This window comes from Halorhodospira abdelmalekii (assembly GCF_016583625.1).
GTDB classification, from domain to species: domain Bacteria; phylum Pseudomonadota; class Gammaproteobacteria; order Nitrococcales; family Halorhodospiraceae; genus Halorhodospira; species Halorhodospira abdelmalekii.
Genome location: NZ_NRRN01000010.1, coordinates 1 through 56,977, shown reverse-complemented (window position 1 = coordinate 56,977; position 56,977 = coordinate 1). Strand labels below are relative to the sequence as shown.

The window sequence follows — 56,977 nt, the reverse complement described above, 5'->3', positions numbered from 1 at the left end:
CAGTGGCAGCGACAGCGCCCTGCGTGACGATATCCGCGAGTTAGGCGATCTGCTCGGGGCGACCTTGCGAGAACAGGGTGGGCAGGCGCTGTTCGATACGGTCGAACGGGTGCGCGGGTTGGCTAAAGCGGCACGAGCGGGCAGCGAGGATGCTGCCGAAGAGCTCGAACGTTCGCTCGCCGAGCTGCCTCCGGAGCAGGTTGCCCCGGTAGCCCGCGCCTTCTCGCAGTTTCTCAATCTGGCCAACATTGCCGAGCAGCACCACCGCGTCCGCCGCAGCCGCGAGTGGGCGCGGGATCCCGAGGCCGCCGCGCTTTTTGGCTCCTTAGCTGAGGCGATCCCGCGCCTAGCGACCCAGCTCGAACCCGAGCAGCTGCACGCCACCGTCTGCAACCTCGATATCAATCTGGTGCTTACCGCTCACCCGACCGAGGTGCAGCGGCGCACCATGCTGCAAAAATACAACCGCATCGCGGCGCTGCTCGATGATCGCGACCGCTACGGACAGACTCCGACCGAGGTCAACGAGACCCGCCGCACCCTCAAACGCGAGATCACCGCAGCCTGGCATACCGACGAGATTCGCCGCCGCCGCCCGACCCCGCAGGACGAGGCGCGCTGGGGGCTGGCGGTCGTCGAGCAGACGCTCTGGAACGCGGTACCGCGCTATCTGCGCAATCTCGATCAAGCGCTGCGGGAACACACCCACCGCCCGCTGCCACTCGATTGTGCGCCGGTCACCTTCGCGACCTGGATGGGCGGGGATCGTGACGGCAACCCCAACGTCACCCACCGGGTCACAAGGGATGTGGCGCTGCTAGCCCGGTGGATGGCCGCGCACCTCTACGAACGCGATATCCAGCAACTGATCTCGGCGTTGACGGTACAGATCTGCGACGACGATCTGCGCGCCGAGGTCGGCGGTGAGGCGTGGGAGCCCTACCGGGTGGTGCTCAAGCGGCTGCGCGCGCGACTGCGCCAAACCCAGCGCTGGGCCGAGGCCAAACTCCAGGGCGGACGCGTCCCCGAAGGGGAGATCCTGACCGATATCGAGGAGCTGAGACAGCCGTTGCTCTGCTGCTACTACTCGCTGCAGCGCGTCGGGGCGGGGATCGTCGCCGAGGGCGAGCTGCTCGACACCATCCGTCGGGTCAGCTGCTTCGGCTTGACGCTGCTGCCGATCGATATCCGTCAGCACGCCGACCGGCACACCGAAACCCTCGATGCCATCACCCGTGCACTCGGCCTCGGCGGCTATGCCGAGTGGGACGAAGCGACCCGGCAGCAGTGGCTCTTTGCTGAGCTGGCCAGTCCACGTCCGCTGATCCCGCACGGTTTTGAGCCCGAGAGCGAGGTCCGCGAGGTTCTTAATACCCTCTACACCCTAGAGGAGATCGGTCCGGAGTCGGTCGGCGCCTATATCATCTCGCACGCCTCCGTCCCCTCGGACATCCTCGCCGTCGAGCTGCTGCTCAGGGCGTGCGGGCTGACGCACCCCCCCAGGGTCGTACCGCTCTTTGAGACCCGGGACACCCTCGCAGCGGCCGATCAGACGATGGCCGTCCTCTTTGAGAGCAGCTGGTACCGTGAGCGGATCGCCGGGCGCCAAGAGATCATGATCGGCTACTCCGACTCGACGAAGGACGCCGGCCACCTGACTTCGGTCTGGACGCTCTTTCAGGCGCAGGAGCGTTTGGTTGCGTTGGCGCGCCAACAGCGCGTCGATCTGACCCTCTTCCACGGACGCGGCGGTAGCATCGGCCGTGGTGGCGGCCCGACCCACTCGGCCATCCTGGCCCAACCCCCCGGCTCGGTCGACGGCACCCTGCGCGTCACCGAGCAAGGCGAGGTCATCCAGGCGAAATTCGGTCTTCCGGGCATCGCGCTGCGCAACCTTGAGCTCTACACCACCGCCGTACTGGAGGCCAGCCTGCAGCCGCCGGAGCCGCCGCCGCCACGCTGGCGCGAGATCATGGACCGGCTCGATGCCTGCGCCATGGCCGCTTACCGTGACACGGTCAAAGAGCGCCCCGAGTTTATCGAGTACTTCCGCACGGCCACCCCGATCGAGGAGATCGCCCAGCTGACGATCGGTAGCCGGCCGGCGAAGCGCACGCCCGATGCGATGACCGTCGATAGCCTGCGCGCCATTCCCTGGGTCTTCGCCTGGACTCAGACCCGCCTGATGCTACCGGCGTGGCTCGGGGTCGGCGAAGCCCTTGAGGAGGCAATCGCCGAGGGGTTGGCCAGCGAGCTGCAGGAGATGTTCCAAAATTGGCCCTTCTTTGAGGCCCTGCTCGACATGGTCGAGATGGTGCTGGCGAAGGGCGAGCCCAGCGTAACGCTTCTCTATGAGCAGACCCTGGTACCCGAGCAGTACCGCGAGATCGGGGCCGAGTTGCGTGCACGCTTCCAGCGGACACGGGCCGCGGTGCTGACCGTCACCGGACACGAGGCGCCGCTAGCCGACTTCCCGGTGGTTCGCCGCGCTGTCGAGGTGCGCAACCCCTACGTCGACCCGCTCAACCTGCTGCAAGTCGAGCTGCTGCGCCGGGCCCGCAGCAGTGATGACGAGGCACTACGGCGCGCCCTACAAATCGTAATTAATGGCATCGCCGCCGGCATGCGCAATACCGGTTAACCCCCTGAACCAGAGCCCTATGCACGACTATCAAGAAGACTTTATCCACTTCGCCCGCGAACGCGGCGTCCTAAGCTTCGGTCAATTCACACTGAAGTCGGGGCGCATCAGCCCCTACTTCTTCAACAGTGGTCTCTTTAACAGCGGCGTGGCCCTGAGTCGCCTCGGTCGCTGCTACGCCGAGGCCCTTGCCCGCGCGCACATCGACTTCGATCTCGTCTTTGGCCCCGCCTACAAAGGGATTCCGCTGGCTACGGCGCTGAGTATGGCAACCGCCGAGATCAGCAACCGCGACCTTGCCTACGCCTTCGACCGTAAGGAGGCGAAGGATCACGGCGAGGGCGGCGAGATCGTCGGAGCCCCCCTCGCCGGCCGGCGCACGGTCATCATCGACGATGTCATCTCATCCGGCGGCTCGATCCGGGCGGCGGCCAATCGAATCTGCGCCGCCGGTGGCCATGTTGCCGCGATCGCAATTGCCCTCGATCGCATGGAGCGCGGCAGCGGCGACGTCTCGGCGGTCGCCGAGGTCGAAGAGGCGACCGGAGCGCCCGTGATTGCCATCATCTCCCTCGACCATATCGCCGCCTACCTAGCCGAACGCCCCGAGGACAAAGAGACCCTAGCGGCCATCCGCACCTATCGACGGCAATACGGGGCCGACTCGGCACCGCCTACTCATGCGGTTTTGGACACCCAATGAGCACACATCGCAAACGCACCATTGAGACGCGCATCGTCAACCCGCTACTCGGAGATCAAATTCCGCTCCCGAGCTACGCCACAGACGGCTCAGCGGCGCTCGATCTGCGCGCCTGCATAGAGGCGCCACACACCCTCGAGCCGGGTCAGCGCGCGCTCTTCCCGACTGGGTTGGCGATCGACATCGGTGATCCGAACTGGGTCGCCATCGTCGCCTCGCGCTCCGGGCTCTCGCTCAAGCACGGCCTGCGGGTGGCACAGGGGATCGGCGTGATCGACTCCGACTACCACGGCGAGATCGGTGTTATCCTCGCTAACGACGGTGAAGCGCCCTACGTCGTAAGCCCGGGTGAACGGATCGCGCAGCTGCTCGTACAACCCGTGGTACAGGTCGAACTGACCTACGTCGAGGCCTTTTCGACGGCCACAGAGCGTGGCAGCGGCGGTTTCGGACACAGCGGTCAACACTAGCTGATCAACGCCGGCGATCGGCCCTAATAATCGGCCCTGACGATTCCGATTGACCACCCAGGCAGACGATCAAGCCTGGCGGTTCAGACTAACAATGGATATCAACCGGTAACGGTTGCGGCCCCTAAGAGCGGAGGTTCTCGTGAGTGCAAATGAAGTCCCTGCGTCGATCTTCCGTGCCTACGATATCCGTGGCGTCGTCGGCACCACCCTGAGCGCCGATATCGCCCACTGGATCGGCCGGGCGGTCGCGAGTGAGGCGCGTGATCGCGGCGTGACCACGCTGGTCATCGGTCGCGACGGCCGCCACTCCAGCCCCGATTTGGCCACAGCGCTCGCCTCCGGGATGAACGCCAGCGGCTGTGACGTCATCGACATCGGCCAAGCGCCGACCCCGGTCATGTACTTCGCCACCCACGAGCTGCAGACCGGCTCCGGCGTGGCCATCACCGGCAGCCACAATCCGCCCGACTACAACGGCATGAAGGTGATGATCGCTGGCGACACCCTCTCGGGTGTGGCTGTCACCGCGCTCTATGAGCGGATTCGCGACGGCCGGCTGCACGAGGGCGAGGGCCGCACCGAACTGCGTACCGACATCGTCGAGCGCTACATCGAACGTATTTGCAGCGATATCCGCCCGCAGCGGCGCCTCAAGATCGTTCTCGATGCCGGCAATGGGGTCGCCGGGGCCATCGCCCCCCGCCTCTTCCAAGAGCTCGGCTGTGAGGTCGAAGCGCTCTTTTGTGAGGTCGATGGTGACTTCCCTAACCACCACCCCGACCCCGCTGAGCCCCACAATCTCGAGACCTTGATCGAACGCGTGGTGGCGAGCGGCGCCGACCTCGGGCTGGCCTTCGACGGCGACGGCGATCGCCTCGGTGTCATCGACTCAACCGGCAAGATCATCTGGCCCGATCGTCAATTGATGCTCTACGCCCAAGATGTCCTCAGCCGCCGCCCCGGCGAGGCGGTCGTCTTCGACGTCAAGTGCAGCATCCACTTAGCCCGGGTGATTGAGGCCGCCGGCGGCATCCCGCAGATGTCGCGCACCGGCCACTCGCTGATCAAGGCGACCCTACGTGCCAGTGGTGCGCCGCTGGCCGGCGAGATGAGCGGCCACACCTTCTTTGTCGAGCGCTGGTACGGCTTCGACGACGGCCTCTACACCGCTGCCCGACTGATCGAGATCGTCGCCGCCGATGGGCGCAGCAGTGCGGAGATCTTCGCCGAGCTCCCCGAGGGCGTCTCGACGCCGGAGCTCAAGGTTGAGGTCCAAGAGGGCGAGCAGACCGAGCTGATCAGCGCCCTAGTCAGCGAGGGCCAACGCCGTTTTACCGATGCCACCCTGCATACCATCGACGGCATCCGCGTCGAGTGGCCCGACGGCTGGGGGCTGGTCCGCGCCTCGAACACCACCCCAGTGCTTGTGGTCCGTTTTGAAGCCGACGACGAGGCGGCCTTAGCCCGCATCCGCAGCGAGTTCGAGGCCCTGTTCGGCGCCGTACGGCCCGGCTTGACCATCCCTGCATAGGGAGGGCGGCGCATTGTCTGAACAGCCGAGCAAGCGCTTGGCTGTCCAAGAGCGCGATTTTTTGGCAGTTTTCCGAGATACCCAACAGAACACAACAACAGGTTGTCGATCGTGCCCTCCATTCATGCTACTGACCCGAACACTTCGCCCGAGCTGACCGCCCGCGTCCTGATTGAGGCGCTGCCCTATATCCGGCGCTTTCGCGGGCGGACCATCGTGGTGAAGTTTGGCGGCAACGCCATGGTCGATGAGGCGCTGAAGGTCGCCTTTGCCCGCGATATCGTCTTGATGCGCCTGGTTGGCTTTCGCGTCGTCGTCGTCCACGGCGGCGGCCCTCAGATCGGCAAACTGCTATCACGCATCGGCAAAGAGACCGAGTTTGTGCAAGGGATGCGGGTGACCGATGCCGAGACCATGGATGTCGTCGAGATGGTGCTAGGCGGCCTGGTCAACAAAGAGATCGTCAATCTACTCAACGCCCAGGGCGGCCGGGCGGTCGGCCTCACCGGCAAAGACGGCGGGCTGATTCGAGCCCGTAAACTGGCCATCGAGCAGCCCGGCCCAGAGAACCAAGTCCCCGAGATCATCGATATTGGCCACGTCGGCGAGGTCGCCGGTATCAATCCAGCGGTCGTCGAGCTTCTCGAGTCGGGCGAGCTCATCCCGGTCATCGCCCCCATCGGCGTCGACGATGAGGGCACCTCGTACAACATTAACGCCGATCTGGTCGCCGGCAAGATGGCCGAAGTCCTCAGCGCTGAGAAGCTTCTGCTGCTGACCAACACCCCCGGGGTACTCGATCAGGGCGGCAACCTGCTCACCGGATTGACCCCGCGCGACGTCGAAGGCCTGATCGCCGCCGGCACCATCGCTGGCGGCATGCTGCCAAAGATTCGCTGCGCCCTGGAGGCCGTTGCCGGCGGCGTGCGGGCCGCCCACATCATCGACGGCCGGGTGCCGCACGCGGTGCTGCTTGAGCTCTTCACCGATCGTGGGGTCGGCACGTTGATCAAGGGCAGCGGCAGCGGCCGGTAACGACCCGCTCCACTGCCCTTGCGCAGCCCCTCGCCCTCGATTACAGCAACCCACGCTCGGCCAGCGAGACCGGCTCCCCGTCACCGACAATAAAGTGATCGAGCAGCCGGATATCGACTAAGCTGAGGGCGTCGCGTAGACGATGGGTTAGCGTCTCGTCGGCACGGCTCGGTTCAGCGACCCCAGAGGGGTGGTTGTGGGCGATAATCAAGGCTGCGGCGTTGTGGGCGAGGGCTTGGCGGACGACTTCACGCGGGTAGACGGTAGCGCCGTCGATGGTGCCGCGAAAGAGCTCGGCAAAGCGAATAACGCGGTGGCGATTGTCGAGAAAGAGGCAGGCGAAGACTTCGTGCGGCTCGTGGCGCAGTTGAGCAGCCAGGTAGTGGCGCGTCTCGGCCGGGCTGGTAAGCGACGGGCCGCGGCTGAGGGTCGCCCACAGGTGACGACGCCCCATCTCAAGCACGGCCTGCAGCTGAGCGTACTTCGCCGGACCGAGCCCGCGGTGGGCTGAAAAGCTCGTCCGATCGGCTTCCAGCAGCCCCCGCAGGCCGCCGTAGGCGGTTAAGAGCTCACGCGCCAAATCGACGGCCGAGAGGCCGCGACAGCCGGTGCGCAGGAAGATAGCGAGCAGCTCGGCGTCGGTCAGGGCACTCGGGCCGGCTTCCAACAGACGCTCCCGCGGACGCTCGGCCGCGGGCCAATCACGGATCGACATCGGATCACCCTCCTTGGTTACTGTCGGTCACGCTCCTTAGCCGCTCAAAGTAATCGCACCGGGTTAGAATTACAAGTTGAACGAGCTGGAAGGCTAAGGCACTGCAATCGGATCGGCGGTGCGGATGGGTGGCGGTGGCGGACATACTGGGTGAGAACCGGGCAATGAGCGGGCGATGAGCGGACGCTTAAACGCAGTAGACGAGGATCGATATGACGAGTGCGAGTGATACGGGCGCGACCGGCGTGGGCGAAGCCGCCGCGGAGCTGCGGGTACTGCTGATCGTTACCGGCGGCATTGCCGCCTATAAGGCCGCCGAACTGGTGCGGCTGCTGCGCCGTCACGGCTGTTGCGTGCAAGTGGCGATGACGGCCGGGGCGCAGCGCTTTATCACCCCGCTGACCTTCCAGGCCCTCTCCGGCGAGCGGGTCCATACCGATCTGCTCGACCCGGAAGCCGAGGCGGCAATGGGCCATATCGAGTTGGCACGCTGGGCCCAGTGGGTGGTGGTCGCGCCGGCGAGCGCCGACTTTATCGCTCGTCTTGCCCACGGTCGGGCCGACGACTTACCGAGCGCCGTCGCGCTGGCGACACGCGCCCCGCTGGCCATTGCTCCGGCCATGAATGTCGCCATGTGGGAGGCGGCGGCCACGCAGGAGAACATCGGCGTATTGCAGCGCCGCGGGGTGACGATTTGGGGGCCGGCGCAGGGGGAGCAAGCGTGTGGCGAGATCGGCGCCGGTCGGCTGGTTGAGCCGGAGCAGTTGGTGGCCTGGCTGTTGGCAGCAGCGGCAACACCAGCGCCAGCGGCAGCGGCAGCGGCAGCGGCGCTACCGGAGGCTCACGCAGCGATGCTACCAGAGGCTTACGCAGCGGCACCCATGCCGCCGATCACCCCTTTTCCGCACGCCCCACTCGCCGGTAAGAGTGTGCTGATCACTGCTGGCCCGACCCGTGAGCCGCTCGACCCGGTGCGCTATCTGACCAATCGCAGCTCCGGGCGCATGGGCTTTGCGGTCGCTGCGGCAGCCCATGCCGCCGGTGCCCGCGTCGTCCTAATCGCCGGCCCCTGCGCCCTGCCGACTCCGCCCGGGGTGGAGCGCCACGACGTCGAACGCGCCGAGGAGATGCATACGGCCGTCCTGGCACGCCTCGATGAGGCAGAGCTCTTTATCGGCACGGCGGCGGTCTGCGACTACCGCCCGGCTGAAGAGGCACACCAAAAGATCAAAAAGGCACAGGCGGAGTGGTCTTTGGCACTGGAGCGCACCCCCGATATCTTACGCGACGTCGCCGCTCGTCAATCCCGTCCCTTCGTCGTCGGCTTCGCTGCCGAGACCGATGAGGTCATCACCCACGCCCGGCGCAAGCTCGTCGATAAGCAGCTCGACATGATCGCCGCCAACCGCGTCGGCCCCGGTATCGGCTTCGATCGCACCGATAACAGCCTTGAGGTGTTGTGGGCCGACGGCGCCGTGAGCCTACCGCAACAGCCGAAGCCGGAGCTCGCCCGCGCCCTGCTCGAGCTGATCATCGAGCGCTTCGCGGTGAGCACCGCTGCGGCGAATGAGCGCTAACCCGCTGCCCCTCACGACGCGCCCGCGGGGGCTCCCGAGGACGGCCCCGCCGGCGGTTCAGGCTCGGCGGGCTCAACGATACGATGGAAGAGGACGTAGAGGGTCGGCACCACGCCGAGAATCAGCACCGTCCCGAAGGCCAGCCCACTCATCACCGCAATCGCCATCGGCGCCCAGAAAGGCCCCGAGAGCGCCAGCGGCAACATCCCGAGAATGGTCGTCAACGCAGTCAGCAACACCGGCCGCAGCCGGCCGACACAGGCCTCGATCACCGCCTGCCACTCTGCCACCCCCTCACTGAGGAGCAAGCGGATCTGATCGACGAGCACCAACGCATTGCGAATCAACATCCCGGCCAGGCTCATCGCCCCGAGCAGCGCGATAAAACCGAAGGGCTGCTGGAAGGCGAGCAACCCAATCACCACCCCAATCAGCGCCAGCGGCACCGTGAGGGCCACTATAGCGGCGTTGCGCACACTATTAAGCTGCGCGACCAGGAGCAACGCGATAGCCGCTAAGACCAGCGGCACCTGCGCCAACACACTGCCGCGCGCCTCCCACGAGGCCTCGTACTCGCCGCCCCACTCCCACTCCAACCCGGCCGGCAGTTCCAGGTCGGCCAACTGTCGATCGAGACGCCCCACCACCCCCTCGGCGGTCGCGTCGGGCGCGATATCGGCCTGAATCGTGACCGTCGGCACCCGATCACGCCGCCAAATCGCCGCCTCGGCCCAAACCGGCTCGAGCTCGGCGACCTGGCGCAGCGGCACCGGCGAGCTCTCGCCATCGCGGGGCCAAATCTGCAACGTCTCGATGCGCGATAAGTCACCCCGCGCCTCCTCGGGCAACCGCCAATGGATCGGCAGTTGGCGATCGCCATCGCGCAACACCCCGATCGGGCCATCGGCGTAGGCCATCTCCAGCGTCTCAGCGATCTCCGCACTCGAGAGTCCGGCCGCCCGCGCACGCTCCTGATCGACTGCGACATCGAGCGTGAGCACCCGCTGTCGCCAGCTGTGGCGTGCCCGCACAGTATCCGGGTCGGCATCGACCCAAGTGCGCACCTGCTCGGCTACGTCCCGCAGCGTTTCATGGTCAGACACCCCAGAGAGGCGCAGCTCGAGCGGGTAGCGGACTGGATCACCGAGCGCCATCGGCCGAACGCGCGGCTCGGCATCGGGGAAGCGGCCATCGAGCCAGGCGTCGATATCGGCCATCACCGCCTCCAGGTCACTCCCGGGCACGGTCTCGACGAGCAGCTGCGCGTAGGCCGGATTGGGCAGCTCTGGGATCATCGGCAAGTAGAAACGCGGCGCCCCCTCACCGATAAAGCTCGTGAACCGGCGCACCTCATCGTGTGCCGTCAGATACGCCTCGATCTCGGCCACCTCGCTGGCCACACTCTCGATGCGCGTCCCCTCACTGCGCCAGTGGTCGATGAGCAACTGCGCTCGATCGGCCGGCGGGAAGAAGATCCGCGGCACCAGGGTAAAGGCGGCCACCGCAGCGATCAGCATGAGCCCGGTCGCTGCGAGCGTCTTCCAGCGATGACGCAGCAACACCTCGAGCCCGCGTCGATAGAGTCGATGCAGCGGCGTATCGTGCGGGTTCCGCCCCCCTGCCTGCGTGCCTCCGGCCTGCGCACCCGCCGTTGGTGTTGGTGCTGGTGCTGGCAGGTAGCGATAGGCGAGAACCGTCGTCAGAGTGATGGCGAGCAGCCAACTTAGCGCCAGGGCGATGGCGACGACCCAAAAGAGCGAGCGGGTAAACTCACCGACCGCCGTCGGTGTCATGCTGATCGGCGAGAAGGCCAGAGCGGCGATCAGGGTGCCGATCAGCAACGGCCCGGCCGTCTCGGCGACGGCCTCACGGGCGGCGCGGGCACGCTCAATACCACGCTGGATGCGCGTCAGCATCAACTCGGCAACGACGATCGCGTTATCGACCAGCATGCCGAGGACGACGATCAACGCCCCGAGCGAGACCCGGTGCAGGTCGATACCGAGAAAGTACATCACCAAAAAGGTGCTGATGATCGTCAGCGGCACACTGCTGCCGACGATCAAGCCAGTCCGCCAGCCGAGGGCAACCAGCAGTACGACGACGACAATCGCTACGGCAGTCGCCAGATTGGTGCTAAATTCACGCACCGCTGCAGCGACCGTCGCCGGCTGGTCGTTGATGATCTGCACTTCGATGCCGACCGGGCGTGCGCTCGCCAGCTCACTCAGGCGCCGTTCAATCCGCTCCCCCAACTCGGCGACGTTGGCCCCTGGATCGGGCACGATGCCCAAGGCGATGCCCGGCTCACCGTTAAACCGGAGCAGGCGCTGCGGCGGATCGGCATAGCCGCGGTGGACGTTCGCGATATCACGCAGATAGATGCGCTCATCGGTCTGCGGATTGCGCAGCACAACGGCTCGTACATCTTCGACCGTATCGAAGACCCCGCTGACGAAGAGACCGATACGCTGCTCGCCGAGATCGACCGCGCCCCCCGGGGCGATGACGTTCTGTCGCTGCAGGGTTTGGACGATCTGGCCCGGATGCAGCCCGAGCGCGGCGAGTCGCTCGCTGCTGATCTCGATAAAGATCCGCTCGCCTTGTCGGCCGAAGAGTTCGCTGCGCGCCACCCCGGGTACCCGCAGCAGCTCACGGCGCAACTCATCGGCGTAGTCATCGATCTCCCGCTGACTGTAGCCCTCGCCAGTCACCGCAAAGAGCAGGCCGAAGACATCGCCGTAGTCGTCATCGACCAAGGGGCCGCGCACCCCATCGGGGAGTTCGGCGGCAGCACGCTGGACCTTCTTATGCAGCTCATCCCAGATCTGCCGCAGCCGCTCCCCGGTGTAACGCTCTTGCACGTGGACGTAGATCACCGCCTCACCGTTGCGGCTGATCGATTCGATCGAATCGATCTCGGTGAGCTGCTGGATGTGGCGCTCAAGAACCTCGGTGACTTCCTCTTCGATCCGCGCGGCGCGGGCACCGGGGTACTCGACCTGGACTAAGGCGGTGTGGATGGTGAAATCGGGATCTTCGAGCTTGCCCAGCTCGCCGTAGGCCCAGACGCCAGCCAGCGCCAGCAGGACTACGGCAAAGACGATCAATCGCGCCCGCGCTAGACTCCAAGCGCCGAGGTTCACGGCCCCTCCGCGGGCAACCGGCGCGTCGGTTGATCGGGGCGCAGGTGGGCGACACCGGCGACGACCACCTCATCTCCCGCTTCAAGACCGCCGCCGACGACGACCCGATCGCGATCGAAGGCGATCACCTCAACCCGCTGGCGAGCGACCCGCCCCTCTTCCGGATCGCGCAGCCAGACGTGCGGCGCACCGTCGTATTCGAAGAGTGCAGCCGGCGGCAGGCGAAACCGATCCGTTGCCTGGTGCAGATCGGCACCGAAGATGACCTCGGCGGTCATGCCCGGCAGCAGGCGCTCATCGCCCTCATCGCCCCCTTGGATCGCGATGCGCACCGGATAGGTTTGACGCTCCGGCAGGAGACCGGTAGCGACCCGCTGCAACTCACCCGGGAACTTTGCACCGTCGAGGGCGGGGATGCGCACCACGATCTGCTCGATCTGCTCGCGGTAACCGATCAGCTCTTCGGGGAGGCCGACCTCGACCTCCAGACGCTCTAAGTTCTCGAGCAAGAAGACCGGCTCTTGGGGCTGAACCGCCTCTTCCGGTTCGAAGCGGCGCGCGGCGATCGCCCCGGCGAAGGGGGCACGCAGTTCGGTATCGGCGAGTCGATCGCGGGCGTGGGCAAGACGGGCGCGCAGCGCCGTGACATCGGCCTCGGCCTCCTCGCGCTGGCGAGCCGTACGGTCGTATTCAGAGTGCGAGATGGCCCCATCGGCGAACAACTCGGCCGCCCGCCGATACTCGGCGCGGGCGTGTGCCCGTCGGGCCGTCGCCGCCTCCAGCGTCGAGTCGAGCTCAGCCACTTCGTGGCGGAAGTCGCGCGGATCGAGGCGTCCTAACAGCGCTCCAGCCTCGACCCGATCGCCGATATCGGCAGTCAATTCGACGATCTCACCACCGACCCGGAAGGCGACCCACGCCCGCTGTGCAGCCTCGGTGCGGCCAGTAAAGCGGCGTTCGACGAGGGCCGTAGGGTCGTCCAAGATCAGCGTCTTTACGGGGCGCGGCGATGCCGGGGCGGGCTCACCCTGCTCCTGCTCACAGCCGCTGAGCAGCGCGCCGAGTAGCAGCAGAGTCAGGAGGGCGCCACCGCTAAAGAGCGCAGGGCGGATCGCCGCAATACCGGGGGCACACCTGAGGCGCGGCATGAGCTGCGCAAGCCGCTGGAGCAGAGCGCTCATGAGATCCCCCGACGACTGCGCGAAACTCATGCTACAAGGCAAACGTCAGTTACGAAGAGGGCGCCGCCACGGCTCGCCGCAGCTTACCGAGGGCGTTGTTCTCAAGCTGGCGGATTCGCTCTGCCGAGACCCCGTAGCGATCGGCGAGCTGCTGCAGGGTCTGGCGCTCCTCGGCCAACCAGCGCCCGTGGAGAATCTCCCGACTGCGCTCATCGAGCTGATCCAGCGCCTGATGCAGCGCCCCGCCCTGGTGACGCTCCCAATCTTCGCTCTCGATCACAGCGGCCGGATCGAAACGCCGATCTTCCAGGTAGGCCGATGGCGCCCGCAGCCCCTCGTCGTCCTCATCGTCGCTGCTCAGGGGGTCGAAGCCGATGTCCTGACCGGAGAGGCGCGACTCCATCTCCAGAACAGTCTCCGGGCGTACACCGAGATCGTCGGCGACCGCCTCGACCTCGGCCCGCGATAGCCAGCCGAGACGCTTTTTAGCGCCGCGCAGATTAAAGAAAAGCTTACGCTGCGCCTTGGTCGTCGCCACCTTAACGATCCGCCAATTGCGCAGGATAAACTCGTGGATCTCGGCACGGATCCAGTGCACGGCAAACGAGACCAAGCGCACCCCGACGCCGGGATCAAAGCGTTTGACCGCCTTCATCAGGCCGATATTCCCCTCCTGGATCAGATCGCCGAGCGCCAGTCCGTAGCCGCGATAGCCGCGGGCGATATGGACGACGAAACGCAGGTGCGAGACGACCAGTTGCCGCGCTGCCTCGACATCACCCTCGTCGTGGAAACGTCTAGCCAGCTCGTGCTCCTCAGCGGCACCGAGCACCGGGATTTGGCTCACCGCCTGGATATACGCCTCCTCGCTGCTCGTCGGCAGCGGCAACCGGGTGTGCTCCATGCTCATTAGTGCCGTACTCATCACTCTACCCCTCCCTAAATCACAACCGATTGTGGCGCCCAAACGCGGTGCTCTTAAGAGATCCGCCATTCAACGAAGGAATATGGAGGCCGTGCGACATCTTTTCAAGGGTCCTGTGATCAAAACCCAATCCAATCGGGCTACTCTGTTTGACCCAATCCACTCAGGCCGGTTCAATCGCGGCGATGTGACGGGCCACGGCAATCCACGCCCCCAGCAGGCCGAAGAGTGCTGCGCCGAGCAGCAGCCACACGGTGTTCTCAAAACCGAGCCCGGTCAGCGTATGGCTCGTCCCGTAACTCGCGGCCAACTGCTGCACCGGCGTCTGTAGGCTCCAGCGCCCCACTTCGATCAGCATCCACGCACCCGTCCCGCCCAACAGCCCGTAGACCAACCCCTCGTAAAGAAAGGGGCGGCGCACGAAGCCGTTGCTACCACCGATCAGCTTGATGATCTCGATCTCCTCGCGGCGGCTTTCGACCGTCAACCGGATGGTATTGCCAACCACCAAAACAACAGCCACCGCCAACAACAAGGCGATCGCCAGCAGCGCCCGCTCGACGAGGGTCATCAGCGCGTGCAGGCGCTCCACCCACTCCTGATCGAGGCGCATTTGCGCCACTTGCGCTTGTCCGGCCAGTCCCTCGGCGAGACGCGCCACCGCCGTCGGCTCCAACTGCGCGGCCACCGTTAGCACCACCACCGGCGGCAGCGGATTCTCATCGAGGAGCGCCAAAGCCTGCTGCATCTCGGTCTCGGCCTGCAGTTCAGCAAGCGCTTCCTCCGGGGTAATGACGCGCACCTCCGCCACTTCGGTGCGCTGTCGCAGCTGCGCCGCTAGGTTCATCACCGCACCATCCGATAGATCGCGCTCAAGAAAGAGCGAGATCTGCGGCGCCCCCTCCTGCCAGCCACCGGTCACCCGCTCGATATTCTCCAGTGCCACCCAGAGGGCCGCCGGCAGCGCCAGCGCAATCCCGACCACGGCCACCGTCAATACGCTGTGCACGAGGCTGCTAGCGAGGCGTCCGAGTGCAGTCCGAGCCGCCTGAAGATGGCGCACCCCGTAGAGCAGCGGTGGCGAAAGGGGGGTACTAGAACGCGTCTTCTCACTGCCACGGCGCCAGCGCTGCAGCAGCGCACGCTCCTGGCGCCGTTCGCCGCGGCTACGCTGAACACGGCGCGGAGTCGCCCCACGTGCCGGGCGCCGGGCCACCTCAGATCCCCTCCTGGGCAGGGTAGTCGGCAGCCAGCTCGCCGTGGCGCAGCTCGACCATCCGTCGCCCGAAGGTCGCCGCGAGGCGATGGTCGTGGGTAGCGATCAGAACCGTGGTACCGACCTCCTGAAAAGAGGCAAAGAGCTGCATGATCTCGGCCGAGAGCTGCGGATCGAGATTGCCGGTCGGCTCATCGGCGAGCAGCACCGGCGGCCGATTGACCACAGCGCGCGCGATCCCGACCCGCTGCTGCTCCCCGCCGGAGAGCGTCGGCGGATAGGCCCGCTCTTTATCCAGCAACCCGACCTTATCGAGCGCGGCCCGCACCCGGCGCAGCCGCTCGCGATACGGCACCCCACTGATCACCAGCGGCAGCGCGACGTTATCGAGCACGGTTCGATCACGCAGCAGACGGTGGTCTTGGAAGGTCACCCCGATACGCTGACGCAGCAACGGCACACGGCGCTTCGGCAGCTGCGCGATATCGACCCCGGCGACCATCAACCGCCCCCCACTCAAACGCTCAAGGCGCGGGATCAGGCGCAACAGCGTACTCTTACCCGCTCCAGAGTGACCAGTGATGAAGACCAACTCGCCCTCGCCGATGAGCAGCGAGAGCCCGTGCAGACCGCTGCGCCCGCCCCGATACCGCTTGCTCACACGCTCGAAGTGGATCATTCAGTAGCCAATGCGGCCGCAAACTCCTTAGCGTCGAATGGGCGCAGATCCTCGACTCCTTCACCGACCCCGATATAGCGCACCGGCACACGCAGCCGTTGTGCAAGCGCCAACAACACCCCACCACGGGCGGTACCGTCGAGCTTGGTCACCACCAGTCCGCTGACCTGCACCGCCTCGCCAAACTTTTCAGCTTGCGCCAGGGCGTTTTGGCCGTTGCCGCCATCGAGCACTAACAGGGTCTCGTGGGGCGAGGCGGTATCCTGGCGCGCCAGCACCCGGCGAATCTTGCGCAGCTCCTCCATCAGATTGGCCTGAGTATGAAGCCGCCCGGCGGTATCGGCGATCAAGACATCGACCCCGCGCGCGCGCGCAGCCTCGTAGGCGTCGTAAACGACGGAGGCCGAGTCGGCTCCGGTCGACTGGGCGATCACCGGGCAATCGATCTGCTCGCCCCACTGCTTCAGTTGCTCGACGGCCGCGGCGCGGAAGGTGTCACCAGCGGCCAACATCACCGAGCGCCCCTCCTGCTGCAGGCGAGAGGCGAGCTTACCGATCGTCGTCGTCTTGCCAGCACCATTCACACCGACGGTAAGGATGACGAAGGGGCGCTTTGCGGCATCGATCCGCAGCGGCTGGGCGACCGGTTCAAGGACCTTAGCAATCTCCTCCTGCAGCCCCTCGAAGACGCTACTCCCGTCCTTGATCTCGGCGCGACCGAAGCGCTCCAGCAAACCGTTGAGCACCGTCTCGGTCGCCTCAATGCCGACATCGGCCGAGAGCAGACGCGCCTCCAACTCCTCAAGCATCTCATCGTCGAGACGCCTACGCCCAGAAAAGACCCCGGCCAGTCCATCGGTCAGGCCACTGCGGGTGCGTTTTAGGCTGTTGCGCAACCTGCCCATCAGGCCGCGGCGTTGCCCGGTACTCTGCTCGTCGCTCATCGGCTGTTCCGTCCTGAAGTCTGCGTTTTATCAAATTACGCGAAAAGCGCCGCCCTTTCAGGGCGGAGATGGAAGCACATTGCCCGCTAAGGCAATTGATACTAACATCTGACCGTGCGCAGGGGCACCGCGTGGCCGTCTGCTGTCATTACTGTCTGCTGTCATTAAAGTTTGCCAAAGGTATGGCTGGGGCGTGAGTCGGCGAAAAGCAGTAGGGATACGCATCGTGGGCGGGCGCTGGCGCGGTCGGCGCCTTCCGGTCCCGGCGGCAGCCGGGCTGCGCCCGAGCACTGATCGAACGCGCGAGACTCTGTTTAACTGGCTTGCCCCGGTCTTGCCGCAAGCCCACTGCCTCGATCTCTTCGCCGGCACCGGCATACTGGGCCTGGAAGCGCTCTCGCGCGGGGCGCACCGAACCCTCTTTATCGAACGCGATGCACGCATCGCCGGAGCGCTACAGCGCTGGATCGCGCAGCTTGAGGCGCCGGCCGCGGTGCAGATCGCGGATGCACTGCGCTTTCTAAGCGGCCGAGCGGAGCGTCGTTTCGATATCGTCTTCTTAGACCCACCGTACCGCAGCGGCTTGCTAGCCCCTACCCTCGAGGCCCTGTGCCAGGGCCATTGGCTTGCCCCTGGGGCAACGATCTATCTAGAGCACGGCGATAGCGAAGAGGAAGAGGTGCGACCGCCTACGCAGACCGAGCTTTTGCGCCAGGCCCACATCGGGCAGAGTCGATTGGCTTTACTGCGTGCTTGCCATGTTGCGGGTGAAGAGACCCCAGTCCGCCGCAAAGAGACACCCTGAACACTCCCCCACCGCACCATCAACCAGCCACTAGGAGCGCCCATGATCGCTGTCTATCCGGGGACTTTTGATCCGATCACCCACGGCCATACCGATCTGATTCAGCGCGGCGCCCGCCTCTTCGAGCGTCTAATCGTCGGGGTCGCCGCCAACCCCAGCCCCAATAAGCGGCCAGCGTTCTCCCTCGAAGAACGCTTGCAACTAGCCCGCGCTGCACTCAACGGTGCCGCTAACGTCGAAGTCGAAGCCTTCTCTACCCTGCTCGTCGACTTCGTCGATTACCACGGTGCTCAGGTGATCGTCCGCGGCCTCCGTGCCGTCTCCGACTTCGAGTACGAATTCCAACTTGCCAGCATGAACCGACAGCTGCGCGCCGAGGTTGAAACGGTCTTTTTGACCCCCTCTGAGCAGTACGCCTTTATCTCATCGAGCCTCGTCCGGGAGGTTGCCGCACTCGGCGGCGATGTCAGCCGCTTTGTCCACCCAACCGTTGCCGCGGCGCTGAAAGAGCGCGTCTGCCGCGTGTAGCGTTTTGATTGCAGTGAGCCGGGCCCGGCTAGCGCTGACACGCGCGACAAAACCAGGTGCTGCGCTGGGCAATCCGCACGGCAGTCAGCGCCCGCCCGCAGGCCGGGCACGTACCGCCGCCGTAAACGGCCAGCTGCGGAGTGAAGTAGCCGCGCCGCCCACTGCTGTCGATAAAATCACGCAGCGTTGTGCCGCCGACAGCCAAAGCGGCCTCAAGAACGGAGCGCACCGCCGCGACCAAACGCCGATACCGCGCTGCGGAGATCCGCGAGGCTGACCGATCGGGACGAATACCGGCACGATAGAGCGCCTCGTTGGCGTAGATATTGCCGATACCGACCACCACACGCGCATCCATCAGCAGCGCCTTGACGGAGATCCGCCGCGCTCGGGCACAACGGTAGAGGTAGTCGCCGGTGAAGGCCTCACTGAGAGGCTCGACACCGAGTTCACGCAGCAGCCGGTGCTCCTCGGCCACGCCCTCACCAGCGAGCAAAGAACCGAACCGTCGCGGGTCGTGCAACCGCAGCACCCGCCATACTGGCTGCACAGCGGGCGCCTCCACGGCACCTTGGCCTATCAACAGGTCGATATGATCGTGGCGGGCGGGCGGACAGGCAGGATCGAGCAAGCGCAGCGACCCGGACATGCCCAAGTGGACGGTTACCCAGGCCGCGTCGGAGAGCTCAAAGATCAGGTACTTGCCGCGACGGCGCAACGCAATGACGCACCTCCCGGCAACCCGCTCGTGTAAGTCGGCGGGGACCGGGTAGCGCAGTTGCGGCTGATAGACGTTCGCCCCACACAGAAAACGACCGCGTACGAACGGCTCCAGCCCGCGGCGGGTCGTCTCCACCTCGGGCAGCTCCGGCACGGCCGAGTGTCAGCGACTCAGCTAGGCGCAGACGCAGTTACTTGAGTTTCGATTCGCGATAGACGACGTGCTTGCGCACGACCGGGTCGTACTTTTTGAACTCAAGCTTATGCGGGGTGTTGCGCTTGTTCTTATCGGTCGTATAGAAGTGCCCAGTGCCGGCACTCGACACCAGCTTGATCTTCTCGCGTCCGCTCTTACCCGCCATTAGACTCTCTCCCCACGCGCCCGCATCTCGGCGAGCACTGTATCAATCCCGCGCTTATCGATCAGTCGCATCCCCTGGGTCGACAGCCGCAAGCGCACCCAGCGGTTTTCGCTCTCCACCCAGTAGCGATGGTAGTGTAGATTTGGCAGAAAACGGCGACGCGTCTTGTTGTTGGCGTGGGAGACGTTGTTCCCCGTAGCCGGACGCTTGCCGGTCACCTGGCAGACCTTGGACATGGTTACGCTCCTCAATACCGTAGACTCCGGCCGCCAGCCGGAAAAGGCGCATTTTATAGCAGTCTACGGCCGTTAGCGCAAGCACCAGTTGCCGCCGCCCCGCCAACCCCCTACGATTGCCGGTGCGCGGAACGGCGCATAAAACAATAGATCGGACTGAACCACTGCGCAGCACCGCTTGGGCACAGTGGGCCAGGAGGAGAGAGGAACAACATGCTAAACGGTGATACGGTGATCGACTCCACCCGTGTAAGCCCCGCTGGTGACAACAGCCTCGCTCGTGACAACATGGTGCAGAGTCAACTGCGCACCTGGCTCGTGCTCGATCCACGCACCCTTGCCGTCTTCGAGCAGATCCCGCGCGAGCACTTCGTCCCCGAGCGATTGCGCCGACTCGCCTACAGCGACCTACAGCTCCCTATAGGCAATGGTGAGGCGATGATGGAGCCACGCTTGGAGGGGCGGATGTTGCAAGCGCTCGCTCCACAACCCGGGGAACGGGCCCTCGAGATCGGCACCGGCAGCGGCTTCGTCACCGCCTGCCTGGCGCAGCTCTGCGGCTCAGTCACCAGCATCGAGATCGACCCGGAACTGCGCGCACAAGCACTCGAAAACTTGCGCACAGCCCGCAGTGAGGCGCGCATCGACGTCCTGGAGGGCGACGCTGTCACCGGCTGGCGCGATGGCCAGCGCTATGATGTGATCGCGGTCACCGGCTCGCTGCCGAGCCTGCATCGCGGCTTCCACGGCTCGCTGGTGATCGGCGGTCGCCTCTTTATGATCGTGGGCACCCCACCGGTCATGGAGGCACTGCTCATCACCCGCACCGGACAGCACGCCTGGACGTGCGAAAGCCTCTTTGAGACCAGTCTGCCGCCGCTGCGCGGGGCGCAACAGGCTACGCAGCCGGCCACGCAGCAGGCGCTCGTCCTCTAGCCGTGACCCAACCGCAGCCAACCGAGCACAACACCCGGCAAACCGGCGGGCGCGCGACGCCCGCCGACGACCGGCTGTTGCGGGCAGCCTTCTTTCATCCGCGCTACTGGGGAACGTGGCTGCTGCTTGCCGTTCTGCGCCTCAGCGTGCTGCTGCTGCCACGGCGCGGCCGGTCGGCGCTCGGCACCGCTTTGGGTGCGGTCGGCTGGCACCTGGCCCGGGAGCCGCGGGCAACCACGCTGCGCAACCTTGAGCTCTGTTATCCGCAGCTGACACCGCGTGAGCGCACCGCTTTAGCGCGTGAAACATTCCGCCACTTGGGCCTCGGAGTTTTCGAGATCGCGACCGCTTGGTGGGCGACTGAGCAGGAGATCGCCTCGCTCTACGAGATCATCGGGCGCGAACATCTCCAGGCGGCGCAGGTGGCGGCACAAGAGGAGGGGCGCGGCGTCCTGCTGCTCTCGGCCCACATGATTGGGCTCGAGATCAGCGGGGCGATGCTCAATCAGCTGATCGACTTCAAGGCCCTCTATCGCGAAGACCGTAACCCGCTGATCGCCACCGTGGTCCGCCGCGCCCGTCGCCGACGTATCGCCGGCGTGATTTCGAACCGCGATATGCGGGCAATGCTGCGCGCCCTGAACCACGGCGAGACGATCTGGTACGCTCCCGATCAGAACATCAGCCCGCGGCGGGGCGGTCTCTTTGCCCCCTTTTTCGGGATTGCTGCGGCCACCACCCCGGCTGGAGCCCGCCTGGCTGAACGCACCGGCTGTCTGGTGTTACCGTACTACCCCAAGCGACTGCCCGATGGGCGCTATCAGCTCATCTTCGAGCCCCCGCTGGAGCCCTTCCCGGCTGCTGGCGAGGATCTCGAAGCCGCCACAGCACGCGTCAACGCCCTGATCGAGCACTGGGTCAGAGCACAACCGGAGCAATACTTTTGGGCGCACAAGCGCTTTAAGAGCCGCCCACCCGAGACCCCTCGACGCTACTAGGCGACCGACTAAAAGATCACTATGCTACGAACCCTCTACACTGCACTGCTCTACGCCCTCTCACCGGCGGTCATCCTCTGGCTGCTGCGCACTTCGCAGCGCCGTGGCGGCACCCGGATGCTGCGCGAGCGCCTTGGCTACTACCGAACCCCGCAGTTCGAGCGCCCGGTGTGGCTCCACTGCGCCTCGGTCGGTGAGGTGCGCACGGCCGCCCCGCTGATCCGTGCGCTGCAGCGTCAGCGCCCCGATCTGCCCATCCTGCTCACCACCGCGACGGCCACCGGCGCTGAGACCGCAGTCCGCAAACTGCCCACAACGGTGCAGCACGTCTATCAGCCACTCGACTGGCCAGGAGCCGTGAAGCGCTTTTTGCGCACACATCGCCCTCGCCTCGGGGTCATTCTCGAGACCGAGATCTGGCCCAATCTCTACTATCTGAGCAAGCACCACCGAGTCCCACTCATCCTGGCCAACGCTCGACTCTCGTCGCGCTCGCTCAACGCCCCAGCCCTCGCCCGACAGCTACAGCGCTCCGCCCTGGCCCGCGTCGATGTCGTCCTAGCACGCAGCACCGAAGATGCCAAGCGCTTCAGCAAACTCGGCGTCGACCCGGCCCACATCCGCACCCTCGGCAGCCTCAAACTGGCGCCCCCCGATCCGGATCAGTTGCCGATCGAGCCTCTCGATCTAGACGGTCGCGCGACGATCGTCGCCGCCTCGACCCACGACGATGAAGAGCTGCGCATCGCCCAAGCCTGGGCCAAGGCCCGCAGCGAGCGACAAGTGCCGAAGCTGCTGGTGATCGTTCCACGCCACCCGGAACGAGGCCCGGGGATTCGCGACGTCTTGCGCCGGGCCGGTTTTCAGGTCGCTCTACGTTCGGCTGGCGAGACCCACAGCGATGCTGAGATCTACATCGCCGATACGCTCGGCGAACTGGAGATGCTGATGGCCGCTGCCGAGGTGGTGATCATCGGCGGCTCACTGATCGAGCGCGGCGGCCAGAACCTCGTCGAACCGGCCCGCCTCGGCCGCCCGATCCTCTTCGGCCCGCACATGGAGAACTTTGCCGAAGAGGCCGAGCGGCTGCGCGCCGCCGGCGGCGCGCAGCGCTTCCTTGATGAGACCGACCTGCAGCAAGCGCTGATCGAACTCTTCCGCGACCCGCAGGCCCGCCGCGAGCTCGGTGAGCAAGCGGCGGCCACGGTCACAGCCGCCCAAGACATCACTGCACTCTACACCGATGCGCTTTTGCGGCAGTTGCGTGACTGAGTCGACGGCGGTTACCCCTCGCGGTGGTACTGCACCACCCGCTCGACCTCGTTTTTAGAGCCGAGAATGACGCCGGCGCGCTGGTGGATCTCCTCGGGTGCAATGTCCAGGATCCGCTCGCGCCCGGTCGAGCTCAAGCCGCCGGCCTGCTCGACGATGAGGCTCATCGGGTTGGCCTCGTACATCAAACGCAGGCGCCCGGCCTGTCCCTTGCTCTTGATCCGCTCATCGACCGGGTACATGAAGATGCCGCCGCGGGTCAGGATGCGGTGGACTTCGGCGACCATCGAGGCGACCCAGCGCATGTTGTAGTCCTTGCCCAGCGGCCCCTTCTTGCCCGCCAAGCACTCGTCGATATAGCGCTTCACCGGTGGCTCCCAGAAGCGGCTGTTCGAGGCGTTGATGGCAAACTCAGCCGTATCGGCAGGAATCTGGACATCTTTGCGAGTCAACACAAACTCACCAAAGTCCTTATTCAGAGTAAACATCTGCACACCGTGACCACGTGTAGCAAAGACCATGGTGGTTGAGGGGCCGTAGAGGCAGTAGCCGGCGGCGATCTGTTCGGTACCCGGTTTGAGGAAATCCTCGGTACGCGGTTCACCTACCCCCTCGGGGGCACGCAGGATGGAGAAGATGGTGCCGACCGAGATGTTCACGTCGATATTCGAGGAGCCATCGAGCGGATCGGCCAAGATCAAGTAGCGGCCACGCGGGGCGTTAGGAGGAAGGTGGTAGACCTCTTCCATCTCCTCGGTGACCAGTGCGGCAATGTGGCCGTTATGGGCCAGCGCCTCGATAAAGATATCGTTGCTGACGATATCGAGCTTTTTTTGCGTCTCGCCCTGCACGTTCTCCGAGTCGGCCGAGCCAAGCATACCAATCAGATCACCCTTGTTGACCAGGTCAGAGATCCGCTTACAGGCAACGGAGACGTCGTTGAGCAGGCCGGTGAACTCGCCGGTCGCCTCGGGCAGGGTGCGTTGCGTCTCGATAATGTAGTTGGTCAGCGTTGTGCCGATGTACATACGCGGCTTCCTCCTGGCTATTATTGTGAGCAACTTGTTCGCGTGCCAGTCTAGCAAACTCGCGCTCGACAGAACCGGGCGTTAAGCTTATGGATCCGTGGGGTAGTCTGTTATCGGCGCGGCCGGCACCGCTCACACCGGCGGCCAAACAGAGCACAGCGATGCAGCTGCACTGCTCGCGACACGACAACAAGGGATCTTCGAAAGAGTCCAGTCACGACCACTCCTTTCAACAGGTTAGCAAGTCAGAAGCGGGGTTTTTCGGAGCGCCCCAAAACAGCACGATAAGAACGAGAGAGCGCCATGCCTAAAAATGCACTCTACGCCCAGTCGGGGGGGGTCTCCGCGGTCATCAACGCCAGCGCCTGGGGGGTGATCGAGGCGGTACGCGCCCACCCTGCACACTTCGGTACCTGCTTTGCCGCCCGCAACGGCATCCTCGGCGTCCTCGAAGAGGAGATTTTCGACCTCGACGAGGAGGATCCGCTGACCCTCGCCGCTCTCCGCCACACCCCCGGCGGTGCCTTCGGCTCGTGCCGCTTCGACTTAGGGGACCCGGAGAAGGATCGGGTCCAGTACGAGCGCCTTGTCGAGGTCTTCCAGGCGCACGATATCGGCTACTTTTTCTACAACGGTGGCGGCGGCTCGATGGACACCGCCTTGAAGGTCGCCCGCATGGGCGAGGTGATGGACTATCCGATCACCGCCGTTGGGGTACCGAAGACGATCGATAACGACTTGCCCTTGACCGACGCCTGCCCCGGCTTCGGCTCGGCGGCTAAGTTTATTGCCACGGTGGTGCGCGAGGCGAGCCTCGATGTCGAGTCGGCCCACACCAGCTCGACCCGGGTCTTTATCATCGAGGTGATGGGGCGCCACGCTGGCTGGCTGGCGGCAGCCGCGGCTCTAGCCCAGGAGTACGATGGGCGCCCGCCGATGCTGATCCTCTTCCCCGAAGTCCCCTTCGATCAGGCGCGCTTCTTGACCCATCTGCAGATGGCGGTCCACTGCCACGGCTACTGCGTCGTCGTCGCCGCTGAGGGGCTGAAAAACCCCGACGGTTCCCTCTTCTCGGTGGCACAGAACCACGACGTCTACGCCTATACGCAACTCGGCGGGGTGGCCCCGCGGCTCGCCGAGCTGATCCGCGCCGAGACCGGGCATAAACTGCACTGGTCGGTGGTCGACTACGTCCAGCGCGCCGCCCGTCACCTCGCCTCGCGCGTCGATGTCGAACAGGCGTATGCAGTCGGGCGGGCAGCAGTGGAGGGGGTGGTCGCTGGGCAGCACAGCTTCGTGCCGATGATCCGGCGCCTGAGCAACGTCCCCTATCGCTGGTCGATTGAGCCCGTTCCGCTGGAGGCGGTCGCCAATATCGAGCGCGGCATGCCCGAGGAGCACATCTCGCCGGACGGCTACGGCATCACCGCCGCCTGCCGTGAATACTTACGCCCACTGATCGGCGGCGAGGACTACCCGCCCTTTGAAGGCGGGCTGCCGTGCTATCCGCGGATTCAAGGGGTGCTACGCCCGCAACGCTGCCCGCCGCTGCACGCCGACTCACTCTATTAACGGCGCTGCAGCAGGGCGTAGTAGAAGCCGTCGGTATCGGCCGGATCGCCCGGCAGCAGCTGGATGCCAGCACCGGTGGCGTGGCCATACGCCGGCAGGGGCAGGGCCTCGGCCTCGGGGTGCTCAGCGAGAAAGCGCGCTACGACCTGCTCGTTCTCATCAGGGAGCAGCGAACAAGTCGCGTAGAGCAGCTGACCGCCGGGGGCGAGCACCTGCCACAGCGCCTCAAGCAAGCGCCGCTGCGCCTGAGCTTGGCGTGCGGCGTCGGCCGGTTCGCGCAACCATTTGATATCGGGGTGACGGCGGATTACGCCGGTGCCGGTGCACGGCGCATCGAGCAGCACCTTATGGTACGGCCGACCGTCCCACCACTGACTCAGCACCGCCGCGTCGGCGGCCCGGCAGTCGGCGCTCAGACCGGCGCGCTCTAGGTTCTCAACGACCTGCCGCAACCGCCGCGCGGAGCGATCGAGTGCGGTCAACTCGCTCTCCGGACAGCGCTCCAGCAGGTGCACGCTCTTGCCTCCGGGGGCGGCACAGGCATCGAGCAGCCGCTCCCCCGGCTGCGGATCGAGAAATTCGGCGGCCAATTGCGCCGCCTCATCCTGCACCGCAACCCGCCCACGCGCAAAGCCGGGCAGCGTCTCGACCCGACACGGCTGCTCCAGGCGCAGTGCGCTCGCCGCCAAGCCCCCCGGATGAGCGAGGTGCCCCGCCGCTGCCAGCTCCTCTTGAAAAGCCTGCCGCGTCCCTTGCGCTAGATTGACGCGCAGCGTCAGCGGCGGATGGCGATTGCTCGCCTCGACCACCTGCTGCCATTGCACCGGCAACGCTTGCGCTAAGCGCTCGAGCAGCCAACCTGGAAAGGCCCAGCGGATCTCGGGGTCGGCGGAACCAGTCGGATCGATGGGATCGGTGGGATCGGTGGGATCGGTGGGATCGGCGGCAGCGGCACAACCGGCATTAGCACCAGAGTCAGAGGCAGGGGCGAGGGCAGGATCGGCATCACCGGTCTTTGGGGACGGCCGCTGTTGCGAGTGCCGTTGCTGCAAGCGTCGCAGCACGGCGTTGACCAAGCCGGCGGCGCGCGGACGCTGCAGGGCGCGGGCGGCGGCGACCGCCTCCGAGACAGCGGCATGCGGCGGGGTCGACAGTCCGCGGGCCTCCCATGCACCGAGAATCAACAGGGCGCGCAGGCGGCTATCGCGCCGCCAATCTTGCCGCGGGGTGAAGGCCGCCACAGCGGCCTCAAGCTGCGGCAGCCAGCGCAACGCCCCGTAGAGCAGCGCCTGAATCAGCGGCTGATCGGCAGATCGTATCTGCCCGGCACAACGCGACCACGCCTCATCGAGGCTCTCGCGCTGGCGCAAGATGCGCTCGAGGATCCGCGCGGCGACGACACGCGGTGGCGCCCCGCTCAAAGGAGCGACGCCCCGACCTGCAGGTGCCGACCTTGGCCATTGAGATAGTCGGCCGCCGCCTGCTCGCGGCCGCCGGGCGGCTGCAGCCGGGTGATCCAGAGCCGATCGTGCGCCGTCGACACGGCGATCCCAGCGCGCTCCAGGGCGACGATACGCCCCGGTTCATCGGCCGCCTCTCCCGCACCAACCTGCGCGGCACAGACGCGCACCGTCGTGTCGTCGTCGATACGCAGCCGCGCCCCCGGCAGCGGCGCCAACGCGCGCACTTGGCGCTCCAACTCAGCGGCCGGGCGCTGCCAATCGAGCCAGCTGTCGGCGGCAGTCAGCTTGGCGGCGTAGGTCGCTTCCCCCTCCTCTTGCGGCACCGGCGTCAACTCCCCGGCGACGATCGCCGGCAAGTGCTCAAGCAGCAGTTGGGCGCCGATCTCCGCGAGCCGGTCGTGCAGACTCCCGCCGGTCTCCTCGGGATCGATCGGGGTGCGCGCCCACGCCAGCATGTCGCCAGTATCGAGCCCGGCATCCATGCGCATCAACGTCACCCCGCTCTCCGGATCGCCGGCCATCAGGGCGCGCTGAATCGGAGCAGCGCCGCGCCAGCGCGGCAGCAGCGAGGCATGGATGTTGATACAGCCGCAGCGCGGTATCGCCAGCACCCGCTGCGGCAAGATCTGCCCGTAGGCCACCACCACCATGAGATCGGGGGCCAGCTCTTCAAGCTGCACGGCCTCCGCCTCACCGAGGCGCTCGGGCTGATAGACCGGTAGCCGGTGCGCGTCGGCTAGGCGCTTCACCGGCGGTGGGGTCAGCTTGCGCCCCCGTCCGGCACGCCGGTCAGGCTGGGTGAAGACAGCCACAGGCGGCCACTCGGCCGCCAGCAGGGCGGCGAGGGCGGGAACGGCAAAGTCGGGGGTTCCGGCGAACAGGAGTCGCGGTCTACTCATCGGGTTTCAACTACTCTATGCATCAGGGCTGCGCATCAGGGCTGCGCATCAGGGCTTACGCATCAGCCGCGCTGCGCTCGCGCTTTTCAAGGCGCTTGCGCACCCGCTTGCGCTTAAGCTCGGAGAGATAGTCGACAAAGAGGCGGCCGTCGAGGTGATCGATCTCGTGCTGAATGCAGACCGCCAGCAGCCCATCGGCCTCCCCTTCGTAGACTTGACCATCGCGATCGCGGGCCGAATAGCGGATCTCGGCGGCGCGGATGACGTCGTCGTAGTAGCCGGGGACCGAGAGACAGCCCTCTTCGCGCTTGATCTCACCGCGCGCCTCAAGCACCTGGGGGTTAATCAACACCTGCGGTTGATCGCGCGCCTCGGAGATATCGAGCACCACCACGCGCCAGCCCACTCCGACCTGCGTCGCAGCCAGACCGATACCGGAGCAGTGGTACATCGTCTCAATCAGATCGTCGACCAGCTGTTCGATCTCGGCATCGACAGCGGTGACCGGCTGTGCCACCTCGCGCAGCCGCGGGTCAGGGAAGGTTAAGATTTCACGTAGTGCCATTGCGGTGATCGCTTGCTGTTCTAGAACTATTATCATACGCTACCGGCGATTGAATCGACACCCTGCCCTCTTCAGGCTGACCTCGGGCAGGCGCTGAGCTCACATCAAGCCCACCCTGGGCCCGCACAAGGATCGTGCCGCATGTCTCAACCCCGTGCTCTACCGTCGAGCGGCCTCGACCCGCTCTTATCGACCCTCGCCCTGGCTCGCGTTCCTGGCCTTGGCCCACGCGCTTGGCTGCGCCTGCACGAGGCCTTTGGCGAACCCGCCGCGGTACTCACCACCTCGCGCACCAACCTACGGGCGATCGGCCTGCCGCGGCCGATCGTCGAGGGGATCCTCGCCCCGAACTGGCCGGCGGCCAAGGCCGATGCGGCGTGGCTCCACGGCGGCAGCGCGCGCCATCTGCTAACACTTGGCGCGCCAGGTTATCCGCCGCTGCTCGGCGAGATCCCCGACCCCCCCCCGCTATTGTTCGTTTGCGGCGCCCGCGCAATGCTCGACCGGCCGCAGATCGCCATCGTCGGCAGCCGCCACGCCAACGCCGCCGGCTGCGAACTGGCTTACGAATTGGCGCGCGCGCTTACCGCCGCCGGCTGGACCGTCACCAGTGGCCTGGCATTAGGCATCGATGCCGCCGCCCACCGGGGCGCCCTGGATGCCGGGGGCACCACTCATGCCGTGATTGCCACCGGTCCCGATCGCGTCTATCCGGCCCGTCACCGCGCCTTGCGCGAAGCGATCATCGCCAGCGACAACGGCACCGTCCTCGGCGAAAACCCACCCGGGGTCGGCCCCCGCGCCGGGCTCTTCCCGCGGCGCAATCGCCTGGTAAGCGGCCTTAGCCACGGCGTGGTGGTGATCCAGGCCGGGCGGCAAAGCGGCGCATTGATCACAGCGCGCTGCGCTGCTGAGCAGGGCCGCGAGGTCTTTGCCGTGCCCGGCTCGATTCACGACCCGCTCGCCCGCGGCTGCCACAGTCTGCTGCGCGAGGGGGCTAAACTAGTCGAGTCGGTCCACGATATCCTTGAGGAGTTGCCGACAGCGCACGATATTCGCTACGCAGAAGCCACGCCCGGCGGCGACAACAACACGATCCCCTCACCTCCACCTAGCGCGACTATTGAAGATCCGCGGCAGGTGCATGTACTGAACGCCCTCGGCTATGATCCGGTGGCGATGGATACGATCTTAAAACGAACCGGATTGACGCTCGATCAGGTTTCCGCCATCCTGCTAGCTATGGAGCTAAAAGGCATGGTGACTGCGGTGCCGGGTGGCCGGTACCAGCGGCGCGGGCCAGAGGTCTAGAAATGAAGCAAAATGTCTTCGAAGTCTTGATGTACCTGTTTGAGAACTATCTCTATAACGATGAGGAGCCGGAGGATCGTGACTCGCTCGAAGATGAGCTGCACGAGGCTGGCTTCAGCGGCCTAGAGATACGCAAGGCCTTCGAATGGCTCGACGCCCTGGCGGATTCGCGGGTGCTCTCCGTTTCGCCGTCGGGGACACCCTCCATCCGCCTCTTCGGCGAACCTGAGTTGGTGCGCCTGGACACGGAGACGCGTGGGTTCATTGTCTACCTTGAGCAGGTCGGCATCCTCACGCCAGAGAGCCGCGAGTTGGTCTTAGACCGCATCCTAGCCCTCGACGATCACGAGGTCGACCTGGACACGGTGAAGTGGGTCATCCTGATGGTGCTCTTCAACCGCCCCGGCGAGGAAGAGGCCTACAGCTGGATGGAGAACCTGATGTTCGACGTCCCGACCCACCTCGTCCACTAGAGGCGCGCAGCGGCGACCTGCCCCTTCTCGGGGCCACGGCCAGGGCCGTATAGCCGCGGGTCGACGGTTGCTTTGCCACTCGCCTACCTCTATGGTTTGCCCTCCAATCCAGCCTCTATTGAAGCGTTCGCATGGGTAAGAGCCTCGTTATCGTCGAATCGCCGGCCAAGGCGCGCACTATCAACAAATACCTCGGCAGCAGCTTCGAGGTTATGGCCTCCTACGGCCATGTTCGGGACCTGGTGCCTAAAGAGGGTGCCGTCGATCCTGAACACGGCTTCGCCATGAAATATGCGCCGATCGACAAGAATCAACGCCACGTCGAGGCGATCGCCAAGGCGATTCGCGGGGCCGAGGCGCTCTACCTGGCGACCGACCCCGATCGCGAAGGCGAGGCGATCTCTTGGCATCTAGTCGAGCTGTTGCGCGATCGGGGGCTGCTAGAGGACAAGCCGGTCTATCGCGTCGTCTTCCACGAGATTACCCAAGGGGCGATTCGCGAAGCGATGGCGCACCCGCGCGTGATCTCCGCGGAACTCGTCAACGCGCAGCAGGCGCGGCGGGCCCTCGACTACCTCGTCGGTTTCAACCTCTCGCCGCTGTTATGGCGCAAGATCACCAGTGGACTCTCCGCCGGACGCGTGCAGAGTCCGGCGCTGCGCATGATCTGCGAGCGCGAGGAGGAGATCGAGCGCTTCGAGCCACAAGAGTACTGGACCATCGAGGGGGATGCGGCCAAGGCGCAGCAATCGTTCTCCGCCAAGCTCGCCCTCTTGGCCGGCGAGAAGGTCAAGCAGTTCACCATCACCGACGAGCAGCGCGCCCGCGAGGTCGAGACGCAGCTGCGCGCCGCCGCCTTCGCTCAGGCGCAGCAAGACCTCTCGCCGCCCTTTGCCGAGGTCACTGCAGACGCCCCCAACGACGGCAGCCACGTCATCGGGCAGCTGCGCGTCGTCAATGTCGAACGCAAGCAACGACGCCGCAACCCGGCCGCCCCTTTTATCACCTCGACTTTGCAGCAAGAGGCTTCGCGCAAACTCGGCTTCACCGCCAGTCGCACCATGCGCATCGCGCAGCAGCTCTACGAGGGCATTGACGTCGGCGAAGGCGCTGCCGTCGGTCTTATCACTTACATGCGGACCGACTCGGTCAGCCTCTCACAAGAGGCCGTCGCCGAGATGCGCGAGGTCATCGCCGAGCGCTACGGCAGTGACAAGCTGCCGAGCAAACCGCAAACGTATAAGACGCGCTCGAAGAATGCGCAGGAGGCGCACGAAGCCATTCGTCCGACCTCGGCAGCGCGCCACCCGGAGAAGCTGCGCGGTCAGCTCTCCAGTGATCAGTATCGACTCTACGAACTGGTCTGGAAGCGTGCCGTGGCCTGTCAGATGAAGCACGCCACCATTAACACTGTGGCCGTCGACCTCGCTGCCGACGTCGAGGCTCAGCACCTGCTGCGGGCGACCGGCTCGACCGTCGCCGACCCCGGCTTTATGGTCGTCTACCGGGAGGGGACCGACGACACCCCACCCGGCAAAGAGAAGGACGAAGCGGGCGAAAAGTTTCTCCCCGAACTCAGCGAGGGTGAGCGCGTGCCGCTCTACGCCATCCGCCCGGAGCAGCACTTTACCGAGCCCCCACCCCGCTACACCGAGGCGAGCTTGGTACGCACCCTCGAAGAGCACGGCATCGGCCGCCCTTCGACCTACGCCTCGATCATCTCAACGCTACAGCAGCGCAATTACGTCGAGATGGATGGGAAGCGCTTCATCCCGACCGACATCGGCCGCACCGTCAATAAGTTCCTCACCGAACACTTCGATCGCTACGTCGATTACGACTTTACCGCCCGGCTTGAGGACGATCTCGATGCCATCTCGCGTGGCGAACGCGAGTGGGTACCGGTCCTTGAGGCGTTCTGGCAACCGTTTAGCGAGCGGGTCGAGGAGAAGAAAGGCGTCTCGCGTCAAGAGGCGGTACAGGCGCGTGAGCTCGGTACCGACCCGAAGAGTGGCAAGCCGGTTACGGTGCGCATCGGGCGCTACGGCCCCTTTGCGCAACTCGGCTCTAAGGAAGATGAAGAGAAGCCGCGCTTTGCCGGCCTGCGCCCTGGACAGAGCATCGATACCATCACCCTCGATGAGGCCTTGGTCCTCTTTCAGCTGCCGCGCGATATGGGCGAGACCGAAGAGGGGGAGGAGATGCAGGTCAATATCGGCCGCTTCGGCCCCTACGTCCGCTTTGGCGGCAAGTTCGCCTCTATCCCTAAAGGGGAAGACCCCTACACCATCACTCGCGAGCGCGCCCTAGAGTTGGTGCGCGAGAAGAAGGTCGCCGATGCCAATCGCACCATCCACGATTTTGGCGACGGCATCCGCGTCTTACGGGGTCGCTACGGTCCCTACGTAACCAACGGCGAGAAGAACGCCAAGATCCCTAAGGAGCGCGAGCCTGAGAGCCTCACCCACACCGAGTGCTTAGAGCTGATCGCCAACGCCCCGGAGCGGAAGGGGCGCCGGGGGGGGAGCACCGCCAAGGGCGCCAAAAGCTCGACCGCCGGCAAGGCCAGCAAGACGGGCGCGACTAAGGCCAGCACAACTAAGAAAAGCACCAAGAGCACCAGCAAAAGCACCACCAAGAGCACCAAGAAGAGTGCAGCGGCGCAGGAGGGCAGCAGCGAAGGTGGCACCGGCGCGGCAGCCACGCCAGCGAAGCGGACGACCACTGCCGCAAAAGGCAGCGCATCTAAGGGCAGCGCTTCCAAGAGCACTAGCAGCGCTACTAGCACACCGAAGAGCGGCAGCAAGCGCAGCAGCGCCAAGACGCCCGTCACCTCCTCCTCCTAGCCCGCCTCTGGTTACTAGAGGCTACCGAGGCGATCGGCGATACGCAGTCCGCTCAGCGGCCCCGAGTAGCCGCGCCCGGCAACCATCACCTTAAACCGCTCGCCCATATCACCCGGGTGCGTCAACCGGTGGATCGCCTGGGCGATCACGACGCGCTCGCGCGCATCCTCGATCGTCTCAAGCTGCGGCCGGGCCAACTCGGCCAACCCCGCCCCGACCAGAAACGGCCCTTGTGGGGCGTAACCGAGCACATCGAGTTCAGCAGCGCGCAGCGCCTCGGCCAGCGCGCTGAAATCGACAAAGGCGGTAATATCTTGCAGCCCGGGGTAGAAGAAGGGGTCGTCGTGGGCGTGGTGGCGGTAGTGGCAAATCAGGGTGCCGCGACGGCGCTCAGGTAGGTAGTACTCCCGCCGCGGATAGCCGTAGTCAATCCACAACATGACCCCGCGCTCAAAGGCCTCTGCAAGGCCACGAATAAAGGCCGGCAGGCGAGTACAGACCTCTGAGACGTAGCCATCCGGAAAGGGGGCCATGCCCTCTTCGAGACGCTCGACGGCCGCGCGAAGCTCCTCTGCGGCGGGCAGCTCGCGCCAGACCAAACGCCCCTCCTCGACCCCGACCCCCAACTCTCGAATTGCCCCGTCGCGCCGGACAAAGCGCTTAACCGGCAGCGCATCCAAGACCTCGTTCGCCACCCAGATCCGGTTTCCGGTCGGCTCCGGTAACGCCTCAAGCCACTCGATGCGGGCGCCGATCGCCGCATCGCACGCCGCCAGCGTGCGCTCCTGTTCTGCGCGCAAGGCGCCGCTGACCTCAAGCATCCGCCAGCGCTGCGGCAAGGCATCGAGGGCGGCCAATTCGGTCAGGGTATCGGCGGCCAAACGCCCCGAACCGGGGCCGAGTTCGATCACTTCACCGCCGCCGAGATGGGCTAAGATCTCGGCAATCTGGTGCGCCAAAGTGCGCCCGAAGAGCGGCGTCAACTCCGGAGCAGTGGCAAAGTCGCCGCCGCTGCCGAAACGAGCCGCACCTCCGCGATAGTAGCCAAGCTGCGGCTCGTAGAGCGCCCGCTCCATGAAGCAGTCGAAGGGGATCGCCCCGCCGGCAGCATCAATGGCCGTGCAAAGGCGCTCGTGCAATTCGGCGCTCGCGGCACGGGCGGCGGTATCGGGTTGCGGAAGTGTTTTGTTCGTCGACATCACGCAGCAGTATCCGCATCGCGACCGCTAGGCGCAAGCCTGCGCCCCCAGCCCAACGGCACAGCAATGGGCCGATAGCACCAACCGGTGGCACTGTCAGGTTAGTCGGTGATACCGCTCGATGGCGCCAGTGCGCGCTGCCGTGCCCCCCTTGCAAGCTGCAGCGCAGCACGGGAGACTAGCAAAATTCAACCGCACAGCTATTGAAGCCACTAACTATGCTTGATGTCGCACTCGTGATTATTGGCTACCTCGTCGGCTCGATCTCGTCGGCCATCGTGATCTGTCGCCTACTGCGCCTTGGCGACCCACGCCAAGACGGCTCGGGCAATCCGGGAGCCACCAACGTGCTGCGCCTTGCTGGCAAGGGCCCCGCTGCAGCGACCCTAGCTGGCGATTGGCTCAAGGGCACACTACCCGTCGTCTTGGCCTGGGCACTCACCGGCGACCCAGTGATCGCCGCCGCCACTGGTCTTGCGGCCTTTTTCGGGCACCTCTATCCGCTCTATTTCCGTTTCCAGGGCGGCAAGGGCGTCGCTACCGGACTCGGCGTCCTCCTCGCCTGGTCACCGGTCGCACTCGGTGCAGCTGCACTGACTTGGTTGGCCGTGGCTGCAGCCTTTCGCTACTCCTCGCTGGCAGCAATCGTCGCCTTTGCCATGGCACCGATCTACGTGATGTGGCAGACCGAGGCACCGGTGCTGTGGGCTGCCACCGCGATCCTGGCCGTTGCCAGCATCTGGCGTCACCGCGAAAACATCGTCCGCTTGGCCACAGGTGAGGAGGGACGTATCGGCGGCCGCTCTTCGGAGTGACGGCCAAACGCGCCCCTAGACTGGATGGGTATACCAACTTCCACTGCTGAAACTGGTCGCCGCTTTCGACTGCACTTCGCCGCACGCGCCTTGCGCCAGGGTGGCGTTATTGCCTATCCGACCGAGGCCGTATGGGGCCTCGGCTGCAACCCCTGGAGCCAGCAGGCCGTCTCTTCACTTCTCGCCCTTAAAGGGCGCTCCGCCACTCAAGGACTCATCGTAATCGCTGCCACCCTGGCCGACCTCACCCCCTTCATGCCCCCCCTGCCCGCGGCGACCATCGAGCCAGCCCAACGCACTTGGCCGGGTCCAGTCACCTGGATCGTCCCAGCGGCACCAACCGTGCCCGAATGGCTCACCGGCGGACGCGCCACCGTCGCTGTTCGCGTCACCGCACACCCGCAGGCCGCTGCCCTGTGTCGGGCCTTCGGCGGAGCGATCGTCTCAACAAGCGCTAACCCAACCCGCTGCCGCCCCGCGCGCAGTGCCTCACAGGTGCGCTGCTACTTCGGCGAGCGCATCGCAGCCCTGCTTCCCGGTCCGCTCGGTGGACTCGAGCGCCCAACACCGATCTACGATCTGTCCACCGGCAGGCAGCTGCGCGCTTAAGGCGGCGGGCGCCCTCGCGCGCAGGCTTTTGCTAAAATATTCCCCATGACGGACTCACCAGGCTCACCACCACCCGCGCCCACCCATCCCTCTGGACGCAGCCAAGGGGGTCGGCGCAAGAGGGGGCTCGGCCGGAAAAGCCGCCGACAATCGCTCCCTCTCTACCACCCGCGGTACTGGCCAACCGGGGCAGCGCTCGTTCTGCTGCGTCTACTGGTCGTGTTACCGTGGCCGCTGCTGATGCCCCTAGCCGATCTCTTGGGCACCCTCCTGTGGGCGCTGATCCTGACACGCCGACGGATCGTCCGGGTCAATCTCACTATTGCCTTTCCCGAGCAAACACCGGCGGCGCGCCGTCGCCTAGAGCGTGCGCACTTTCGTAGTGCGACTCGGGGGCTCTTCGAGGGCGGGGTTGCTTGGTGGCTGTCGGATCGACGGATCGCCGGACGTTACGCCCTTTACGGATTGGAACACCTAGAGGAGGCACGACGCCGTGGCCGCGGGGTTATCTTACTAGCCGCCCACTACACCAGTGTAGAGATGGGAACGAAAATCCTAGGTCGACACATTGAGGCATTCTATCCGGTCTACAAGCCGGCGAAGGATCGCCTCTTCGATGCCGAGATGCTGCGTGTCCGTCGTGCCGCGGTGACCGGGATGCTGCATAACGAGGACATGCGCGGGATTCTGCGTGTGCTGCGCAGCAACGGCGTGGTTTGGTACGCGCCCGATCAAGACTTTGGCAGCCGTAGCGGGGTCTTCGCCCCCTTTATGGGCGCCCCAGCGATGACCCTGACTATGACTGGGCGACTGGCCCAGGCTTCAGGAGCGGCCGTCGTACCGGTACGCTATGAGCGTCGCCCTGGCCCCTTCTGGCACGTCGAAATGCTCCCCGCGCTTGCCGACTTCCCCTCTGGAGACGAGGTGACCGATGCAGCACGGGTCAATGCGTTGATCGAAGAGCAGGTCGAACGTGCTCCGGAGCAGTATCTGTGGCTCCACCGGCGTTTCAAGACACGCCCCGACCCGGACGCGCGCTCCCCTTACAGCAGCGGCTGACTGAACGACTCCTTGCTGAACCGTTGGGGCCGTTCGAGCGGCATGCGGGAGCTCAATTTGGGCAAGAAGCGGCCGGCTTATGCAGCGAACCTCAGAGAACTAGACAATTTTCGCGTGCTCGGTCAGAATCCGGGCAGGATCGCAGAGAGGAAGGGTGAGTACCGCGCATGCCGAAGTTGCTTGTTCTCCACGGCCCCAACCTCAGCCGACTAGGCCAACGTGAGCCTGAGCGCTACGGGCAGACGACACTCGCCGCGATCAATCAGCGTCTACAGAGGCTGTGTGAAGCTGCTGAGATCGACTTCGAGGCCGTGCAGTCGAACCACGAAGGCGAGCTAATCGATTACATCCACGCTGCCGCCGACGAGGGAGTGGGCTATATCGTCATCAATCCCGCTGCGCTCACCCACACCAGCATCGGCTTGCGCGATGCGCTGCTTGCTGTCCAGATTCCCTTCATCGAGGTCCACCTATCCAACATCCACGCTCGCGAGTCCTTCCGCCAACGCTCTTACCTCGCCGATGTAGCACAGGGGGTGGTTAGTGGCTTGGGGGCAGAGGGCTACGAGCTAGCAGCCCGTGCAGCTATTCGGCGCATGGGAGGGTAAGATACTAAACAAAGGGCGCCATTAACATGGATATTCGAAAGATTAAACGCCTAATCGAGCTGCTCGAAGAGACCGGGGTCCACGAGATCGAGATTGCCGAAGGCGAGGAGTCGGTACGGATCACCCGCAATCCACCGCAGCCGGCTGCGCCTACCGCCTACGCTGCGCCCCCCCCATCGCCAATGCCACAGTACGCAGCACCGCCAGCGCCTGCTGCCGCGAGCGAGCAGACGGCAGCGGGATCTGAGAACCAGGGTGGCGGTTCGGCGGAACCAGAGCCGGAAGGGGATCCGGTCCGATCGCCGATGGTCGGTACCTTCTATCGCTCACCATCGCCGACGGCCAAGGCCTTTGTCGAGGTCGGACAGCGGGTTCGCGCTGGTGATACGCTCTGTATCATCGAGGCGATGAAGATGCTCAATCAGATTGAGGCCGACCGGGATGGCGTCGTAACCGCGGTGCTGGTCGAGAACGGCCAGCCTGTTGAGTATGATCAACCGCTCTTCTTGATCGCCGACTGAGTACTGGCCATGCAAAAGATTCTGATCGCCAACCGCGGCGAGATCGCCTTACGTATCTTGCGGGCCTGCCGCGAACTCGATATTCGCAGCGTTGCCGTCCACTCCGCCGCTGACCGCGAGCTTAAGCATGTGCGTTTAGCGGATGAGTCGGTCTGCATCGGACCGAACAGCGTTACCGAGAGCTATCTGAACATCCCGGCACTGATCGCGGCCGCCGAGGTGACTGACTCGACCGCAATCCACCCTGGGTACGGCTTTCTCTCCGAAAGCGCCGACTTTGCCGAGCGGGTCGAGCAATCTGGCTTCATCTTCATCGGCCCCCCCCCGGGATGTATTCGCACGATGGGGGATAAGGTCTCGGCCATTCAAGCAATGAAGGAGACAGGCGTGCCGTGCGTGCCCGGCTCAGGAGGGCCGATCCCGGAGGACGATCCCGACGAGGCGCTACGCATTGCTGCCACGATCGGCTACCCGATCATGATCAAGGCGGCAGCTGGCGGCGGCGGACGCGGCATGCGCGTGGTTCGCAGCGAAGCGGCGTTGCTCAATGCGATCTCCTTAACCCGTAACGAGGCGCAGAACGCCTTTGGCGATAGCACCGTGTACATGGAGAAGTACCTGGAAAAACCGCGACATATCGAATTCCAAGTGCTCGCCGATCGTCACGGCAACGCTATTCACCTCGGGGAGCGCGACTGCTCCATGCAGCGTCGCCATCAAAAAGTCGTCGAGGAGGCCCCGGCTCCGGGGATTACCGAAGCGCAGCGCCAAGAGATCGGCGAGCGGTGTGCCGAAGCGTGCCGGCAGATGGGCTATGTCGGCGCCGGCACCTTCGAGTTCCTCTATGAAAAGGGCGAATTCTACTTTATCGAGATGAACACGCGCATCCAGGTCGAGCATCCAGTGACGGAGATGGTCACCGGGTGCGACCTGGTCGCTGAGCAGATCCGGGTTGCCGCTGGCGAACCGCTGAGCTGGCGCCAGGATGAGATCCGGATTCAGGGTCACGCCGTCGAGTGCCGGATCAATGCCGAAGACCCGAAGACACTCATGCCGTGTCCTGGGACGATCGACCACTTTCACGCCCCAGGGGGCCCCGGGGTACGCTTAGACTCTCACGTCTATACCGGTTACACCGTGCCCCCTTACTACGACTCAATGATCGGGAAGCTGATCACCCACGGAGCGAACCGGGAAAGCGCGCTAGCGCGGATGCGTACAGCGCTATCGGAGATCGTCATCGGTGGCATTCGTACCAATGTTTCGTTGCAACAGGACATCATCGCGGATGCTGCATTCCGTACCGGTGGCACCGATATCCACTACCTGGAGAAGAAGCTGGCACTCGACTGAGGTGCGGACAGCGAAAGGGGCGCGTATGCCGGTATTGATGGCGAGTGGCTGGCCGAGTAGGCTGGCCCCGGGTCTCTCTGCTGGAGTGGAGACTGCTAGAGAGTCGTACGATCGACTGAGAGTGCGCAAAACCGGCGCGCTGGGGGCATAGAGCATGAGACGCATCGTAGCGATAGGGGCACTGGTCGTAGCGGCGACCCTGGGAGTAGAGCAGGCGCTGGCGCAGAATCTTGGCGGCGGCCGTCAGATCGATTTTAATATCCACGACGATGCAGCAGAAATTGCGGCCTTGTTCCCTTTAACCATGGATGGGGCGTACCGAGGGTTTGGCGTCTTTTTTAATGACGACAGCGACTTCGTGCTCAGCGGGAAGGCGCACGTTCTCGGTGGGCCAGCTGAAGGGTTTAGCCCGCTTGAGCTTGGGGCTGGTGCCAAGGGGGTGATTTTCAAATCCAACGATACGAAACAGACGGGGAGCGCGCTGGCGCTCGGTGGCTCGGCCCGTTTCGGCATCATGGGGCAGATCCCTCAGGCGATGCTATTTCAGCTCCATATAGCACCGAATATTACCTCCTTCGGGCGAGCCGAACGCTATTACGAGGGGATCATTCGCTACGAGCTGGAGATGACTCAACACGCGGCCGGCTATCTCGGTTTTCGTTATCTGCGGGTGCATATGCGCGGTGGGCGCGCGACTTTCGATAACGGTCTGCACATTGGGGTGACTTTCCGCTTCTGAAAATGCTAAGAAGACGCAATAGGCGGCGCTTGCAACAGCAGGCTCAGCGTCTGCGCCCAGTTTTTTGCTGTTCCCTACCCTCCCCCCTAAAGGACCAGATAGAGGCCGATTGTAACCAGCAACAGGGAGAAGGCGAGCTTCAAGGTACGATTGCTCAGCCGATGGCAGACCCGCACCGCCAACCCGGCAGTAAGCAGGCTGCCGAGAACGATCGCAGCGAAGGCGGGCCAGTAGATGAATCCGCTGCTGCCAGCCGGCAGCGCCTCCTGGACCGGCTGACCGATGAGGGCAAAGCCGATTGCCCCGCAAGCGGCCAGCGGTACGGCGCAGGCGCTCGAGGTGGCAATGGCGTTCCTCAGAGCCAGTCCCTGCCAGGCTAGGTAGGGGACGGTCAGCGTGCCGCCGCCGACACCGAACAGCGCCGAGACCGTGCCAATCGACATCCCGACGGGCAGATCGAAGCGAGTGTGCCGCTGAGCGCCCCCTTCTTGGGGGGTGCGATCGAGCGCTAGATGGATCGCAATAGCGATCAAAAAGAGCCCGAATAGACGCTCCAGCATTGCTCCACTGATCAGTGTAGCGAGGGCAACGCCGGTACCCGCTCCGAGCAACAAGGGGAGCAGCAGGCGGCGTAGAGCGGCCCCTCTAACCGCGCCGAGGCGGTGGTGTCGGTAAGCGGCGATAGCGGTAATCACAGCGACCGTCGCCAGCGAGGTACCGACCGCCAAATGCATGGCAACTTCACCGGAGACGCCTTGGTGCGTGAAGATGAGCAGGAGCATGGGCACGATGATGATGCCACCACCCACACCAAAAAGCCCCGCGCTGATGCCGGCGGCAGCGCCGATGAGTAGATAGAGGATGAGTTCAAACACGCGCGCTAGTTTCCCGCCAAGTAGTCACTATTGCAACCCTGGTTTAGGCTCCGGTCCACAGCACGCACTGGGGCGCAACCTAAATCGAACCCCTAGCCTAAACTGCGTGGCTCACCAGTGATGATGCGGTGTTACCGTGTCGGTGGTTCGGTTCGTGACGAGCTGCTTGGGCTGCCTGTGCACGACGCCGATTGGGTCGTGGTCGGGGCGACTCCGGGGACCTTAGAGCAGCTCGGCTACCGCCCAGTCGGTAAGGATTTTCCGGTCTTTTTGCATCCGCAGACGCGCGAGGAGTATGCCCTTGCGCGGACTGAACGCAAAGTGGGCGCTGGCTACTGCGGTTTCGCCTTCCACGCCGCACCCGATGTCTCATTGGAGCAAGACTTAGCCCGTCGCGATCTGACGATCAACGCCATGGCGCGCGATGAGCACGGTGCGCTGATCGATCCCTACGGGGGGCGTGAGGATCTGGAGGCAGGCTGGCTGCGCCACGTCACTGCCGCCTTTGCCGAAGACCCGGTGCGGATTCTGCGCCTGGGGCGATTCCTGGCCCGCTTTGCACCGCTCGGGTTTAAGGTCGCTCCCGAGACGTTGGCGCTTTGTCGCGAAATGGTCGCAGCCGGTGAGGTCGACGCTTTGGTGCCAGAGCGGGTCTGGCAGGAGTTGCGGCGCGGTTTGATGGAGCCGGCCCCGCAGTGCATGATCGAGCTGTTGCGCAACTGCGGGGCCTTGGCCAAGATCTTGCCGGAGATCGATGTGCTCTTCTCTGTACCGCAGCGCGCCGATTACCACCCGGAGGGCGATGTCGGCACTCATACGCTCTGTGTGTTGGCTGCCGCTGCCCACCTCGAACTCAGCGAGTCGGCGCGTTTCGCCGCTTTGGTTCACGATGTCGGCAAGGCGCTCACCCCGGCAGCGGAGTGGCCCCGCCACCCGCATCACGATAAAAACGGCGAGCCCGTCGTGGTCGAGTTGTACCGCCGGCTGCGCGTGCCGCGTCAATGCGCCGAGGTGGCCCGCCTAGTGACTCGTTACCACCTGAGTGTGCACCGGGCCTCCGGGATGCGACCCGGGAGCTTGGTGACGCTGCTGGAGCGTCTCGATGCCTTCCGTCGCCCGGAGCGCCTCGAAGCGGTGCTCGGGGCGTGTGAGGCCGATTTTCGTGGGCGCGGCGGCAGTCCCGAACAGATTGCACAGACTGCTGAACGAGTCCCGTACCGCGCCGCAGCAGCGATCCGTCAAGCCTACGCAGCGGCGAGTCCGGTGAGCGCGCGCACCTTTGTCGAACAAGGGTTGCGGGGGCCTGAAATAGGACGCGCGGTACGCGAGGCACGCTGTCAGGCAGTCGCCGCCTCAAGAGACCGCAGCAAGTTCGGTTAGGGGCCAGCGCGGACGCACCGAGAAGTCGAGATCGGCTAGAAGCGGTTCACGGGCGCTTCTGCACAGACGACGATAACCAGCGTAGGCGATCATTGCCGCGTTATCGGTGCAGAGCTCCAAGCGCGGGTAGTGGACACTGAACCCGTCGCACTGGGCCGCGGCGTTGAGCCGTTCGCGCAGGCGGGCGTTGGCACCGACACCGCCGGCGACAATGAGCCGGCGCGACCCGGTCGCCGCCAAGGCCCGTCGGCACTTGATCAGCAGCGTATCGACGACGGCCTCTTGGAAGCCGTAGGCGACATCGGCCCGCAGCGTCGAGATCGCCGTTTCGTCTTTATCGTCTCCACGCTCTTCACCGCCTTCCCCTTCATGCTCCTGCAAGTATTGACGCACTGCTGTCTTTAACCCGCTAAAACTGAAATCGAGCCCGGGCCGCTGGGTCATCGGGCGTGGCAGTTCAACGCCGGGCCGCCCCTGGGCGGCGAGTTTGGCAATAGCCGGCCCCCCTGGGTAGCCGAGTTCGAGCATCCGCGCGACTTTATCGAACGCCTCACCGGCGGCATCATCGACCGACTCGCCAAGCAGTCGGTAGTCGCCTAGGTCAGTGACGTGAACCAACAGGGTGTGTCCGCCGGAGACGAGCAGTGCTACAAAGGGCATCGCGGGAGGATGGGGCTCAAGCAGCGGTGCCAGCAGGTGGCCCTCCATGTGGTGAATTCCGATTGCCGGAATATCAAGCCCCCAGGCCAATGCACGGGCAAAGCCGGCGCCTACCATCAACGCCCCGGGAAGTCCCGGGCCGCGTGTCCAGGCGATACCGTCGAGCTGTGCCACGCTCAAGCCAGCCTCATCGAGAACCTGCTGGGTCAATCCAGGCAACTTGCGAATGTGATCACGGGAAGCGAGTTCGGGGACCACACCACCGTAACGGGCGTGAGCGGCTACTTGGCTATGCAGTGCGTGCGCGAGCAGCCCGTGCTGCCCGCTGTAAAGAGCCGCGGCGGTCTCATCGCACGAGGTCTCGATACCGAGGATCAGGTCCATGCTGGTGCTCTCTGCTCTGGCTCTCTAGCGCCCCAGCGCCTAACAGACCAAAGCCCCCGATGGCAGATGCCAACGGGGGCTGGTCGAAGCGATTGGTGCGCTAGGCACCGATAATAGACGCCGGGGGCATTACATCATGCCGCCCATACCGCCCATACCGCCCATATCGCCCATACCACCGGCGCCATCGCCATCGTCCTTCTTCGGCATCTCTGCGACCATGGCTTCCGTGGTCAGCATCAGTGCAGCCACCGAGGCGGCATTTTGCAGCGCCGTGCGGGTCACCTTGGTCGGATCGAGCACGCCCTGCTGAACCAGGTCGCCGTACTCACCGGTCGCCACATTGTAGCCGAAGTGGCCGGTGCCTTCGCGGACCTTGTTGACGACGACCGAGGCGTCCTCACCGGCGTTGCTCACCAGTTGGCGCAGCGGCTCCTCCATGGCGCGACGCACCAGGGCGATCCCTTGCGTCTGCTCGTCGTTCTCGCCGCTGAGCCCCTCCAAGGAGGCCAGCGCACGGAGCAGCGCCGTACCACCACCGGCGACGATCCCCTCTTCGACCGCCGCACGGGTCGCGTGCAGGGCATCTTCGACGCGCGCCTTCTTCTCCTTCATCTCGACCTCGGTCGCCGCCCCGACCTTGATCACGGCGACACCACCGACGAGCTTAGCAACACGCTCTTGCAGCTTCTCTTTGTCGTAGTCGGAGGTCGTGTCCTCGATCTGCTGCCGGATCTGATCGACACGGGACTTGATGTCGTCTTGGCGACCGGCACCACCGACAATCGTCGTCTCTTCCTTCGAGACCTGCACCTTCTTCGCGCTGCCCAGGTCATCAATGGTGGCGTTCTCGAGGGTCATCCCGACCTCTTCGGAGATCACCGTACCGCCGGTCAGGATCGCGATATCCTGCAGCATCGCCTTGCGCCGATCGCCAAAGCCCGGGGCCTTGACCGCGCAAACCTTGACGATACCGCGCAGGTGGTTGACCACCAGCGTCGCCAGCGCCTCGCCCTCGACTTCTTCGGAGACGATCAGCAGCGGGCGGTTCTGCTTAGCGACACCCTCAAGCAGCGGCAGCAGATCGCGAATGTTCGAGATCTTCTTATCGTGCAGCAGGATCGCCGCATCTTCGAGCTCGGCGCGCATCGACTGCTGATTGGTCACGAAGTAGGGCGAGAGGTAGCCGCGGTCAAACTGCATGCCCTCGACGACGTCGAGCTCGTTCTCCAGACCGGAGCCCTCTTCGACCGTGATCACGCCCTCTTTGCCGACCTTGTTCATGGCATCGGCAATGATGCGCCCGACCGCGTGATCGGAGTTCGCCGAGATGGTGCCGACCTGAGCGATGGCGTTGTCATCCTCGCACGGCTTCGAGAGCTCATCAGCGATGTACTTGGAGGCCGTCTGCGTCGCCTTTTCGATGCCGCGCTTGAGCTCCATCGGGTTCATGCCGGCGGCGAGCGACTTCATGCCCTCGCGCAGGATCGCTTGCGCCAAGACCGTCGCGGTCGTGGTGCCGTCACCCGCGACATCGGAGGTCTGCGAAGCGACCTCTTTAAGCATCTGCGCGCCCATGTTCTCGAAGTGATCCTCGAGCTCGATCTCCTTCGCCACGGAGACGCCGTCCTTGGTCACGGTCGGCGACCCGAAGCTCTTCTCGAGCACCGCGTTGCGGCCGCGCGGACCGAGGGTAACTTTGACCGCGTTGGCCAGCTTGTTGACGCCGGCCATCATGCGCTGACGAGCGTCGTCGGAGAAGCGAATCTCTTTTGCAGCCATGGTTGGCTCCTCTTAAATAGCCTGTATAGCTCGGTGTTCTGCGATACGTTCTGCGATATTCGGTAGCACTGGGATGCGACGTGACCGGCGCAGCATTGGCTGCTCGCCTAGCGACCGCACCGGACACCCGGGCGGCTCGCTTACCCGCCCGACCCATCGCCCGCTATGCAGCGGCGGCGACGCGTGCTAGGGTGCGCGCGCACGTCTTACTCGAAGACGGCCATGATGTCGTCTTCGCGCATCACCAAGTAGTCTGCACCGTCGATCTTCACCTCAGTACCGGAGTACTTGCCGAAGAGCACCTGGTCGCCAGGGCTGACCTCGACCGGGCGGCGCTCACCGTTGTCGAGCATCTTGCCGTTACCGACGGCGATCACCTTGCCTTTGATCGGCTTCTCGGCCGCCGTATCGGGGATGACGATACCGCCCGGAGAGGTGCGCTCTTCCTCAAGGCGTTGGATAACTACACGGTCGTGCAGGGGACGGATGCTGCTCATCGGTCCACTCTCCCTTGTCTTTGGTTAAGCCTGTTGGCTGTGGATAAGTCTCTCGTATATGGCAACCGGCGGCTCGTTTGTTAGCACTCACCGCTGACGAGTGCTAATCATACTGGATGCGCGCTGCTCGTCAAGGGGCCGGGTTGCTGTCGCGGAGATGTGGACGCCGGTGGTACAATTCAAGGGTCGTGATGTACGAAGAAGAGGCCGTAGAACAGGAGGAGCCGATGGCGAGCTTGCACTACGTGGTCTTGTGCACCTGCCCGGATCAAGAGACCGCGCGCCGCCTAGCCGGGGGCGCGGTCGAGGCCAGCCTAGCGGCCTGTGTCAATATCGTCTCGGGGATCAGTTCGGTCTTCTACTGGGAGGGGGCCGTCCAAGAGGAGGCCGAGTGGCTGCTGGTCATCAAGACCAGCGACGTCGCCTACAGCGAGCTCGAGTCCTACCTACAGGCGAACCACCCGTACGATCTGCCGGAGATCATCGCCTGCCCGATCGAAAAGGGCCTCAGCGGCTTTTTGGAGTGGATCAGCGCTGAGACGCGACACCGGCCGCGCTCTGCAGCATCAGGGAAGGAGTGAGGCCGAGATGACGAGAACGCTGCTCGTGGTTCTCTTGAGCGCGCTGCTACTGTTGACTAGCGCGACCGCCTCCGCCGGACTGAAACCGGTCGAGGAGGCGTTTCCGTTCCAGATTGAACAGATCGCCGAGAACCGCCTGGTCGCCACCTGGCAGATCGCTCCCGATCACTACCTCTATCGCCACGCCTTAGACTTCTCGCTGGAGGATGGCGACAACGAGATCACCGACGTCACCATCCCCGAAGGCGAGAAGCACCACGATGAGTTCTTCGGCGAGGTGCAGATCTACCGCGACTTTCTGCAGGTTCACATCGAGACGTCGCAGCCGCTCTCCGAAAGTGCGCTGCTGCGGGCTGAGTTTCAAGGCTGCAATGAGCCACGGGCGCTCTGTTACCCGCCGAGCGTCGCCGAGGCCCGACTCGACGATCCAAGCACGGTCACCGTCTCGGGGGGTCGAGGCCCTGGCAGTGGCGGTAGCGATCCGCTCACGGGATTGCTGGCCGGCGGCAGCCTCTGGGCGGTCCTTGGCGGTTTTTTCCTCGCCGGGCTCGCACTCGCCTTCACCGCCTGTCTCTACCCGATGATCCCGATCCTCTCCGGTCTGATCGTCGGCGCCGGACGCGCTGGCGAACGCCCCGGCACAGGCCGTGCGCTGTGGCTCTCCTTCGTTTACGTCCAAGCGGTCGCCATCACCTACGCCGGCGCCGGCGCACTCGCTGGGCTCTCGGGGCGCGCGATCCAGGCCGATCTGCAAGGGCCGCTGGTGACCGGGCTCTTTAGCACGCTCTTCGTCCTGCTCGCGCTGGCCATGTTCGGACTCTACAACCTACAAGTGCCGGCAGCACTGCAGAGTCGACTCCAGAACGCCTCAAGCCGCTTGCCGGGCGGACAGGTCGCCGGCGTGGCGGCCATGGGGGTGCTCTCGACCTTGATCGTCGGGGCCTGTTCGGGGCCGGCACTCGTCGCCGCCCTCGCCTTTATCGGCAACACCGGTGAGGTTGCCCTGGGGGCGGGGGCACTCTACGTGATGGCGCTCGGTATGGGGGCGCCGCTGCTCCTGGTCGGGACCGCCGCCGGGCGCTGGATGCCGCGCTCCGGCCCGTGGATGGAGGCCGTTAAACAGGCCTTCGGCTTTGTCTTCCTGGGCGTAGCGCTCTGGATGGCTGCGCGCTTCATGCCCTCTTGGCTGGAACTGCTGGCCTGGGGCCTCTTACTCCTGGCGGCTGCCGGCTGGCTGGCCTGGCGCCTGCGCCGTGCTCAGCCCCCAACGGCCGAGGCTACGCCCCGCCCGGCCACACCAGGGGCCACACCAAGGGTGCTCGGATGGAGCCTAACGGCGCTCATCGCCCTGGCCGGTGGTGCCCAACTGCTCGGGGCGGCGACTGGGGCGAGCGACCCGCTGCGCCCGTGGGCGGTGCTCACCGGCGACGATCGAGCACAGGCGCGAGCGCAGGTGCTCGCGGAGTGGCAGACCCTCCACGGCGGCGAACCGGCGCTGCGCGAGGCGCTGTCCGCGGCCGCCGCCGAGGGACGCCCAGCCATCGTCGAAATCACGGCCGATTGGTGTGTCTACTGCATCCAACTCGAAGAACGCACCCTGCCGGCGCAGCAAGTCCGCGAAGCGCTTGAGGGGGTCGAGAAGCTGCGCGTCGACATCACCGCGATGAGCGCTGAGGATCAAGAGCTGCTGCGCGTGCGTGAAGCCTATCTGCCGCCGGCCATCCTCTTTTTCGATGCCAGCGGCGAAGAGCTGCGCGACTACCGGATCGCCGGGTTTAAAGGGCCGGATGAGTTTGCCGAGCAGGCCCGGGCCGCCTTTGAGCGCTAGCAGAGGCGCTCCGCGCTCGGTCTCGCCGTTGTACGTTCCGCTCCGTTGCCCGGCCACTTAGCGCCCGCAGCAGGGGCCGTAAGGCCTAGGGGAGTGACCGGCTGCGGTACCGACCGCGTAAGACACCCCGCGATGGGGAATCTTGCTGACGTCGGTCTGCTAGAGCGGAACGACCCGCAAGATGGAGGCCGGACCGGTGTAGGCCCGCCACAGTTCGGCGTAGGTCTCGCCACACAGTGGGTGGCGAGCCTCCGGGGCAAGCTCGGCGAGCGGACGCAGGACAAAGTCGTACTCCAAGATCTCCGCGCGTGGCAAGCTCACTTCAGGGGTGGTGATAACCTGATCGCCCCACGCCACCAGATCGAGATCAAGCGTACGGGCGGCGAATTTCCCACCGCCGCGCGTGCGACCGTGCGCCTGCTCGAGCTGCCGCAACACCTCAAGCACCTCGGCGAGCGACTCCCTCGCCTCAAAGGCGGCCGCGAGGTTATAGAACGCCTCACCGGCGAAGCCGACCGCGGCACTCTCGTAGACCGGTGAAAAACGCACATCGGGCCAACGCGCCCGCAGCTCCAGCATAGCCTGCTGGATGTGGTACTCGCGTGCGATGTTGCTGCCGATACTCAGGTAGGCGATTGGCACAAGACTTCCTAAAGCGCTTCCAGACGCTGCCCCCGTTCGATCACCACCCCGACATCCTCGGCACCGCGCAAGGCACCGGGTTTGCTGACCGAGAGGCGCACCCAGGGGACGGCAAACTCACTGCGGACGATGGCAGCGACCTGCTCAGCCAGGGTCTCGACGAGCAGGAACTCGCTTTCGCCGACAAAGGCGATCAGTCGCTTGCTCAGCGCCTTGTAGTCGAGCGCATCGTCGATCGAATCACTCGCCGCGGCGCTCGCAACATCGGCCGCCATCTCAAGATCGAGGCGTACGCGCTGGCGAATCCGTCGCTCCCAGTCGAAGATACCGATCACGGTCTCGATCTCTAGTCCGCGGATGAAGATACGATCCATTCCTGTCGGCCTCCAGCCCCCTTGGCTTGCCCTTCGCTGACCTGCAGTCAAACTCTACCGGTCGGTGGCTTCCTTGCGCAGTATGCCGATGGAAGCCCGGAAATTCTACGGATCGTCTGCGTTTCGATCGTCGACGTACCGATCAGCGATCTCCCTCTCTCTCAAGCGGCGCATCAAGCGGCGCAGCAACATCGCGCTTCGGCACCACCGCAAAGGCGTGTGCGGTAAAGGCCGGCAGCGCAACGTTGCGGGTGATCACGGTGACCTCAAGGCTGTGAGCGCCGGTGCCGAGTTCGGCGAGGGTTTCGGCCTCAAGGCGCAGGCGCCAGCGTCCCGGGTCGTCGCTACTCTCGATAGCGCCCTGTGTATGGAGCTCGTCGTCACCATCGAAGAGCATGTAGCGGGCCTGCTCAATCTCCTCCTCGGGATAGGGCTCGCCGGCGAAGGTGATCGTCAGTTCGAGTTCGACGTCGTCTCCGAGCTCAATCACCAGCGGTCCATCGAGGGCGAGCTCGGGGATGCGCGGCTCGGTAAAGCGCAGCCACTTATCAGCCGCGTCTGGGAAGTTCGGGTTGCGCCGCAAGATCAGCGTCCCCTCGACCGGACGCACTGAGGCGAGATAGAAGGGTCCATCTCCGACCCAAAAGTGACGGTGCTCCGCGAACCAGGCCAGCAGCGCAGCGTGGCGCTCGGCCACTTCACCCTCGCGCATGAAGGGCGCAAGGGTCTCAGGGAAGGGGAAGCGATCGACCGCCGCCGCCGAGCGCAGATAGCCGTGCAGGATCTCCAGACTTGGACCGGAGACCAGATTCATCCACTCCACCCCCTGCTGATCGGCCTTGGTCGATGAGAAGGCCAGCTCGCCCCGGCTCTCGGCCTCCATACCGAGCTGGAGCACATGCCACGGCATCAGGCTCGGGGCGCGCTGCGCGGCCAGAAACTCGGCATCCGGGAAGATCTGATCGCCGTAGACCTCGACCACCAGCGGGTCGGTGCCGCGGATGCGCCAGCCGCGAAAGTGCTCGCGGTAGACCTCAAAGCTCGGTCGGTGGCTGGCATCAAAGAGGGGGCTCTCTTCATCGGCCCGCTCGAAGGTAAGCAGCCACGGCAGGATCATATCGGCCAGCGAGATCGGGGAGCCGTCGTGCCACTGCCGCTCTAGGTAGCCCTCTTCGTAGTGAAGGACGGTGCGAGCACGGGCGCGCAGCCCCTCCGGGTAGCGCTCGCCGACGGTCTCGATTTCGCCTGCTTCAGGATCCCACGCGATCCAGGCGTCCTCCGGCACTTCGATCCGATCTTGAAACTCCAACTCGACCCAAGGAAGGGTGCGCTGCACAGGGCTGTCGGTCTCGACCGTGACCTCGGCACGCTCGATTCGCTGCGGGTGATAGAGCCCGGTGAAGGGGTCGGGTAGAACCGCGGAGTCGCGCAAGCCGCGCTGAATCATGGTGTCGTAGATCCAGTTGCTGCCGGCGAGCAGGTTCCACGGCTCGGTCAGCATGCTCGGAGTGGCGACAATGACCCGGCCGCCGATCTGATCACGAAACCGCACCGTGTAGGGCCACAGCGCTGACCCGGCAATCCCACCGGCAAGGTCGGCGCCGAGCTCGAGCGAGCTGGCGTGGGGGGTGACACTGGTCTGATCGACCAACCAGAGGCGGGCTGAGTTCTCCATCGCCAGCTCGATGCCGCGGGCCAGCAATTCGCGTCGCTGCTCCAGACTGGTGAAGTCACGCCGCTCCAAGCGCTCGGCGATCTCAGCCAGCTCCGGGCCGGGTTCGTAGGCCTGCCACAGGGCTGAGGGCCGCCCGCGCGGGGTGTAGTAGAAGCTCAGATTGTCACCGGCATCGCGATCAATCACCGGCGAGATCCACGCCCCGGTGTAGATATGCCAGCGCCCGGCGGAAGGATCGGAGGCGATCCAGATACGGGTCGCCTCATCGGCGGTGCGATAGAGCCTCTCGACCCGGAAGCCGAGGTCTTCGAGGCGGTTCGCTATGTAGTCGCCGACCCGCTCGCGGTTATCCTCGGTGCGAATCAAGATGCGCAGAGTAACCGGCCGGTCGCCGTCGAACCAGCGCCCATCGCGGCGCTCGGCGCCGAGTTCGCGCATGCGCTCATCAATGATGGCGGCGGCGCGTGCTGGATCGTAACGGTAGTGGCGCTCGAGTTGACGGGCTGTCGCAGCGAGCAGCGCGTAGTCGGGAAAGGCGGTGTGGATCGGTAGATAGCGCGGGGTCGCCAAGCCGCCGTAAAGCTCCTCGGCGACATAGCGACGGTCAATCAACCAGTTCATCGCCTCGCGAATCGCCCGATCCTCAAAGGGATTGAGCCGCCCGTCGGCCATGGCGGCCGGGTTGAGGGCCAAATCGGCGGTATTGCCGTGCGATAAGTAGTAGTCGACGTTCGGCAGGCGCTGGATCTGGCGGAAGATGGTGGCACTATCGAGGCCCTGGGCGAGTAGGTGGTGGGAGCCGCGCTCAATCAGGGCAGCGACCCGCCCGGGGTCCGATTCGACGGTAAAGACGATCTCATCGACCAGGGCGCCGCGGCGCTCCGCGGCCTCCCCGGGACGCGCTTGAACCGAGTGCGCAGCGTCCCGCTCGGTCTGCTGTGCACCGAGGAAGAGGGTCACGGCGATGGCCCCGGCCAGCGCGGCAAGCAGTGTCAGGGGCAGTGCGGTTCGTAGCGCCATCCGGTTGGTTTCGCTCCTTGGTTTCACCCCGGTCTCACCCGGGTTTCACCCCACAAGTTTCAGGACGGACGGGAAGGGGTGACGGCCACGATGGGTGGTGCTGCTGATGCTGCATCAGAAGCCGGTAAGTTGTCCACTGCAACTGGACAGCTCCCCTCCTTCTGGTGCAGCATCAGCCGGTCTAGTTGACCGCCAGATCAGGAGTCACACCGTGAGTGGCGAATCGCCTCGTCCAGCAGAGAGGGCCCATTCGACAAGCGCCCCCACCGCCGCAGCTGCAGACGATCTTACGGCGACTGCGCCACGCCGCCGCGTCAGTGAGCTGCTGCGTGATTTGCGCCGCCTCGCCCTCTTTGCCGGCAAACGGCTGCTCGCACTGCTGCTCACCGTCTTGATCGGCGTCTATTTGACGATCGTGATCGCTAACATGGGCGGGCAGATCGATGAGCTGCGTCTAGCCCAGATCGAGAACACCGTCGCCGAGGAGATCCGCGCCGATCCTGCCTTTCACGACCTGCCCAGCGAGCGCCGTGAGCAGTTATTGAATGACCGGATGCAGATCGAGATTGAGCGGCTGCGCCTCGATGAGCCCTTTTTGATCCGCAGTGTCGACTATCTGCGCCAAGCGATGCTCCTCGATCTCGGGCGCGCCGAGGAGATGCACAGCGATGCCGGCTCACGGCAGGTCGCACAGATTATTTTGGAGCGGCTGCCGGCCACTTTGCTGCTCTTCGGCACCGCCAATCTGCTGGTCTTCTTCGTCGCCGTCTTCGTCGCCCTTGGGCTATCGCGGCGCTACGGCAGCGCGCTCGATCGCAGCGTCATCGCCCTCGCCCCGAGTTCGGCGGCCCCGGCCTGGTTCTACGGTATCTTTCTGATCCTGCTCTTCGCCTTCGTGGTGCCGCTGTTGCCGCCCGGGGGAATGGTCGCAGCCCCACCACCGAGCGGCGGCTGGGCCTATGCAGCCAGCGTGATCCAGCACATGGCCTTACCGATCGCGGCGATGTTCTTGGCGCAGATCTTTATCTCGATCTACTCGTGGCGCACCTTCTTCCTGATCCACTCGAGTGAGGACTACGTCGAGATGGCGCGGGCGAAGGGCCTGCCGGATGCCCTCGTCGAGCAGCGCTATATCCTGCGCCCGACCCTCTCCCCGATCGTAACGAGCTTCTTGCTGATGCTCATCGGCCTCTGGAGTGGAGCGATCATCCTCGAGCAGGTCTTCAACTGGCCGGGACTCGGCACCCTGCTCTTCGAGGCGATCGGCCATCGCGACACCCCGGTGATCATCGGCTCGGTGGTCATCTTCGCCTATCTACTCGCAGTGACTGTCTTCTTGCTCGACTTTATCTACGCGCTGCTCGACCCGCGCGTGCGCATCGAAGGGGGCTCGGCGTGAGCCCGTGGCGCGACGGGCTGCGCCGCCTGCGCCGCTACCCCTCGGCGCTGCTCGGTGCGCTGATCATCGTGGCGCTGCTAGCAACCGCCGTCTACGCCGTGGTGACCATCCCCTATAGCGAGGCGCAGCGCCTTTGGCGCGGTGGTGATCTGTGGCAAGAGCTGCCGGTCAATGCTGGGCCGGTGTGGGCCGATCGGCTCTTCGGCGGTGACGCCCCGCGCACGCTCCGCATCCCGACCGCCGCTGCGCCGATCGCCGAGGAGGCGTACGAGGGGGTGCGCATCACCGAGCAGCGCCTGACCTTTGACTTTACCTACAGCGAATTCCCGAGCGAGATCAATCTCTTCTTGGGGAGCAGCGGGAGCGACCGACAGCCCTTCGTGCGTGCGACCTGGATCACCCCACAGGGCGAGCAGATCCCGCTCGATGCGCGCCGGATCGGGGCCAACGAGCGAATCTCGATCTCGCAGAATCAGACCCTTGAAGGGCGCCTTGGGGCCCCGCCGCAGATCGGTCTCTTCTCCGCCACCTCGGCGGGGGCCGGGACCGACCAACAAGCGCTTGAGGTGCAGCAAGGGACCTATCAGCTCTTGCTCGAGACGGTGCACTTCGCCGAGACGAGCGAGCTGCACGGCGAGCTGATCGTCTACGGCCAAGTGCACGGCTGGGCCGGTACCGACCATCAGCGCCGCGATCTAAGCGTCGCCCTGCTCTGGGGCACACCGATCGCGCTCGCCTTCGGCTTGATTGCCGCGGTCGGCACAACCGTAACGACGCTGATCATCGCCGCTGCTGGAGTCTGGTTCCGTGGCTGGGTCGATGCCGTGATTCAGCGTCTCACCGAGATCAATATCATCCTGCCGCTGCTGCCGATTCTGGTGATGATCGGCACCCTCTACTCGACCAGCATCTGGCTGATGCTCGGGGTCGTTGTGGTGCTCGGCATCTTCAGCGCCGGGATCAAGATGTATCGTGCGATGCTGCTGCCGATCCGTGAGGCGCCCTACATCACGGCGGCGCAAGCCTACGGGGCGAGCGATCTGCGGATCATTCTCCGCTATATGGTGCCACGTATCCTGCCGGTACTGATCCCGACCTTCGTCACCTTGATTCCCACCTACGTCTTTTTGGAGGCATCGCTGGCGGTGCTCGGCCTCGGCGACCCGATCCTCCCGACCTGGGGCAAGATCCTCTACGATGCCCAAGATCAAAGCGCCCTCTACCACGGCTTTTACTACTGGGTGCTCAGCCCGGCGGCGCTGTTGATGCTCACCGGCCTCGGCTTCGCCCTGCTTGGCTTCGCCCTCGATCGCGTCTTTAACCCCCGTCTGAGGAGCTTGTGATGAGCGCCCCTGCGCTGCTCGAGATTGCCGATCTGCGCCTGAGCTACCGCACCGAGAGCGGTGCAGTACGCGCGGTCGACGGGGTCAATTTGGAGCTGCAGCGTAACGAAGCGCTGGTCGTCCTCGGTGAATCGGGCTGCGGTAAGAGCTCCCTGGCCAAGACGCTGCTGCGTCTGTTACCGCGCAACGCCGTCGCACCAGAGGGCGTCGTGCGACTCGACGGCGAAGATATCCTCGGCTATAGCGAGGAGCGCTTTCGCCGCGAAGTCCGCTGGGTGCGCATCGCCTTGGTGATGCAGGCGGCGATGAACGCCCTGAACCCCGTCATCCGCGTCGGCGAACAAGTCGCCGAACCGCTGCGCATCCACCGCGGCTGGTCGCGCCGCCGGGCCCTGGAGCGCGCCGCCGAGGCCTTTAGCGAGGTCGGCATCGCCACCGATTTTCTCTCCCGCTATCCGCACGAGCTCTCCGGCGGGATGCGACAGCGTGCAGTCATCGCCATGGCGCTGGTCACCGAACCCGATATCGTGCTCCTCGATGAGCCGACCTCGGCGCTCGATGTCCTAACCCAAGCCGCGATCATGAACGTGCTCAAGCGGATTAAGGCAGAGCGCGGCATGAGCTTTATCTTGATTACCCACGATGTCGCCACCTCGAGCGAACTCGCCGACCGCGTCGCCCTGATGTACGCCGGACAGATCGTCGAAGAGGCCGCCGCCGAGCGCTTTTTCACCGCCCCGGCCCACCCCTACTCGCAGATGCTGATGGCCGCGGTGCCCAAACTCCACCAACAGCAGCCGCCGCGCCCCATCCCCGGACGCCCGCCGAGCCTCCTCGACCCGCCCGCCGGCTGCCGTTTTGCAGCGCGCTGTCCGCAGCGCATCGACCGCTGCAGTGAGGCGCCGCCGAGCACGACACTGGCCCCGCGCCACCGCAGCCGCTGCTGGTTGCACGCAGGAGGGAAGCGATGAGGCGTACCACATCGGTTAGCGAGACGCCAGGCAGCGAGAAACCGGGCAGCGAGAGGTCGATTGGCGAAAGACCGGGCAACCCGAGCGCCGGCGTCGCCACTGCGACCAGAGGCACGGTGGCGACCGGCGGCGTTGAGGCCACAGGCACAGGCGCGGTGACGACTGGCGGTGCTGCGACGCCGACTGCGCCGACTTATCAGCAACCGCATCAGCCGTTGCTGACGGTCGAGGCGCTGCAGACCCACTTTGAGCTGCGCCAATGGGGCTTTCTACGGGTCGGTTCGGTGCGCGCAGTCGACGGCGTCAGCTTTACCCTTGATCATGGCGAATCGGCCACCATCGTCGGCGAGAGCGGCTGTGGCAAGAGTTCGCTGGCCCGCACCCTGCTCGGTCTCCACCGCCCGACTGCGGGCCGGGTCACCTTCGCCGGCACCGATCTAGCGACACTGCGCGGCCGCGCCTTAAAGGCGTATCGCGCCGCTGTCGGTTACGTCCAGCAAGACCCCTACGGCGCCCTGCCGCCCTTTATGAAGATTCGCCGGATTCTCGAAGAGCCGCTGATCGTTCACGGCGTCGGCACCCGTCGGGCGCGTGAGGAGCGGATCGCCGCCGCACTCGAAGAGGTCGGGCTGGAACCGGCGCACGAGACGTGGCAGAAGTTTCCTCACCAACTCAGCGGCGGACAGCAGCAGCGCGTCGTCATCGCCCGCGCCCTGCTGCTGCGCCCGAAGTTGATCATCGCCGATGAGCCGGTCTCGATGCTCGATGCCTCGGTGCGGGCCGAGATCCTCGAACTGCTGCGTACCATTCAGCGCCAGCACCGCCTCGCGCTGCTCTACATCACGCACGATCTCTCAACCGTGCGCCACTACGCCCACCGCGCCATGGTGATGTACGCCGGGCGCATCGTCGAACAGGGGCCGGTCGAACGCCTGCTCGATCGGCCACACCACCCCTACACCCGCGCCCTGCTCGCCGCCTTAGTCGACCCGGATGCGGCCAACGCCCATCAACAGCGCCCCATCCCGGCCGGTGAACCGCCGAGCCTGCTCCACCCGCCCAGCGGCTGTCGCTTCCATCCGCGTTGCCCCGCGATCATGGTCGGACGCTGCGAGCACTTTGATCCGGAGGAGGCGCATCCACGGCCCGGCCACCGCGTCGCCTGCTGGCTGCACAGTCGCTGATAAATTAGAGAGATTTCCTATAAGCTCACGACACTGACATCAATTTCATTGCTCTCATCCTCGATCAAGGCTCTTACCCTGTCGGACAATCGCTCCGGGGCAAACAGCGCTCACAGAAGAACATGCGTATCCAGCAGGTAGCCTGTCATGAGTTCAGCAATTCCTCATCACTCATCTCGAAATCATACAGTTCCACGCCTTCGCCAGCCAACAATCCTAGGCGCTTTTTGGGCCTTAGTCGTGGTGGCTCGGATACGGACTTTCTACGCTGTTTAATGAAGAGGGCAAAATCCAATACCTCTTGCATGGCTTCAGCCGGCATATCATGCAGCTCTTTAATAATCGCCTTTTCTATCATCGCTGTGTTCATCGCGCGGCACCTCAAGTCAGTCAAGCGCCTTCAAAGCAAACCCCACCTTGGCCAGGTTATTCCGAATTCGCGTATCCGATGCCCCTCCCTGCGCCATCTGCAAAGATGCACGGCCAGATTAGCGGCGCTATGCGAATCCCCGCAAGGGGGATTCCCTCACTCGCCGTCCGCGGTGACGAACCGGTAGGTGGCATGGCAGGCGACACAGCTGTTCTGAATCTGCGCCAACTGTCGCTGCGCCTGCCTAGGGTCGCCTTGTTCTCGAGCGTCGACCGCCAACTGCTGAAAGGCCCGATGCATATCGTGCATCATCTCGCGATAAGCGGTCG

At 64.9% G+C, this 56,977-nt stretch carries 53 protein-coding genes (1 of these 53 cut by a window edge); 29 read left to right on the top strand and 24 right to left on the bottom strand.

Features of this window, described 5'->3' with window-relative positions; all coding sequences use genetic code 11:
- The 5 genes from ppc to argB all read left to right on the top strand — a co-directional run.
- Positions 1-2,641, top strand: partial view of a phosphoenolpyruvate carboxylase gene (gene ppc, locus CKO15_RS03780; RefSeq protein ID WP_200192667.1) — the 3' portion only. 11 nt of this gene lie to the left of the window's left edge; only the last 2,641 of its 2,652 coding nucleotides appear in the window; the start codon falls outside the window, past its left edge; its stop codon occupies positions 2,639-2,641.
- A gap of 19 nt (positions 2,642-2,660) precedes the next feature.
- The gene (pyrE, locus tag CKO15_RS03775) at positions 2,661-3,344 is read left to right on the top strand and encodes an orotate phosphoribosyltransferase (protein ID WP_200192664.1); all 684 of its coding nucleotides are present in this window, start codon (positions 2,661-2,663) and stop codon (positions 3,342-3,344) included.
- Entirely contained in the window at positions 3,341-3,814 is a 474-nt protein-coding gene (dut, locus tag CKO15_RS03770; RefSeq protein WP_200192662.1) for a dUTP diphosphatase, read from the top strand. The genes pyrE and dut overlap by 4 nt, the downstream gene beginning before the upstream one ends.
- 142 nt (positions 3,815-3,956) lie before the next feature.
- The gene (locus tag CKO15_RS03765; protein WP_200192660.1) at positions 3,957-5,348 is read left to right on the top strand and encodes a phosphohexomutase domain-containing protein; all 1,392 of its coding nucleotides are present in this window, start codon (positions 3,957-3,959) and stop codon (positions 5,346-5,348) included.
- A 111-nt stretch (positions 5,349-5,459) separates the two neighbouring features.
- The gene (gene argB / locus CKO15_RS03760) at positions 5,460-6,383 is read left to right on the top strand and encodes an acetylglutamate kinase (RefSeq protein ID WP_338035986.1); all 924 of its coding nucleotides are present in this window, start codon (positions 5,460-5,462) and stop codon (positions 6,381-6,383) included.
- A 40-nt stretch (positions 6,384-6,423) separates the two neighbouring features.
- Here the strand turns inward: argB and radC are convergent, their stop codons facing one another.
- Positions 6,424-7,098, bottom strand: coding sequence for a RadC family protein (gene radC / locus CKO15_RS03755; protein WP_200192658.1), 675 nt, complete (start codon positions 7,096-7,098; stop codon positions 6,424-6,426).
- 212 nt (positions 7,099-7,310) lie between these two features.
- Here radC and CKO15_RS03750 point away from each other — a divergent pair, with 212 nt between their 5' ends.
- Positions 7,311-8,675, top strand: coding sequence for a bifunctional phosphopantothenoylcysteine decarboxylase/phosphopantothenate synthase (locus CKO15_RS03750; protein WP_200192656.1), 1,365 nt, complete (start codon positions 7,311-7,313; stop codon positions 8,673-8,675).
- An 11-nt stretch (positions 8,676-8,686) separates the two neighbouring features.
- Here the strand turns inward: CKO15_RS03750 and CKO15_RS03745 are convergent, their stop codons facing one another.
- The 6 genes from CKO15_RS03745 to ftsY all read right to left on the bottom strand — a co-directional run bounded on the left by CKO15_RS03745 (position 8,687) and on the right by ftsY (position 16,766).
- Positions 8,687-11,821, bottom strand: coding sequence for an efflux RND transporter permease subunit (locus CKO15_RS03745; RefSeq protein ID WP_200192654.1), 3,135 nt, complete (start codon positions 11,819-11,821; stop codon positions 8,687-8,689).
- A complete protein-coding gene (locus CKO15_RS03740) occupies positions 11,818-13,002 on the bottom strand; it encodes an efflux RND transporter periplasmic adaptor subunit (RefSeq protein WP_242464537.1) in 1,185 nt (394 codons plus the stop codon). The genes CKO15_RS03745 and CKO15_RS03740 overlap by 4 nt, the downstream gene beginning before the upstream one ends.
- A gap of 49 nt (positions 13,003-13,051) precedes the next feature.
- A complete protein-coding gene (gene rpoH / locus CKO15_RS03735; RefSeq protein ID WP_200192652.1) occupies positions 13,052-13,927 on the bottom strand; it encodes an RNA polymerase sigma factor RpoH in 876 nt (291 codons plus the stop codon).
- A gap of 163 nt (positions 13,928-14,090) precedes the next feature.
- Complete coding sequence (gene ftsX, locus CKO15_RS03730; RefSeq protein WP_200192650.1) at positions 14,091-15,143, bottom strand: permease-like cell division protein FtsX; 1,053 nt, start codon at positions 15,141-15,143, stop codon at positions 14,091-14,093.
- Between the two features lies 1 nt (position 15,144).
- Positions 15,145-15,822, bottom strand: a complete 678-nt coding sequence (ftsE, locus tag CKO15_RS03725; protein ID WP_200192648.1) for a cell division ATP-binding protein FtsE — start codon at positions 15,820-15,822, stop codon at positions 15,145-15,147.
- The gene (ftsY, locus tag CKO15_RS03720) at positions 15,819-16,766 is read right to left on the bottom strand and encodes a signal recognition particle-docking protein FtsY (protein ID WP_200192646.1); all 948 of its coding nucleotides are present in this window, start codon (positions 16,764-16,766) and stop codon (positions 15,819-15,821) included. The genes ftsE and ftsY overlap by 4 nt, the downstream gene beginning before the upstream one ends.
- Before the next feature lie 193 nt (positions 16,767-16,959).
- On the opposite strand from ftsY, the gene rsmD reads away from it, so the two are divergent.
- Positions 16,960-17,571 carry a 16S rRNA (guanine(966)-N(2))-methyltransferase RsmD gene (gene rsmD / locus CKO15_RS03715; RefSeq protein WP_338035985.1) on the top strand — a complete coding sequence of 204 codons (612 nt, stop codon included), beginning with the start codon at positions 16,960-16,962 and terminating at the stop codon, positions 17,569-17,571.
- Between the two features lie 42 nt (positions 17,572-17,613).
- Positions 17,614-18,099 carry a pantetheine-phosphate adenylyltransferase gene (coaD, locus tag CKO15_RS03710; protein ID WP_200192644.1) on the top strand — a complete coding sequence of 162 codons (486 nt, stop codon included), beginning with the start codon at positions 17,614-17,616 and terminating at the stop codon, positions 18,097-18,099.
- Positions 18,100-18,127: 28 nt separating this feature from the next.
- Here coaD and mutM read toward each other — a convergent pair whose 3' ends face one another.
- Genes mutM through rpmB form a run of 3 tightly spaced genes read right to left on the bottom strand, consistent with a single transcriptional unit; the run spans position 18,128 to position 19,417 of the window.
- Positions 18,128-18,973, bottom strand: a complete 846-nt coding sequence (gene mutM, locus CKO15_RS03705; RefSeq protein WP_200192642.1) for a bifunctional DNA-formamidopyrimidine glycosylase/DNA-(apurinic or apyrimidinic site) lyase — start codon at positions 18,971-18,973, stop codon at positions 18,128-18,130.
- 37 nt (positions 18,974-19,010) lie between these two features.
- A complete protein-coding gene (rpmG, locus tag CKO15_RS03700; RefSeq protein ID WP_200192640.1) occupies positions 19,011-19,181 on the bottom strand; it encodes a 50S ribosomal protein L33 in 171 nt (56 codons plus the stop codon).
- Positions 19,181-19,417, bottom strand: coding sequence for a 50S ribosomal protein L28 (rpmB, locus tag CKO15_RS03695; RefSeq protein ID WP_200192638.1), 237 nt, complete (start codon positions 19,415-19,417; stop codon positions 19,181-19,183). The genes rpmG and rpmB overlap by 1 nt, the downstream gene beginning before the upstream one ends.
- A gap of 213 nt (positions 19,418-19,630) precedes the next feature.
- On the opposite strand from rpmB, the gene CKO15_RS03690 reads away from it, so the two are divergent.
- The 3 genes from CKO15_RS03690 to CKO15_RS03680 are packed head-to-tail and all read left to right on the top strand — an operon-like array spanning position 19,631 to position 22,623.
- Positions 19,631-20,353 carry a protein-L-isoaspartate O-methyltransferase family protein gene (locus CKO15_RS03690; RefSeq protein WP_200192636.1) on the top strand — a complete coding sequence of 241 codons (723 nt, stop codon included), beginning with the start codon at positions 19,631-19,633 and terminating at the stop codon, positions 20,351-20,353.
- Positions 20,354-20,355: 2 nt separating this feature from the next.
- Entirely contained in the window at positions 20,356-21,351 is a 996-nt protein-coding gene (locus CKO15_RS03685) for an LpxL/LpxP family acyltransferase (protein WP_200192634.1), read from the top strand.
- Positions 21,352-21,372: 21 nt separating this feature from the next.
- Positions 21,373-22,623, top strand: coding sequence for a 3-deoxy-D-manno-octulosonic acid transferase (locus CKO15_RS03680; protein WP_200192632.1), 1,251 nt, complete (start codon positions 21,373-21,375; stop codon positions 22,621-22,623).
- 11 nt (positions 22,624-22,634) lie between these two features.
- On the opposite strand, the gene CKO15_RS03675 is transcribed toward CKO15_RS03680, so the two are convergent.
- Complete coding sequence (locus CKO15_RS03675) at positions 22,635-23,651, bottom strand: class 1 fructose-bisphosphatase (RefSeq protein ID WP_200192629.1); 1,017 nt, start codon at positions 23,649-23,651, stop codon at positions 22,635-22,637.
- Between the two features lie 303 nt (positions 23,652-23,954).
- Here CKO15_RS03675 and CKO15_RS03670 point away from each other — a divergent pair, with 303 nt between their 5' ends.
- Positions 23,955-25,223, top strand: coding sequence for a 6-phosphofructokinase (locus tag CKO15_RS03670; protein WP_200192627.1), 1,269 nt, complete (start codon positions 23,955-23,957; stop codon positions 25,221-25,223).
- On the opposite strand, the gene rsmB is transcribed toward CKO15_RS03670, so the two are convergent.
- From rsmB to def, 3 genes are read right to left on the bottom strand one after another with little or no spacing between them, the layout of a single operon-like run.
- Positions 25,220-26,644, bottom strand: coding sequence for a 16S rRNA (cytosine(967)-C(5))-methyltransferase RsmB (gene rsmB / locus CKO15_RS03665; RefSeq protein ID WP_200192625.1), 1,425 nt, complete (start codon positions 26,642-26,644; stop codon positions 25,220-25,222). The genes CKO15_RS03670 and rsmB overlap by 4 nt on opposite strands.
- The gene (gene fmt, locus CKO15_RS03660; protein ID WP_200192623.1) at positions 26,641-27,585 is read right to left on the bottom strand and encodes a methionyl-tRNA formyltransferase; all 945 of its coding nucleotides are present in this window, start codon (positions 27,583-27,585) and stop codon (positions 26,641-26,643) included. Before fmt ends, rsmB begins: the two co-directional genes overlap by 4 nt.
- Before the next feature lie 55 nt (positions 27,586-27,640).
- Complete coding sequence (gene def, locus CKO15_RS03655) at positions 27,641-28,150, bottom strand: peptide deformylase (protein ID WP_200192621.1); 510 nt, start codon at positions 28,148-28,150, stop codon at positions 27,641-27,643.
- A 141-nt stretch (positions 28,151-28,291) separates the two neighbouring features.
- On the opposite strand from def, the gene dprA reads away from it, so the two are divergent.
- From dprA to CKO15_RS03640, 3 genes are all read left to right on the top strand, one after another.
- Positions 28,292-29,461, top strand: coding sequence for a DNA-processing protein DprA (gene dprA, locus CKO15_RS03650; RefSeq protein WP_200192619.1), 1,170 nt, complete (start codon positions 28,292-28,294; stop codon positions 29,459-29,461).
- A gap of 2 nt (positions 29,462-29,463) precedes the next feature.
- The gene (locus CKO15_RS03645) at positions 29,464-29,934 is read left to right on the top strand and encodes a Smg family protein (RefSeq protein ID WP_200192617.1); all 471 of its coding nucleotides are present in this window, start codon (positions 29,464-29,466) and stop codon (positions 29,932-29,934) included.
- A 131-nt stretch (positions 29,935-30,065) separates the two neighbouring features.
- Positions 30,066-32,780 carry a DNA topoisomerase I gene (locus CKO15_RS03640; RefSeq protein WP_200192615.1) on the top strand — a complete coding sequence of 905 codons (2,715 nt, stop codon included), beginning with the start codon at positions 30,066-30,068 and terminating at the stop codon, positions 32,778-32,780.
- A gap of 14 nt (positions 32,781-32,794) precedes the next feature.
- Here the strand turns inward: CKO15_RS03640 and CKO15_RS03635 are convergent, their stop codons facing one another.
- Positions 32,795-33,979 carry a class I SAM-dependent methyltransferase gene (locus tag CKO15_RS03635; protein WP_200192613.1) on the bottom strand — a complete coding sequence of 395 codons (1,185 nt, stop codon included), beginning with the start codon at positions 33,977-33,979 and terminating at the stop codon, positions 32,795-32,797.
- A gap of 218 nt (positions 33,980-34,197) precedes the next feature.
- Between CKO15_RS03635 and plsY the strand changes: the two genes are divergently transcribed.
- The 7 genes from plsY to CKO15_RS03600 all read left to right on the top strand — a co-directional run bounded on the left by plsY (position 34,198) and on the right by CKO15_RS03600 (position 39,683).
- A complete protein-coding gene (gene plsY / locus CKO15_RS03630; RefSeq protein ID WP_200192611.1) occupies positions 34,198-34,794 on the top strand; it encodes a glycerol-3-phosphate 1-O-acyltransferase PlsY in 597 nt (198 codons plus the stop codon).
- A 24-nt stretch (positions 34,795-34,818) separates the two neighbouring features.
- Positions 34,819-35,403: an L-threonylcarbamoyladenylate synthase type 1 TsaC gene (gene tsaC, locus CKO15_RS03625; RefSeq protein ID WP_200192609.1), complete on the top strand. Its 585-nt coding sequence runs from the start codon at positions 34,819-34,821 to the stop codon at positions 35,401-35,403.
- A 45-nt stretch (positions 35,404-35,448) separates the two neighbouring features.
- Positions 35,449-36,462 carry a lysophospholipid acyltransferase family protein gene (locus CKO15_RS03620; protein WP_200192606.1) on the top strand — a complete coding sequence of 338 codons (1,014 nt, stop codon included), beginning with the start codon at positions 35,449-35,451 and terminating at the stop codon, positions 36,460-36,462.
- 167 nt (positions 36,463-36,629) lie between these two features.
- On the top strand, positions 36,630-37,070 hold the full coding sequence (aroQ, locus tag CKO15_RS03615; protein ID WP_200192604.1) for a type II 3-dehydroquinate dehydratase: 441 nt from the start codon (positions 36,630-36,632) through the stop codon (positions 37,068-37,070).
- Positions 37,071-37,096: 26 nt separating this feature from the next.
- Positions 37,097-37,591 carry an acetyl-CoA carboxylase biotin carboxyl carrier protein gene (gene accB, locus CKO15_RS03610; protein WP_200192602.1) on the top strand — a complete coding sequence of 165 codons (495 nt, stop codon included), beginning with the start codon at positions 37,097-37,099 and terminating at the stop codon, positions 37,589-37,591.
- Between the two features lie 9 nt (positions 37,592-37,600).
- Complete coding sequence (accC, locus tag CKO15_RS03605; RefSeq protein ID WP_200192600.1) at positions 37,601-38,944, top strand: acetyl-CoA carboxylase biotin carboxylase subunit; 1,344 nt, start codon at positions 37,601-37,603, stop codon at positions 38,942-38,944.
- 154 nt (positions 38,945-39,098) lie between these two features.
- Complete coding sequence (locus tag CKO15_RS03600) at positions 39,099-39,683, top strand: YfaZ family outer membrane protein (protein WP_200192598.1); 585 nt, start codon at positions 39,099-39,101, stop codon at positions 39,681-39,683.
- An 86-nt stretch (positions 39,684-39,769) separates the two neighbouring features.
- On the opposite strand, the gene CKO15_RS03595 is transcribed toward CKO15_RS03600, so the two are convergent.
- Entirely contained in the window at positions 39,770-40,558 is a 789-nt protein-coding gene (locus CKO15_RS03595) for a TSUP family transporter (protein WP_200192596.1), read from the bottom strand.
- 123 nt (positions 40,559-40,681) lie between these two features.
- On the opposite strand from CKO15_RS03595, the gene CKO15_RS03590 reads away from it, so the two are divergent.
- On the top strand, positions 40,682-41,938 hold the full coding sequence (locus tag CKO15_RS03590) for a multifunctional CCA addition/repair protein (RefSeq protein ID WP_200192690.1): 1,257 nt from the start codon (positions 40,682-40,684) through the stop codon (positions 41,936-41,938).
- Here CKO15_RS03590 and tsaD read toward each other — a convergent pair.
- The 3 genes from tsaD to groES all read right to left on the bottom strand — a co-directional run bounded on the left by tsaD (position 41,912) and on the right by groES (position 45,261).
- Positions 41,912-42,982 (bottom strand): tRNA (adenosine(37)-N6)-threonylcarbamoyltransferase complex transferase subunit TsaD, encoded by a 1,071-nt coding sequence (tsaD, locus tag CKO15_RS03585; protein ID WP_200192593.1) that lies wholly within the window; start codon positions 42,980-42,982, stop codon positions 41,912-41,914. The two genes, CKO15_RS03590 and tsaD, sit on opposite strands and share 27 nt — an antisense overlap.
- Before the next feature lie 129 nt (positions 42,983-43,111).
- Positions 43,112-44,764 (bottom strand): chaperonin GroEL, encoded by a 1,653-nt coding sequence (gene groL / locus CKO15_RS03580; protein WP_200192591.1) that lies wholly within the window; start codon positions 44,762-44,764, stop codon positions 43,112-43,114.
- A gap of 206 nt (positions 44,765-44,970) precedes the next feature.
- Positions 44,971-45,261: a co-chaperone GroES gene (gene groES, locus CKO15_RS03575; protein ID WP_200192589.1), complete on the bottom strand. Its 291-nt coding sequence runs from the start codon at positions 45,259-45,261 to the stop codon at positions 44,971-44,973.
- 191 nt (positions 45,262-45,452) lie between these two features.
- Between groES and cutA the strand changes: the two genes are divergently transcribed.
- Positions 45,453-45,842: a divalent-cation tolerance protein CutA gene (cutA, locus tag CKO15_RS03570; protein ID WP_242464536.1), complete on the top strand. Its 390-nt coding sequence runs from the start codon at positions 45,453-45,455 to the stop codon at positions 45,840-45,842.
- A 7-nt stretch (positions 45,843-45,849) separates the two neighbouring features.
- Entirely contained in the window at positions 45,850-47,670 is a 1,821-nt protein-coding gene (gene dsbD, locus CKO15_RS03565) for a protein-disulfide reductase DsbD (protein ID WP_200192587.1), read from the top strand.
- Between the two features lie 159 nt (positions 47,671-47,829).
- On the opposite strand, the gene folK is transcribed toward dsbD, so the two are convergent.
- From folK to CKO15_RS03550, 3 genes are all read right to left on the bottom strand, one after another.
- The gene (gene folK, locus CKO15_RS03560) at positions 47,830-48,312 is read right to left on the bottom strand and encodes a 2-amino-4-hydroxy-6-hydroxymethyldihydropteridine diphosphokinase (protein WP_200192585.1); all 483 of its coding nucleotides are present in this window, start codon (positions 48,310-48,312) and stop codon (positions 47,830-47,832) included.
- An 8-nt stretch (positions 48,313-48,320) separates the two neighbouring features.
- Positions 48,321-48,686, bottom strand: coding sequence for a dihydroneopterin aldolase (gene folB, locus CKO15_RS03555; RefSeq protein WP_200192583.1), 366 nt, complete (start codon positions 48,684-48,686; stop codon positions 48,321-48,323).
- Positions 48,687-48,828: 142 nt separating this feature from the next.
- Positions 48,829-51,381 carry an ABC transporter substrate-binding protein gene (locus CKO15_RS03550; protein ID WP_200192581.1) on the bottom strand — a complete coding sequence of 851 codons (2,553 nt, stop codon included), beginning with the start codon at positions 51,379-51,381 and terminating at the stop codon, positions 48,829-48,831.
- A gap of 322 nt (positions 51,382-51,703) precedes the next feature.
- Between CKO15_RS03550 and CKO15_RS03545 the strand changes: the two genes are divergently transcribed.
- Genes CKO15_RS03545 through CKO15_RS03530 form a run of 4 tightly spaced genes read left to right on the top strand, consistent with a single transcriptional unit; the run spans position 51,704 to position 56,278 of the window.
- Positions 51,704-52,780, top strand: a complete 1,077-nt coding sequence (locus CKO15_RS03545; RefSeq protein ID WP_200192686.1) for an ABC transporter permease — start codon at positions 51,704-51,706, stop codon at positions 52,778-52,780.
- Entirely contained in the window at positions 52,777-54,123 is a 1,347-nt protein-coding gene (locus tag CKO15_RS03540; protein ID WP_200192579.1) for an ABC transporter permease subunit, read from the top strand. Before CKO15_RS03545 ends, CKO15_RS03540 begins: the two co-directional genes overlap by 4 nt.
- The gene (locus CKO15_RS03535; protein WP_200192577.1) at positions 54,123-55,094 is read left to right on the top strand and encodes an ABC transporter ATP-binding protein; all 972 of its coding nucleotides are present in this window, start codon (positions 54,123-54,125) and stop codon (positions 55,092-55,094) included. The genes CKO15_RS03540 and CKO15_RS03535 overlap by 1 nt, the downstream gene beginning before the upstream one ends.
- On the top strand, positions 55,091-56,278 hold the full coding sequence (locus CKO15_RS03530) for an ABC transporter ATP-binding protein (RefSeq protein WP_200192575.1): 1,188 nt from the start codon (positions 55,091-55,093) through the stop codon (positions 56,276-56,278). Before CKO15_RS03535 ends, CKO15_RS03530 begins: the two co-directional genes overlap by 4 nt.
- Positions 56,279-56,423: 145 nt before the next feature.
- On the opposite strand, the gene CKO15_RS03525 is transcribed toward CKO15_RS03530, so the two are convergent.
- Entirely contained in the window at positions 56,424-56,648 is a 225-nt protein-coding gene (locus CKO15_RS03525) for a hypothetical protein (protein ID WP_200192573.1), read from the bottom strand.
- A gap of 156 nt (positions 56,649-56,804) precedes the next feature.
- Entirely contained in the window at positions 56,805-56,957 is a 153-nt protein-coding gene (locus CKO15_RS14655; protein ID WP_420842112.1) for a cytochrome c, read from the bottom strand.
- Between the last annotated feature and the right edge of the window lie 20 nt (positions 56,958-56,977).

Coding starts and splice junctions, on each gene's coding strand:
- rpoH (WP_200192652.1), bottom strand. CDS start 13,927: ATGAGTACGGCACTAATGAGCATGGAGCACACCCGGTTGCCGCTGCCG.
- dprA (WP_200192619.1), top strand. CDS start 28,292: ATGTCTCAACCCCGTGCTCTACCGTCGAGCGGCCTCGACCCGCTCTTA.
- CKO15_RS03620 (WP_200192606.1), top strand. CDS start 35,449: ATGACGGACTCACCAGGCTCACCACCACCCGCGCCCACCCATCCCTCT.
- rpmB (WP_200192638.1), bottom strand. CDS start 19,417: ATGTCCAAGGTCTGCCAGGTGACCGGCAAGCGTCCGGCTACGGGGAAC.
- accC (WP_200192600.1), top strand. CDS start 37,601: ATGCAAAAGATTCTGATCGCCAACCGCGGCGAGATCGCCTTACGTATC.
- CKO15_RS03750 (WP_200192656.1), top strand. CDS start 7,311: ATGACGAGTGCGAGTGATACGGGCGCGACCGGCGTGGGCGAAGCCGCC.
- dut (WP_200192662.1), top strand. CDS start 3,341: ATGAGCACACATCGCAAACGCACCATTGAGACGCGCATCGTCAACCCG.
- folB (WP_200192583.1), bottom strand. CDS start 48,686: ATGGATCGTATCTTCATCCGCGGACTAGAGATCGAGACCGTGATCGGT.
- tsaD (WP_200192593.1), bottom strand. CDS start 42,982: ATGGACCTGATCCTCGGTATCGAGACCTCGTGCGATGAGACCGCCGCG.
- cutA (WP_242464536.1), top strand. CDS start 45,453: ATGTACGAAGAAGAGGCCGTAGAACAGGAGGAGCCGATGGCGAGCTTG.
- tsaC (WP_200192609.1), top strand. CDS start 34,819: ATGGGTATACCAACTTCCACTGCTGAAACTGGTCGCCGCTTTCGACTG.
- pyrE (WP_200192664.1), top strand. CDS start 2,661: ATGCACGACTATCAAGAAGACTTTATCCACTTCGCCCGCGAACGCGGC.
- CKO15_RS03535 (WP_200192577.1), top strand. CDS start 54,123: ATGAGCGCCCCTGCGCTGCTCGAGATTGCCGATCTGCGCCTGAGCTAC.
- fmt (WP_200192623.1), bottom strand. CDS start 27,585: ATGAGTAGACCGCGACTCCTGTTCGCCGGAACCCCCGACTTTGCCGTT.
- plsY (WP_200192611.1), top strand. CDS start 34,198: ATGCTTGATGTCGCACTCGTGATTATTGGCTACCTCGTCGGCTCGATC.
- aroQ (WP_200192604.1), top strand. CDS start 36,630: ATGCCGAAGTTGCTTGTTCTCCACGGCCCCAACCTCAGCCGACTAGGC.
- radC (WP_200192658.1), bottom strand. CDS start 7,098: ATGTCGATCCGTGATTGGCCCGCGGCCGAGCGTCCGCGGGAGCGTCTG.
- CKO15_RS03600 (WP_200192598.1), top strand. CDS start 39,099: ATGAGACGCATCGTAGCGATAGGGGCACTGGTCGTAGCGGCGACCCTG.
- accB (WP_200192602.1), top strand. CDS start 37,097: ATGGATATTCGAAAGATTAAACGCCTAATCGAGCTGCTCGAAGAGACC.
- CKO15_RS03740 (WP_242464537.1), bottom strand. CDS start 13,002: ATGAGCGCTCTGCTCCAGCGGCTTGCGCAGCTCATGCCGCGCCTCAGG.
- CKO15_RS03680 (WP_200192632.1), top strand. CDS start 21,373: ATGCTACGAACCCTCTACACTGCACTGCTCTACGCCCTCTCACCGGCG.
- def (WP_200192621.1), bottom strand. CDS start 28,150: ATGGCACTACGTGAAATCTTAACCTTCCCTGACCCGCGGCTGCGCGAG.
- CKO15_RS14655 (WP_420842112.1), bottom strand. CDS start 56,957: ATGCACGATATGCATCGGGCCTTTCAGCAGTTGGCGGTCGACGCTCGA.
- rpmG (WP_200192640.1), bottom strand. CDS start 19,181: ATGGCGGGTAAGAGCGGACGCGAGAAGATCAAGCTGGTGTCGAGTGCC.
- coaD (WP_200192644.1), top strand. CDS start 17,614: ATGATCGCTGTCTATCCGGGGACTTTTGATCCGATCACCCACGGCCAT.
- CKO15_RS03550 (WP_200192581.1), bottom strand. CDS start 51,381: ATGGCGCTACGAACCGCACTGCCCCTGACACTGCTTGCCGCGCTGGCC.
- ftsY (WP_200192646.1), bottom strand. CDS start 16,766: ATGAGCGACGAGCAGAGTACCGGGCAACGCCGCGGCCTGATGGGCAGG.
- CKO15_RS03690 (WP_200192636.1), top strand. CDS start 19,631: ATGCTAAACGGTGATACGGTGATCGACTCCACCCGTGTAAGCCCCGCT.
- ftsE (WP_200192648.1), bottom strand. CDS start 15,822: ATGATCCACTTCGAGCGTGTGAGCAAGCGGTATCGGGGCGGGCGCAGC.
- dsbD (WP_200192587.1), top strand. CDS start 45,850: ATGACGAGAACGCTGCTCGTGGTTCTCTTGAGCGCGCTGCTACTGTTG.
- groL (WP_200192591.1), bottom strand. CDS start 44,764: ATGGCTGCAAAAGAGATTCGCTTCTCCGACGACGCTCGTCAGCGCATG.
- CKO15_RS03675 (WP_200192629.1), bottom strand. CDS start 23,651: ATGTACATCGGCACAACGCTGACCAACTACATTATCGAGACGCAACGC.
- CKO15_RS03640 (WP_200192615.1), top strand. CDS start 30,066: ATGGGTAAGAGCCTCGTTATCGTCGAATCGCCGGCCAAGGCGCGCACT.
- groES (WP_200192589.1), bottom strand. CDS start 45,261: ATGAGCAGCATCCGTCCCCTGCACGACCGTGTAGTTATCCAACGCCTT.
- CKO15_RS03590 (WP_200192690.1), top strand. CDS start 40,682: ATGCGGTGTTACCGTGTCGGTGGTTCGGTTCGTGACGAGCTGCTTGGG.
- CKO15_RS03670 (WP_200192627.1), top strand. CDS start 23,955: ATGCCTAAAAATGCACTCTACGCCCAGTCGGGGGGGGTCTCCGCGGTC.
- CKO15_RS03525 (WP_200192573.1), bottom strand. CDS start 56,648: ATGAACACAGCGATGATAGAAAAGGCGATTATTAAAGAGCTGCATGAT.
- CKO15_RS03635 (WP_200192613.1), bottom strand. CDS start 33,979: ATGTCGACGAACAAAACACTTCCGCAACCCGATACCGCCGCCCGTGCC.
- CKO15_RS03530 (WP_200192575.1), top strand. CDS start 55,091: ATGAGGCGTACCACATCGGTTAGCGAGACGCCAGGCAGCGAGAAACCG.
- CKO15_RS03645 (WP_200192617.1), top strand. CDS start 29,464: ATGAAGCAAAATGTCTTCGAAGTCTTGATGTACCTGTTTGAGAACTAT.